Source organism: Blautia sp. AF19-1, from assembly GCF_003479155.1.
Classification (GTDB): Bacteria; Bacillota; Clostridia; order Lachnospirales; family Lachnospiraceae; genus Fusicatenibacter; species Fusicatenibacter saccharivorans.
Genome location: NZ_QUGQ01000012.1, coordinates 1 through 57,671, shown reverse-complemented (window position 1 = coordinate 57,671; position 57,671 = coordinate 1). Strand labels below are relative to the sequence as shown.

The 57,671-nt window shown below is 45.6% G+C and carries 43 protein-coding genes (1 of these 43 running past the window's edge); 9 read left to right on the top strand and 34 right to left on the bottom strand.

Translation table 11 applies throughout. From position 1 onward, the window contains the following. The 7 genes from DWX26_RS09565 to DWX26_RS09535 all read right to left on the bottom strand — a co-directional run. A protein-coding gene (locus DWX26_RS09565; RefSeq protein WP_055221393.1) for an SEC-C metal-binding domain-containing protein crosses the window boundary here: on the bottom strand, positions 1 to 59 show its beginning. It extends 448 nt beyond the left edge of the window; the window shows 59 of its 507 coding nt (coding positions 1-59); the start codon lies at positions 57 to 59; its stop codon lies beyond the left edge, outside the window. Between the two features lie 110 nt (positions 60 to 169). Continuing rightward, on the bottom strand, positions 170 to 646 hold the full coding sequence (locus DWX26_RS09560; protein ID WP_055221452.1) for an Lrp/AsnC family transcriptional regulator: 477 nt from the start codon (positions 644 to 646) through the stop codon (positions 170 to 172). An 8-nt stretch (positions 647 to 654) separates the two neighbouring features. Beyond that, positions 655 to 2,004: a hemolysin family protein gene (locus DWX26_RS09555; RefSeq protein ID WP_243030611.1), complete on the bottom strand. Its 1,350-nt coding sequence runs from the start codon at positions 2,002 to 2,004 to the stop codon at positions 655 to 657. Positions 2,005 to 2,029: 25 nt separating this feature from the next. After that, entirely contained in the window at positions 2,030 to 3,409 is a 1,380-nt protein-coding gene (locus DWX26_RS09550; protein WP_055221450.1) for an aminopeptidase, read from the bottom strand. A gap of 288 nt (positions 3,410 to 3,697) precedes the next feature. Further along, positions 3,698 to 4,405, bottom strand: coding sequence for a DnaJ domain-containing protein (locus DWX26_RS09545; protein ID WP_055221390.1), 708 nt, complete (start codon positions 4,403 to 4,405; stop codon positions 3,698 to 3,700). Positions 4,406 to 4,411: 6 nt separating this feature from the next. Then, entirely contained in the window at positions 4,412 to 5,251 is an 840-nt protein-coding gene (locus DWX26_RS09540; RefSeq protein WP_055228501.1) for a DUF5685 family protein, read from the bottom strand. Between the two features lie 21 nt (positions 5,252 to 5,272). Then, complete coding sequence (locus DWX26_RS09535; protein ID WP_117762193.1) at positions 5,273 to 5,674, bottom strand: hypothetical protein; 402 nt, start codon at positions 5,672 to 5,674, stop codon at positions 5,273 to 5,275. 191 nt (positions 5,675 to 5,865) lie between these two features. Here DWX26_RS09535 and DWX26_RS09530 point away from each other — a divergent pair, with 191 nt between their 5' ends. Beyond that, complete coding sequence (locus DWX26_RS09530; RefSeq protein ID WP_022463181.1) at positions 5,866 to 6,102, top strand: hypothetical protein; 237 nt, start codon at positions 5,866 to 5,868, stop codon at positions 6,100 to 6,102. Then, positions 6,099 to 6,698: an HAD family hydrolase gene (locus DWX26_RS09525; protein WP_117762194.1), complete on the top strand. Its 600-nt coding sequence runs from the start codon at positions 6,099 to 6,101 to the stop codon at positions 6,696 to 6,698. The genes DWX26_RS09530 and DWX26_RS09525 overlap by 4 nt, the downstream gene beginning before the upstream one ends. Positions 6,699 to 6,808: 110 nt before the next feature. Here the strand turns inward: DWX26_RS09525 and DWX26_RS09520 are convergent, their stop codons facing one another. The 7 genes from DWX26_RS09520 to DWX26_RS09490 form a co-directional block, all read right to left on the bottom strand. After that, positions 6,809 to 9,346, bottom strand: coding sequence for a transglutaminase domain-containing protein (locus tag DWX26_RS09520; RefSeq protein WP_117762197.1), 2,538 nt, complete (start codon positions 9,344 to 9,346; stop codon positions 6,809 to 6,811). A gap of 153 nt (positions 9,347 to 9,499) precedes the next feature. Beyond that, entirely contained in the window at positions 9,500 to 10,513 is a 1,014-nt protein-coding gene (locus DWX26_RS09515; protein ID WP_117510263.1) for a glycoside hydrolase family 18 protein, read from the bottom strand. Between the two features lie 27 nt (positions 10,514 to 10,540). Beyond that, the gene (locus tag DWX26_RS09510) at positions 10,541 to 11,839 is read right to left on the bottom strand and encodes an alpha-L-fucosidase (protein WP_256372493.1); all 1,299 of its coding nucleotides are present in this window, start codon (positions 11,837 to 11,839) and stop codon (positions 10,541 to 10,543) included. Positions 11,840 to 12,023: 184 nt separating this feature from the next. Continuing rightward, positions 12,024 to 13,664 (bottom strand): extracellular solute-binding protein, encoded by a 1,641-nt coding sequence (locus tag DWX26_RS09505; protein ID WP_055264780.1) that lies wholly within the window; start codon positions 13,662 to 13,664, stop codon positions 12,024 to 12,026. 138 nt (positions 13,665 to 13,802) lie between these two features. Continuing rightward, complete coding sequence (locus DWX26_RS09500; RefSeq protein WP_022463175.1) at positions 13,803 to 14,732, bottom strand: carbohydrate ABC transporter permease; 930 nt, start codon at positions 14,730 to 14,732, stop codon at positions 13,803 to 13,805. Between the two features lie 14 nt (positions 14,733 to 14,746). Further along, the gene (locus tag DWX26_RS09495) at positions 14,747 to 15,682 is read right to left on the bottom strand and encodes an ABC transporter permease (protein WP_022463174.1); all 936 of its coding nucleotides are present in this window, start codon (positions 15,680 to 15,682) and stop codon (positions 14,747 to 14,749) included. Between the two features lie 454 nt (positions 15,683 to 16,136). Further along, positions 16,137 to 18,377 (bottom strand): glycoside hydrolase family 3 N-terminal domain-containing protein, encoded by a 2,241-nt coding sequence (locus DWX26_RS09490; protein ID WP_147398117.1) that lies wholly within the window; start codon positions 18,375 to 18,377, stop codon positions 16,137 to 16,139. A 242-nt stretch (positions 18,378 to 18,619) separates the two neighbouring features. Here DWX26_RS09490 and DWX26_RS09485 point away from each other — a divergent pair, with 242 nt between their 5' ends. Continuing rightward, positions 18,620 to 19,687 carry a carbohydrate-binding family 9-like protein gene (locus DWX26_RS09485; RefSeq protein ID WP_055221380.1) on the top strand — a complete coding sequence of 356 codons (1,068 nt, stop codon included), beginning with the start codon at positions 18,620 to 18,622 and terminating at the stop codon, positions 19,685 to 19,687. Between the two features lie 51 nt (positions 19,688 to 19,738). Beyond that, positions 19,739 to 20,761: a LacI family DNA-binding transcriptional regulator gene (locus DWX26_RS09480; protein WP_055221378.1), complete on the top strand. Its 1,023-nt coding sequence runs from the start codon at positions 19,739 to 19,741 to the stop codon at positions 20,759 to 20,761. Positions 20,762 to 20,845: 84 nt separating this feature from the next. Here the strand turns inward: DWX26_RS09480 and DWX26_RS09475 are convergent, their stop codons facing one another. The 3 genes from DWX26_RS09475 to DWX26_RS09465 all read right to left on the bottom strand — a co-directional run bounded on the left by DWX26_RS09475 (position 20,846) and on the right by DWX26_RS09465 (position 27,150). Beyond that, complete coding sequence (locus DWX26_RS09475; protein ID WP_118601332.1) at positions 20,846 to 23,956, bottom strand: alpha-mannosidase; 3,111 nt, start codon at positions 23,954 to 23,956, stop codon at positions 20,846 to 20,848. Positions 23,957 to 24,071: 115 nt separating this feature from the next. Next, positions 24,072 to 25,061, bottom strand: a complete 990-nt coding sequence (locus DWX26_RS09470) for a glycoside hydrolase family 130 protein (RefSeq protein WP_055221374.1) — start codon at positions 25,059 to 25,061, stop codon at positions 24,072 to 24,074. A 217-nt stretch (positions 25,062 to 25,278) separates the two neighbouring features. Further along, the gene (locus DWX26_RS09465; protein WP_117762250.1) at positions 25,279 to 27,150 is read right to left on the bottom strand and encodes a beta-N-acetylhexosaminidase; all 1,872 of its coding nucleotides are present in this window, start codon (positions 27,148 to 27,150) and stop codon (positions 25,279 to 25,281) included. 350 nt (positions 27,151 to 27,500) lie between these two features. Here DWX26_RS09465 and DWX26_RS09460 point away from each other — a divergent pair, with 350 nt between their 5' ends. Together DWX26_RS09460 and DWX26_RS09455 are read left to right on the top strand one after the other, a co-directional pair. Further along, complete coding sequence (locus DWX26_RS09460; protein WP_264466096.1) at positions 27,501 to 27,974, top strand: ATP-binding response regulator; 474 nt, start codon at positions 27,501 to 27,503, stop codon at positions 27,972 to 27,974. 147 nt (positions 27,975 to 28,121) lie between these two features. Next, positions 28,122 to 29,012 carry a LysR family transcriptional regulator gene (locus DWX26_RS09455; RefSeq protein ID WP_022463164.1) on the top strand — a complete coding sequence of 297 codons (891 nt, stop codon included), beginning with the start codon at positions 28,122 to 28,124 and terminating at the stop codon, positions 29,010 to 29,012. A 93-nt stretch (positions 29,013 to 29,105) separates the two neighbouring features. Here DWX26_RS09455 and DWX26_RS09450 read toward each other — a convergent pair whose 3' ends face one another. The 3 genes from DWX26_RS09450 to pflA form a co-directional block, all read right to left on the bottom strand. After that, positions 29,106 to 30,683, bottom strand: a complete 1,578-nt coding sequence (locus DWX26_RS09450; RefSeq protein ID WP_022463163.1) for a flotillin family protein — start codon at positions 30,681 to 30,683, stop codon at positions 29,106 to 29,108. Positions 30,684 to 30,930: 247 nt separating this feature from the next. Beyond that, positions 30,931 to 31,278, bottom strand: a complete 348-nt coding sequence (locus DWX26_RS09445) for a HEAT repeat domain-containing protein (protein ID WP_055221368.1) — start codon at positions 31,276 to 31,278, stop codon at positions 30,931 to 30,933. A gap of 235 nt (positions 31,279 to 31,513) precedes the next feature. After that, the gene (pflA, locus tag DWX26_RS09440) at positions 31,514 to 32,293 is read right to left on the bottom strand and encodes a pyruvate formate-lyase-activating protein (protein ID WP_022463161.1); all 780 of its coding nucleotides are present in this window, start codon (positions 32,291 to 32,293) and stop codon (positions 31,514 to 31,516) included. Between the two features lie 213 nt (positions 32,294 to 32,506). Here pflA and DWX26_RS09435 point away from each other — a divergent pair, with 213 nt between their 5' ends. Both DWX26_RS09435 and DWX26_RS09430 read left to right on the top strand, forming a co-directional pair. Then, positions 32,507 to 32,824, top strand: coding sequence for a PadR family transcriptional regulator (locus tag DWX26_RS09435; RefSeq protein WP_022463160.1), 318 nt, complete (start codon positions 32,507 to 32,509; stop codon positions 32,822 to 32,824). A 17-nt stretch (positions 32,825 to 32,841) separates the two neighbouring features. Continuing rightward, on the top strand, positions 32,842 to 33,897 hold the full coding sequence (locus DWX26_RS09430; protein WP_082424725.1) for a DUF4097 family beta strand repeat-containing protein: 1,056 nt from the start codon (positions 32,842 to 32,844) through the stop codon (positions 33,895 to 33,897). A gap of 93 nt (positions 33,898 to 33,990) precedes the next feature. Here DWX26_RS09430 and DWX26_RS09425 read toward each other — a convergent pair whose 3' ends face one another. The 8 genes from DWX26_RS09425 to DWX26_RS17710 all read right to left on the bottom strand — a co-directional run bounded on the left by DWX26_RS09425 (position 33,991) and on the right by DWX26_RS17710 (position 42,093). After that, on the bottom strand, positions 33,991 to 35,913 hold the full coding sequence (locus tag DWX26_RS09425) for a hybrid sensor histidine kinase/response regulator (protein WP_118601331.1): 1,923 nt from the start codon (positions 35,911 to 35,913) through the stop codon (positions 33,991 to 33,993). Between the two features lie 78 nt (positions 35,914 to 35,991). Beyond that, positions 35,992 to 36,195, bottom strand: coding sequence for a hypothetical protein (locus DWX26_RS09420; RefSeq protein ID WP_022462380.1), 204 nt, complete (start codon positions 36,193 to 36,195; stop codon positions 35,992 to 35,994). An 80-nt stretch (positions 36,196 to 36,275) separates the two neighbouring features. Continuing rightward, positions 36,276 to 39,149, bottom strand: a complete 2,874-nt coding sequence (locus tag DWX26_RS09415; RefSeq protein WP_118601330.1) for a response regulator — start codon at positions 39,147 to 39,149, stop codon at positions 36,276 to 36,278. Positions 39,150 to 39,581: 432 nt separating this feature from the next. Then, positions 39,582 to 39,761 (bottom strand): hypothetical protein, encoded by a 180-nt coding sequence (locus tag DWX26_RS09410; RefSeq protein WP_028086473.1) that lies wholly within the window; start codon positions 39,759 to 39,761, stop codon positions 39,582 to 39,584. 120 nt (positions 39,762 to 39,881) lie between these two features. Next, positions 39,882 to 40,073 (bottom strand): HTH domain-containing protein, encoded by a 192-nt coding sequence (locus DWX26_RS17715; RefSeq protein ID WP_238033612.1) that lies wholly within the window; start codon positions 40,071 to 40,073, stop codon positions 39,882 to 39,884. 135 nt (positions 40,074 to 40,208) lie between these two features. Beyond that, the gene (gene tnpB, locus DWX26_RS09400) at positions 40,209 to 41,306 is read right to left on the bottom strand and encodes an IS200/IS605 family element RNA-guided endonuclease TnpB (RefSeq protein ID WP_055221357.1); all 1,098 of its coding nucleotides are present in this window, start codon (positions 41,304 to 41,306) and stop codon (positions 40,209 to 40,211) included. After that, entirely contained in the window at positions 41,306 to 41,728 is a 423-nt protein-coding gene (tnpA, locus tag DWX26_RS09395; RefSeq protein ID WP_055227164.1) for an IS200/IS605 family transposase, read from the bottom strand. Before tnpA ends, tnpB begins: the two co-directional genes overlap by 1 nt. Before the next feature lie 95 nt (positions 41,729 to 41,823). After that, on the bottom strand, positions 41,824 to 42,093 hold the full coding sequence (locus DWX26_RS17710) for an ATP-binding protein (protein WP_242856692.1): 270 nt from the start codon (positions 42,091 to 42,093) through the stop codon (positions 41,824 to 41,826). Between DWX26_RS17710 and DWX26_RS09385 the strand changes: the two genes are divergently transcribed. Next, the gene (locus DWX26_RS09385) at positions 42,086 to 43,087 is read left to right on the top strand and encodes a relaxase/mobilization nuclease domain-containing protein (RefSeq protein ID WP_243030608.1); all 1,002 of its coding nucleotides are present in this window, start codon (positions 42,086 to 42,088) and stop codon (positions 43,085 to 43,087) included. The genes DWX26_RS17710 and DWX26_RS09385 overlap by 8 nt on opposite strands. A 163-nt stretch (positions 43,088 to 43,250) precedes the next feature. Here DWX26_RS09385 and DWX26_RS09380 read toward each other — a convergent pair whose 3' ends face one another. The 6 genes from DWX26_RS09380 to DWX26_RS09355 form a co-directional block, all read right to left on the bottom strand. Beyond that, a complete protein-coding gene (locus tag DWX26_RS09380) occupies positions 43,251 to 43,952 on the bottom strand; it encodes a pilin N-terminal domain-containing protein (RefSeq protein ID WP_118601329.1) in 702 nt (233 codons plus the stop codon). Continuing rightward, positions 43,936 to 44,790 carry a class C sortase gene (locus DWX26_RS09375; protein ID WP_118601328.1) on the bottom strand — a complete coding sequence of 285 codons (855 nt, stop codon included), beginning with the start codon at positions 44,788 to 44,790 and terminating at the stop codon, positions 43,936 to 43,938. Before DWX26_RS09375 ends, DWX26_RS09380 begins: the two co-directional genes overlap by 17 nt. A gap of 137 nt (positions 44,791 to 44,927) precedes the next feature. Next, a complete protein-coding gene (locus DWX26_RS09370) occupies positions 44,928 to 46,688 on the bottom strand; it encodes a SpaH/EbpB family LPXTG-anchored major pilin (protein WP_118601327.1) in 1,761 nt (586 codons plus the stop codon). Between the two features lie 115 nt (positions 46,689 to 46,803). After that, entirely contained in the window at positions 46,804 to 55,698 is an 8,895-nt protein-coding gene (locus DWX26_RS09365) for a Cna B-type domain-containing protein (protein ID WP_118601326.1), read from the bottom strand. A 21-nt stretch (positions 55,699 to 55,719) separates the two neighbouring features. Then, positions 55,720 to 57,174, bottom strand: a complete 1,455-nt coding sequence (locus tag DWX26_RS09360; RefSeq protein WP_118601325.1) for an Rrf2 family transcriptional regulator — start codon at positions 57,172 to 57,174, stop codon at positions 55,720 to 55,722. 278 nt (positions 57,175 to 57,452) lie between these two features. Beyond that, positions 57,453 to 57,671, bottom strand: a 219-nt coding sequence (locus tag DWX26_RS09355) for a transposase domain-containing protein (protein WP_147398116.1), incomplete at its 5' end; no start/stop codon positions are given.

The following is a 57,671-nucleotide window of genomic DNA, read 5'->3' as shown; positions in this document are numbered from 1 at the left end:
TGTTTTTTGTCTGCTTCCTGATTATAGGCGATATCACGCCAATTCTGTAATAAACTCATGTTATTATCCATCCTTTATCTGTTTCTCTGAGCGCGTTTTTTCGCGCCGTCCCCTAGCGGGATTCCGGTTTTTGTAACACGCTTTAGTATATCGGAAAGTCCGCAGAAAATCAACCTTTTTCTTCTTCCTGCTCCAGAATCGGGATTCTGGTATCGCCGAGCGGAATTCCTCTGTGTTCCACCGATGTAGAGAACACGATCTGCGTCTTCGTTCTTCCAAAATGCTGAAGCTGGCCGATAAACTGATCCAGCTCAGATGTCGTGTGGAACACAACCTCCATCAGCATCGAATAGTCGCCGGTCACGCAGTTGCACTCGATCACATTCGGACAGTCGGTGATGTACGGATAGAATTCCTTTTTCCGCACCGGCTCAACCTCCAGATTGATGAATGCCTTGATCCGATAGTCGAAAACCTCCGGGTTCACACTCGCGCGGTAGCCGGTGATCACCCCGTCCTTTTCCAGGCGGTCGATTCTCGCCGAAACCGTCGGCGAAGTGAGACTTACCTTGTCTGCAATACTTTTGAGCGGAAGCCTTGCATCTTCCTGCAGCAGTTCCACAATTTTCCGGTCTGCTGTATCCAGTTCACGTTTCATTCCCTCTCCTTACGTTCCTCCTGCTCTCCTTTTTCTTTCGGAGGCAGTCTCTTTACCACCGTATTTTCCACGCGGTGTTCTTTGACCCGCATGACCTTGATCCAGAGATCGTCGGTCTCGAGTTCAAACTGGCTGCCGTCATCCGGAACCGCACCGAGTTCACCGAAAATGTAGCCGCCGAACGTTTCATATTCATCGACCGGCAGTTTGATCTTCAGTTCCTCCGCCACATCATCCAACGAGGCACTTCCCATGATTTTCCAGGTGTCTGTGGAAATCAGCTCAATTTCCGATGGCTGCCCGATCTCCGCCTCATCATTCAAGTCCCCGACAAGCTGCTCGATCAGATTACGCACGGTGATAATTCCATCCATGCCGCCGTACTCATCCAGAACCACGGCAAAATAATTGCCGGTCTTTTTCATGTTCTGGAACAGCGTGGCAGCCTTGATGTTTTCAGGAACAAAATAAGGCTGTTTGATTGCTTCTTTCATGACATGATCGCGGTCCTTGGTGCGAAGCCGGAAATAATCCTTGGCATCCAGAACGCCGATGATATCGTCCACAGTTTCGCCGCAGACCGGGTAATACGAGTGGCGGCTCTCATGGATGAGCTGCTCCCACTCCTCAATCGAATCCTCCACCCACAGAAGATCCACATCGGTCCTGTGGACGCAGATTTCGTCGATCGTCAGATCATCGAACTCAAATACGTTCTGAATCATATCTTTTTCTTCGTTGTCGATGGTACCTTTTTCGCTGCCGGCATCTACCATCATACGGATTTCTTCCTCTGTTACCTGATCATCGTCCTCGTTCGGGTCAATGCCGAAAAGGCGCAGGATACCGTTTGTCGATACCGTTAAAAGTCCGACCAGCGGGGCAAAAATTTTCGAGGCGGTGGTCACAAGACCGGATACGCCAAGTGCGATTTTCTCAGAGTTGTGCATCGCAAGACGCTTTGGCACGAGTTCACCGAAAATCAGGGTAATATAGGATAAAAGCAGCGTAATCAGCACGACGGCAATGGCATCCAGCGTCTTTTCCGGGATCTGCACGCCCGCATCCACCAGGACCGAGACGAATCTGCCCGAAAAGTTTTCTGCCGCAAAAGCACTTCCTAAAAATCCGGAGAGAGTGATGACAACCTGTATGGTTGCGAGGAAACGCGACGGCTGCTCCGTCAGACGGAACAGCTTCGCCGCTCTTTTGTTTCCCTCCTGTGCCATTTTTTCCAGTTTAGCGTCGTTACAGGAGACCACAGCGATCTCCGCGCAGGCAAATACCGCATTGACCGCTATCAATACGACCTGCAAAAGAATACTGCCGACTATGTCACTGTCCAAACGTTTCAAACCTCCTCAATATTATTTATGCGTTTTTCAAAAATGCCACATAGGCCTTCTTGGCCTCGTAAACATCTGCTTTGCTGGTTACTTCCCATGGAGCATGCATGCTGAGAACCGGTACACCGGAATCAATCACTTCCATACCGTACAGAGACATGATGTAGGCGATGGTTCCGCCGCCTCCGACATCAACTTTACCAAGCTCTGCTGTCTGCCAATTTACTTTTGCATCATCAAAGATAGCGCGAAGAGCTCCGACGTACTCTGCATTGGCATCGTTTGAGCCACTCTTTCCGCCTGCTCCTGTAAATTTGTTAATTACGATACCTTTTCCGAAAAATGCAGCGTTTTTCTTCTCAAATGCTGCTGCATACAACGGATCAAACGCTGCACTTACATCGGAAGAAAGCATTCTGGAAGAAGCCAGACATCTCCGAAGTGCAAGCTCCGTTCCCTCACCTGCAAGTGCAAGCAGCTCTGCCATGGTGTTTTCGAAGAAATGAGACTGCATGCCGGTTGCTCCGACGCTTCCGATCTCCTCTTTGTCTACGAGCAGGCAGCAGGATGTCTTCTCCGGTGCTTCCACCTCGAGCATTGCGACAAGAGAAGTGTATGCGCATACACGGTCATCCTGGCCGTATGCAAGAATCATGCTGGCATCCATACCAAGCTCACGCGCTTTTCCTGCCGGTACAATTTCAAGCTCTGCGGAGAGGAAATCCTCTTCTTCGATGCCATACTTGTCGTTTAAGAGCTTTAAGGTCATGGCTTTCACTGCATCTTTCTCTGTTCCTTCCAGCGGCTGGCTTCCGATCAGAAGATCGAGGTTCTCGCCCTCTACTACCGTACTTGCCGGTTTGGTCTGCTGCTCTCTGGAAAGGTGAATCAGGAGATCTGTCACACAGAATACCGGATCGTTATCATCCTCGCCGATGACTACATCCACTACTTCGCCATCCTTCTTGGCTACAACACCGTGGATTGCAAGCGGAAGCGTTACCCACTGCCATTTTTTGATGCCACCGTAATAATGGGTATCAAGATATGTAAATCCGTTGTCCTCATACAGTGGATTCTGTTTTACGTCAAGACGCGGAGAATCGATGTGCGCACCGAGAATATTCATACCCTCTGTCAGAGGCTTTGTTCCGATCTGGAACAGGGCAATGGCCTTCTTCATGCATACAGCATAAACCTTGTCACCCGGTTTTAACGCACGATTTTCTTTTACATAGGTGTCGAGGCTTACGTATCCGGCCTCTTCTGCCTGACGTACACTTTCCTTTACACACTCGCGCTCCGTTTTTCCGTGATCCAGGAATGCGCGGTAGCCGGCGTTTAATTTTTCCAGCTTTTTCATATCTTTTTTCTTGTACTCATTCCATGCTGTTTTTCGTTCCATAGCTTTTCTCTCTTTCTGTTTTCTTTCTATGATCCGTTCGTATTTTTTTGCTCCGGTCATAATTGCGATCTCTTTCATTATAATCTGTTTTGATGGGAAAAACAAGGACTTTCGGCTGTTAGAAAAAAGCCCCACAGCGAACCGTTTTTTCGGTTGCAGCGGGGCTTTTAAGGGGAGGATAAGTATTTCCTTATTTTTCTTTTGTATCATCGAACAGGGGAATTTCGATGACACTGTTATTCTCCCCTGAATGTTCACTTTTATACATTTCTTGTAATTATTTTTTGATCAACAGCAGAAAAATCCTCTTCCGCCGCAGCAACAGCAATTGCAGATGGCATTGATTGCCATACATTCACAGCACCATTTTCCGAGATCACCTGCACTTCTCTCATAGCCGTAACCGCTTCCCATGTCGGAATACCACTGGCCGCTGCCCTGGAGCTGGTTTAAAAGCTGCTGGTACTGCAGATTCTGCGGTTCTAATTTGACTGCCATCTCGGCATCCTGCACGGCATTGATGTTGTTGCCGAGGCGCGAATTTGCGATCGCATGCAGGAAATACCATTTTCCGCTGCGGTCGGAAATGTCGTTCAGCACGTTCATCGCCTCGCGGAAGTGGCCGCTGTTGATGTAGTTGGCTGCCGCCTGCAGCCGCATTTCCTGCTCGGAATTTCCATAATCATTCCGTGCGGAGCCGCCGTTTCCGTACGCGCCGCCGAATGGGTCGAAGCCGCCGAACGGGCCATAGCCGCCGTAAGCATCTCCGCCATACGACGAACCTCCGCTCTGGTACGAGGTGCCGTGCTCGCGTTCATCCATGATCTGTTTGTACGCCTGCTGCACCTGTTTGAATTTTTCTTCTGCTTCTGCTTTATTCGGATTATTGATATTGGCATCCGGGTGATACGTCCGGCTGAGTTTTCGGTATGCTTTTTTGATTTCATCGTCCGAAGCCCCGCGGGACACGCCCAGCACCTCATATGGATCTGTCATCAGTCTTTATTTCTCCTCTTTTTGGCGCTCTTTTGCGCTTTTTCGCATTTCGTATTTTTCCCAGATACCAGCATACAATATATTTCGCAGAATGTCTACATTTTCCAGGATCGGAAGTTTTTCAAATGCACGCGACGCTTCCGCCGTCATCATCAGCAGGATTTTTTCTGCGGTTTCCTCGAAGTCCGGCTGATCGGCGATGGACAGAAACGGGTTGTAGTTTCCGCTCTTTTTATCTTTTTCCACGTCATCAAGCGCATCCATCAGGTAAATGAATTTTCCGATGTAAAAGCCGACCTGGCGCAGATCATCGCTCCAGATGTCCTCCTCCGGTATATAGATCTCCGCCATCACCTCTCCGGTATAGCCCGCCGCAAGATCGAGGTCTGGATTGTTTTCCTTCTCGCATGCATGCAGCTTTTCGAGGTAATCCTGCACTGCTTTCGTCTGGCGCGGATACGATGCCTCGATGCGTGTCACAGATTTTTTCAAAGCCTTTGCCGCTGTAAACGCCGCGTAGTTTTTCTCGTCCTCCCAGTCATCCAGCAGATTGTAATAGGCGAGCAGCACGTTCATGTCTGCGCAGTATTTTGTGTATTTGTTCCGCAGGCATTTATGTTTTTTGCCGGGATGAAGAAAGCAGTAATGCTCCTCTTCTTTTGTCTCACACTCATAAAGCCCGGTCAGCAGGATGGAAAGAAATGTCATATCAAACGTCAGCATCGCCTGACCCTTTTTTCCATACGCCTCTTTGATATCCTGACACAGACCGCAGTAGTATGCCTGATATTTGTTGTAATCTTTGACTTTCAGGTCATCCTTTCGGATGGTCACATAACCAAACATGAATCGCACTGCTCCTTTTTATCAGGTGTTTTTGATGAATTTTGTTCCGCATTTCGGGCAGCGGATCTCGATGTGGCCTTTTCCTTTCGGCACACGCACCTGCTGATGGCAGGACGGGCAGCGGAAGTAGCAGTGCTCTTTATCCTTGAATGCACGGGTTCCGCCTCGGAAGAATCCGACGACGCGGTTTTTCAGTTCCAGGAATTTCTGGTTTTCCGCATACCGTTTGGAATGGTTCTTGGACATGATGCGCACATCCGCCCAGACGATCAGGACGAATGCCAGGGTGTAGATAAGGGAGCTCCGTACAACCGCTCCGAAAATCATCATGGCAACTGCCGCCCACATCATAAAATTGCCCAGCTGATCGATGCCGTAGCGGCCGTACATCAGGCGGGAAAGTTTTTCTTTCAGTTTATCCATTTTGTTCTCGTTTCTCCTTTTTCAAAGTATATGCCAATACTCTATCCCTTTTGAGGGAAAAAAGCAATCGAAAGCGCCATTAATTTTTTCTAAAAAATTCTTAAAACTTGCGGTGGATGTTTCTTTTCAACTGTGCTACACTTGGTTATGTTTCTTTATATTTTATTTTCAGTAAACGATCGGAGATTTTTATGAAACGACTCAAACAGATCGGCGCCCTTCTCGCCATCGCGGTCCTGATCGGATTCGGGCTTGGCGCCATGATTTTTGCGTTTATCGACACGCCGTTTGCACACAAGGCGCTGACAGTCTGCCTCTACTGTGCAATTACCGTACCAGTGCTCATCTATGCCATGATGCTGGTTGCCAAGGTTCTGTCGCACCGCGATGAGAACGACAAATCAGACAAAGGAGAAAAACAGTCATGATTGATACCATTATTTTTGATGTAGGCCGCGTACTCGTCAACTGGGACTACGAGTCCTATCTGAAACGCTTTGCTTTCGGTCCGGAAAAGACGAAAGCAATCGCCGCCGCAACCTTCGAAAGCCCTTACTGGCGCCAGTTCGACCGCGGAATTCTCGCGCCGGAGGAGATTGTAAAAGGATTCTGCTCCCTCGCCCCGGAATACACCGAAGAAATCAAAGAGGTTTTCGCCCACTGCGAGGAAACCATCACCCCGCTGCCGTATGCAGAAAGCTGGGTACGCTCCTTAAAAGAAAAAGGCTACCGCCTCTACATCCTCTCCAACTACTCCGGAGACCTCTTCGAGCGCACCAAAGAGAAAATGCCCTTCCTCCCCTACATGGACGGAACCCTCTTCTCCTACACCTGCCACCTGGTCAAACCGGAACCCGAGATCTATCAGTACCTGATCCGAAAATTCTCCCTCATACCGGATCACTGCGTATTTCTTGACGATACGAAAGAAAACATCGAAGCCGCCAAACGGGCAGGAATTCATGGAATTCATTTTACCGGCTATAAAGATGGCGTGGAGCAATTGAAAAAACTTGGCATTTAGTCAAAGCGGATATTTGCAATCTGCTTCGCTACTTGCTTGATTCGGTTAAAAAAGCCCTAGAGTTGCGATCTCCGGGGCTTTTGGTGTATCTATCACATATTTTATTTTTCTTACGCCTTCGCCGCCTCTTCCATCAGCCGCAGCATCAGCCCAACACTGCCGACATTGTATCCGGCATATGCGCGTCCGCCGATATTTCCCGGCAGAACAAGGATCAGAAGAGGAAGCTTTTCTGCATCAATTCCCATTTTTTCGGCGATGACCGGTGCATCGTCCGCCGGGTCAAGGTAGAGGGACATGTTGCGGATCGCCGCGCGGGCTTTCCGGAATGTTGCATTTTCCAAATCAGCCTTTGTGCGAAGCACGGCAGCCATAGCAGCGTCTTTTGCATTCCACCTTTCTGCGATCTCGATCAGTTCGTTCAGAACATGTTCTGTCGGCTCCTCGCCGGTTCCGAGAAATGCCAGCAGAATCGGACCGTCTTTTGTGAGATCATTCAACGTACAATCCGTTCCGTCCAGATCCTCCAGCCGAATTTTGGGCAGTTCGATGTGCTCTAACAGCTCATCCAGCTCTTTTTTCACGGTTTCCAGATAAATCTCTTTTGCTTCTCCCGCCTTCAGTTCAAACACGCGGTATGCGGCATGTTGGTCACCGTTCGGCATACGCATACTTGTAATCAGACGATAGCAGCCCGGCTCCAGGGTCAGATCCAGTGTTTTGCCATCGAATGCGATGTCTTCGTAATTCAGCGTCTCAAACACCGTTCCGTTCCACTTTCCGATGGTCCACGTCTGATAGTATTTCCATGCGCTTCCATCCTCCGCACGCAGTGTCAGAACCGCACTTTCCGTTTCCTCCTTCAAAACAGCTGCTTCTGTTTCCACACTGTGGAATTCCCCATCACGGTAATACTCCGGCTCCAGGGTCACCGGATTCAGTCTTGCCGCTACATTGAGACTCCGGCAGATTGCCACAAACAGAATCTTCTGCGCCAGCGGACTTCCCTGTTTCATCGTAAGGACGCCGACCGGCGTTGCCATGATTGTATCATACTCTTCTTCTGGATGGAAGGTAATATTCTTCTTAAGATAATCCAGGATCCGTTCCGGCTGCTCCGCAAAGCTGCGTTTTGTCTCTTCCTCAAAAAATCCGCGGATCATGCTCCGATATGGCGTCAGCTCCTCGAGGAAAATACGCGGGCAAAGAAGATCCTTCCTGAAAATCTCCTCTGGAAGATCCCCCTGCTCACAGTCGAGATGATCCTCTAAAACGGATGCCTTCAAGTCCTTCGCATCCTTTAATTCCAGCGAAAACAGCAGCTTCTTCCGGTTCGGATTTTCATCTTTGGAAAGGAATGTATAAACCTCCTCAAAATTCTCTCCTGCCCGGTGGAAAATCTCTTCCGCTTCCGGATACGCAGCAGCTTTTTTCTCATCAAAGCATGCTGCAAACCGTGCCTTCCGAAGCCGTTCCGCCTCTGCCATCCGTGCCGCATTGCGCTCCTTCTGCTCCTTTGTGGCAACGACATTCCGTACCGGCACCTCCTTCGGTGCCCGGATTTCCAGCGTCTGCCACGTATCATCCGCTGACGGAACCGCCTCTTCCTGCAGCACCAGTTCCAGCGAATCTTCCTCCTCTATCCTCATCATGGCTTCTGCCCGGCGTATTCCGTCAAATGCCCGTACCCGGATATCGCCAAGGCCAAGTGTCATCTGAACTTCTCCGTCCGCATCCGCAATCATCACTGCAGCCGGGAAAAACTCTGCCATATTCAGGATTTCAACCGCAATATGCGCTCCTGCAGCCGGTTTTCCATTCTCATCCTTCACAAGAATCTTCACCAGCTTCGTTCTGCCATAAAAATCTGTATGGTTAAAGTAGTACAGCGCTCCTTCTTTTCCAAGATACTCCTCGTTACTTTCCTTCACATAATCCGAAAAGTTCCGCGTATGAATCAGAATTGCCCGATTCGCCGGACCGGAAAACCAGCCGGTATCCAGCACCTCTTCCGGCTCGCAGGCGCCGAGAAAATGCCACTCGCCGTCCACAAACACCTCAACCCATGCATGATTGTCATCACAGTGCGCCCATCTTGGTGTATAGACCTGCCGCGCCGCAATACCGACACTCCGATACGCCGTAACTGCAAACGTTGACTCCTCGCCGCAGCGTCCCTTTCCGCTCCGATACATCGTCATCGGAGATGCCGTTCTGCTGTCCGTCGCCTCATACGTTGCATGCTCCGCACACCAGTAATTAATCTCCAGAATTGCCTCCCAAAGACTCATTCCGGCTACACGCCCCATAATCTGCTCGTAAAAAAACGGTCTGCAGTCCGTAATATCCTCGGAATTGATCCGGTCATACAGCACATAATTTACAAACACATCCTCCGGCAGTTCCTTACACCATGCCACCTTCTCCCGCAGCATCAGCGCATGCTTCACGTACGAAAGAAAAAGGTTAAATCCATATTCTCCCGCATCCCTTACCGGCATCGTACCATACAGAAACTTCATCAGCACAACCTCTTCTTCACTGCACTGTTTCAATTTTTCTTCGATAACAGGCATCACCGGAGCCAGAAGCTCTCTCCGTCCCTCAAATTTTTCCGTTGCATATTTTTTCAAATTTTCTGAGATCATGATTCTATCTATCCCTTTCTCTTTTTTCCTATCCGTCTCCACAACGTACATCCGCCCACCGGCGGCAGACGCCATGTGAAAAAGGATTCCTTGCGATTTTTCAGGAACACCGGAGCGAGGAGCCTTTTCACATACCGGCTGTGGGTCACTACGCTACATATTTTTCTTTATAAATGAAAGTAATTCTCCGCTGGGATCGCATTTATACTCCCAGAACATAATGCCCCCCATGCCCTTTTCTTTCAGGTACGCAATTTTCACCCCAAGTGACTCGCAGTCCTCATAGCTGATAAATGTTTCCCCGTCAAACAGATACGGAACCTTTGCCTGCTCATCCCAATACCGGATAAATCCCCTCTTTCCGATCCAGCTCTCTTTGAGCTCGCCATAGTCACCGCCATATCCTCCGACCGTCTCTGCTTCCATTCCAAGCCCGTTGCGGCATCCGGCGCCTTTTACTCCATCCCATTTTCTGGAATAAAACGGTACGCCAAGAATCAGCTTCTCCATTGGAACGCCTGCATTTACAAAACCGTTCACTGCCTTCTGCACACATGCATCAAACAAATTTCCCTCACTGTGATACAGCGCCGCATGATGTCCCGTCACCTTCTGGAAACCGCCCTGCAGATCATACGTCATCAGCTGCACATAATCCAGATACCGGGAGGCCTCCTTCATATCTGTCTGCAGTGCAAAGTAAACATCTCCGCCGACTGCTGTCGTTACAAGCATGCCTTCTCTGTACGCGTCCAGTGTCTTCCGAAGCTCCGCCAGAAGCAGCGTATAATTCTCTTTATCCGATCTGTCCGACGCAATTCCTGCCAGCGATGTGCCCGGATACTCCCAGTCAATGTCAATGCCGTCCAGACCATACTCCTTCACAATTGCAAGTGCACTCGCAGCAAACCGCTCTCTTCCCTCTTTTGTTCTTGCAGCCTGGGAAAAGCCGTCTGCTCCCCAGCCGCCTACGGACAATACAATCTTCAGCTCCGGGTTGCTTTTCCGAATGGATACTATTCCATCCCGTGCATCCTTTGCATCCCATACAACTTCTCCGTCCCGGATCAGACCAAATGCAATATTGATCACGGTAAGTGCCCGCACATCCTCTTCTCGCATATGATTTAAATCCGCCGTATTTACATAGCCAATTATTCTCTTCATCTCATAAGCTCCTCTGTCCGAATCGTTTTACTCATTAAATGTTACGACTTCCCCGTGTCCCAGATTGTAGGTGATCTCATCCTCAAGCTCCACCTTCACAACCGTTGCAAACGGATGAATGCTCATCTCTCCGGCCCAGATCCAGAGCGTTCCCGGAATGCCGCTCCATGGAAGTGAACCTGTGTAGGAGAACCGGAGCTCCTCTCCCGTATGCAGAACCGTCACCCTTTTTACCGGTGTTTTAATGCCTTTCACACACAGTGTCTCCTGCGGCTTATCATAGACGAAAAGATACATCGTCTTCTTATCCGCCGAAATCGTGCTTCCGCCGAGGAAATGATTGTAATCCAGTCCTTTTTCTGTTCCAAATACCGCTTCCTTATGGTCATGAATCCATCCGCCCAGATCCAGAAGAACTTTCTCCTGGCGTTCATCCAGCGTTCCGTCCTCCTTCGGTCCGATATCCAGCAGCATTCTTCCTCCAAGGGTGATACAGTCGCAGAACATGCGCACAATCTGACCGCTGCTCTTGTAATCATTGTCCGATGGACGATATCCCCAGGAATCGTTGATTGTCGTACAGAATTCCCACTCGCCTTTCGGTCCGTACAGCGGAATTCCCTGCTCCGGTGTCTCATAATCTCCATAGCCCTGCATTCTCGAATTCAATACAACGTTCGGATTCAGGGTATGCAGATATTCCCTGAATTCCGGCATCTTCCACTGTGCCGCGCTCCGTTCCCAGTCACCATCAAACCATAAAAGATCCACCGTTCCGTAATTTGACATCAGTTCTTTTAACTGATGATTGTTGAATTCCAGAAACTCCTGCCATTTCTCCGGCTCCTCCTCTTTTCCGGCCGGGGAACCATAGATATCGTTCAGACAGTCTTCTTTTTTCATTCCTTCCGGGTAAACCGTGCGGTACCGCGGATCCGACCAGTCGATCAGCGAATAATAAAGGCCGACCTTCAGACCTGCCTCACGCATGGCAGCTGTATACTCTTTTACAAGGTCGCGCGCTGCCGGTGTTTTCTTCACAACACTTAAATCACTGTATCCGGTATCAAACAGTGCCACGCCGTCATGGTGCTTCGCTGTCATAACCACGTACTGCGCACCTGCTTTTTGAAACAGCTCCGCCCATTTTTTCGCATCAAACTTCGATGCTGTAAAGCCTTCACACTGTTTCATGTAATCTTCATAAGAAATATTTCCGTTGTGGAACGACCATGACTCTGACACATCACCCACCGCATAAATCCCATAATGGATAAAAATGCCCAGCTTCGCGTTCCGAAACCAGTCCTGCATCATCTCTTCCAGCTCCTCCTTTTTTTGTACTCCCGGATTAAAAGACTCCGGGCATAGCTTTTTTATCCGATCTAATTACCCCTTTATTGTTTCTTCCCATTATATCAGTTCTTGCCCAAAAAGAAAGGCATATTACCGTTTTACACTGTAATATGCCTTTTTTCACGCCACAGGAAATATCGTTACCTTTTCCTGTTTATTTCGCGATTTCCTCGATACCCTGAGTTGCTACCCAGTCCTCAAGTCCCAGAGAGTACATACCATCTACATAAGCCTGCCAGTCAGCATCGTTGTCAATGTCAAGCTCGCCGCATACGAACTGCGCCTGCTGCTGCTCAAAGAAATCTTTGATTGCTGTGTTCGTATCAGAGAAGGTATCAATTTTATCCAAGTCAATCCAGTAGGACGGAATAATTTCTTTGGTCAGATTTGCCTCATAAGCTTCCTCTGTTGCTTTTTTCTCATCATACATCGGATGCTCTTCTACAAACTCGAAGTCTACCGGCAGATATTTCGGCAGAGACTGCGGCCACAGATTGCCCCAGGAATATTTTTCCTGATCTTCCTCAGACAGTGTGGTGGTGTCAATCGCATGGTATCCGTCATCCTCTTTGTTTACAATCACACCAACCGGTCCTCTGTTGCAGCCGATGCCGTTCTCCAGTGCGAATGCATTGTCAAACCAGCGGCAGATGATTTCCGGATGCTCTGCCTTGTTTGTGATGACAGCCTGGGTTCTGTATACGCTGAAGCCTTCCGTATCGCGCAGCCAGATTCCGTCTTTGTCTGTGTTCAGAACAGGCATGGAGTCGAAATCGCCTCTTTCCTCTGCAGCCGGGATTCCGGTAAACTCGTTGCTTCCGTATGCGATGGAAACGCCGTACAGGTCCTGATTTCCTTTACCTTCCCATGTGGAGCTGTCCTGTGTGTAAAGCTCTACGTCTACGAGTCCTTCTGCATACAGTTTGTGGAACCAGGAAAGGAACTCACGGTATGTATCGCTGACACCGCCGTAAACAACCTTTTCATTCTGGATTGCAATACCAAGTTTGTTCATCGGAAGTCCGAAGTAACCGGCCATAGCCTCGATATGTTTGTTGTTCGGGTCGGTAGAGAACGGGATTTCATCGGAAGCGTCACCGTTGCCGTTTGCATCCTGCTCTTTGAAGGCTTTCAAGACTGCCTCAAACTCGTCTGTAGTGGTCGGCATGCTCATGCCAACATTCTCCAGCCATTTCGTATTGATGTATGGGCTGTATCCAACGGTTGTATCGGTACATACGTACGGAATTGTGTAGATGTGTCCGTCCGGTGCTGTCATTTTTTCTCTTACACCCGGCAGATCCAGGATCGCAGAAATGTTCGGGCAATATTTCTCAAAATAATCTTCCAGCGGAATGAATACGCCCTGGTTTACACCATAGGTGAGGATTGCATTATCGCTTAAGGTCCATCCGCCGATCACATCCGCGTAATCTCCGGAGTTCAGATCCAGATTCAGTCTCTCCGTTGCTGTTTCGTATGGATAAATTTTCAGGTCAACGTCTACATTGGTCTGTTTTTTGAACTCATCGAGCATGATAAACTCGCCGGATTCGCTGGAATCATCGCAGAAGATGGAGAAGGTGTAATCTCCCTCGTCTACCAGCGGAAGACCTTCCTGATACATAATGCCGTTTACTTTTCCGTCCTCATCCACGGTGTCGTTTGCTGCGGATGCTGCGGATGCTGCAGAAGCACTCTTTGCCGAGCTGCTTCCATTATCACTTCCACATCCGGTAAACATAGATGCCACCATTACTGCAGTTAAAACTGCTGCGACTGCTTTTCTTTTCATGATTTTTCCCTCCTGTGTTGTTCCGGCGGCATTTTCCCGCCGGAAGCGCTTTTGCCTGTCCGTTGTCCGGACTCTTTATTTACATACCGCCGTTTCCCGTGCGGCAGATAAATCGTTAAAAAAACTTCTTCTTGTAAATCAACCCTTCATGGATCCGATCATAACACCCTTTACAAAGTGCTTCTGCACCAGTGGGTACATAACCAGAACCGGGATACTGCTGATGATGATCAGCGAGTATTTCATAACGTCGATCAGCTGCTGTTTTTCCTGCAGTGCTGCTCTTGCTGCCGCAGTTGTTGCTGTCTGGGACAGCGCGGTCTGGTTCGTGATCAGGATGTTACGCAGAACCAGCTGCAACGGATACTTTGCTTTGTCCGAAATATAAACGAGTGCTGAGAAGTATGAGTTCCAGTGACCGACACCATAGTACAGAACCAGAATTGCGATGATCGCTTTGGAAAGCGGAAGTGCAATCTGGAAAAAGAATCTCGCCTGGGTGCAGCCGTCAATTTCAGCTGCCTCATACAGCTCTTCCGAAATGTTCGACTTGAAGAAGGTTCTTGCCACGATCATGTTGTATACGCTTAAGCATCCCGGAAGAATCAGTGCCCAGATCGTGTTCAGCATCTGCAGTCTCTGAATAACCAGATAGGTAGGGATCAGACCGCCGCCGAAGAACATGGTGATCAGGTAAAAAATGGTGATCGGTTTCTTTCCGGAGAAATTGCTTCTGGAAAGTGCATATGATGTCGGAAGCGTTACGATCAGGTTGACCATGACACCGCAGAAGGTGATGATCAGGGAGTTTAAAAAGCCTCTCATAACCTGGTCGTTTTTAAATACTTCTGCGTAGCCCTTCAGGGTAAATCCGATCGGGTGAAGCAGTACTTTACCACTCGATACGGCGCTTGGCGCACTGATGGATGAAATGATAACCCAGTACAGCGGATATGCCACAACAAACAGAACCAGCGTCAGGATAATGAAGCAGGCTGCGTCAAAAACGACGTCCTCTTTGCAGCGTTTTATTTTCTTTTTTGTCACTGCGGTATTTTCTTTACTCATGTTTTTGTTTCCTCCTACCACAGGCTGTTGCCCGAAAGTTTATCAGATATCGTATTGACAATGATCAGCATAACCATGTTTACGATGGTGTTGAACAGACCGATTGCTGAAGAATACGACATATCGTTGTTGATCAGACCGACCTTATAGACGTAGGTGGAAATGATCTCGGATACACTGGCATTCAGGTTGTTCTGCAGAAGGAAGGCTTTTTCGAAGCCGACGGAAAGAATGCTTCCGCAGTTCATAATCAGAAGAATGGTCGCGGTCGGCATGATCAGCGGAAGGTCGATGTGACGGATCAGCTGTAATTTCGTTGCGCCGTCTACCTTTGCCGCCTCATGCAGCTCCGGGCTGATGCCGGCGAGTGCTGCGAAGTAAATAACAGAGCTCCATCCTGTACTCTGCCATACGCCGGTCCACACATAAATGTGTCTCCAGTAGGCTTTTTTCGCCATGAAGTTGACCGCCGGAATTCCGATTGCTTCCAGTACGTGGTTGATAACACCGACGGACGGAGACAGGAACAGAATGATCATACCACACATAACTACGGTGGAAATGAAGTTCGGCGCGTAGGTGACGGTCTGGATCACTTTCCGGTATCTCTTATGGCGGAAGGAGTTCAGCATCAGTGCCAGGATGATCGGAATCGGGAATGATACAACCAGTCCGTACAGACTCAGGATCAATGTGTTCTTGATGGTGGAAGCAAAGTATGGAGAGTTGAAGAATCTCTCAAAGTAGTACATGCCTACCCACGGGCTCTTTGTGATTCCGGCTGTCGCATTAAAGCGGCGGAACGCGATCTGTACACCATACATCGGAATGTAGCTGAAGATGAATGTCAGGATTACGCCCGGAACACAGAAAAGCCAAAGCGAGATGTCTCTCTTAAAGGCGCGGATGGTGCGGCCTTTTTTCTTTGCTTTTGTTGGTTTCTCTTTCATTTCTCTCTTGTCCTCCCTTTTAAAGGTTTCGTGTTTTCCTTGATTGGAGCATCCCTTGTCGTGAACATTTTGAACATTTTGCTTTCGCATCATCCTCGCATGCTGCTTCTTTTTTGTACAACTGCCACAATCAAATCTGTTATTTAAGATTTATCCAACACTGTTTTGATGAATTTATTTTACATTTTGTTTCCTTATTTGTCAATTAATTTTTGAACACAAATATTATTTTGTTACTTTTACGCAATTTAAACCGATACTTTTTAAGCACTTTTCCCATAAATTCTCCTGTTTTTCCCTTTGTTTTTCGTTTCACGGCATCGGAGCATACGATCCATTTATATTTTTATCCATTTTTTGCAAACAAAAAGAAGGAAGCTATGTTTCTTTATTTTGTAATATAGTTTCCTTCTTTGTTCATTTTTATTATATTTTTATGTTTTTTCGTCCGTTCTTACATTTCCGTCACGTTTCCAGTCCACCATTTCTCTGCTCCATCTTCAAGCATCAGCTCGTACTCATGGCAGATGACCTCTGGTTTTCCCGGAATCTGGACAAAATTCAGCTCCTCTTTTGTAAGATGGAACACAGCTTCTTTTTTCTCTCCCGGTGCAAGTGCAATTCTCGTAAAGGCTTTCAGCTCTTTGATTCTTGCCACAACGCCGCCGGAACGTTTCCGCACATACAGGCACGGAACGGAAGTTCCGGCCATATTTCCGGTATTTTCCACGGTAAAGGAAACAGAAATACCATTTTCTTCTTTTGTTACGGAAACATCACTGCCGGTAAACGTTGTGTAGGATCTTCCTTCTCCGAAGGTATGCAGCGGCTGGCTTGTCATATCACAGTACGCCGGGGCAACGGAAGTCCGATAATTGTAGCATACCGGGATCTGTCCCACGTGGCGTGGCATAGAAACCGGAAGACGGCCGGACGGATTGCTGCTTCCATAGAGAAGCTCAGCAACTGCCCTGCCTCCCATCGGTCCCGGGTAGAATGCATATAAAACGGCATCGGAAGCATTTTCGATCTTCTCGATACAGTATGCTCTTCCGGCAATTACAACCGTTACCAGTGGTTTGCCAAGGCGGGCAAGTGCTGCAATCAGTTCTTCCTGCGCGGCCGGAATGTGAACCTTCGCGGTGTCCATTCCCTCGCCGCAGTCCATCGAACGGCTGCCCGTTCCCTTCGAGGCTGCTCCGTTTGCATCGAACACAGCTCCTCCAAACCGTGAGGAGGAACCGCCGACAACGGCCACGATCACATCGCTTTCTTCTGCAAGTGCCATCGCTTTTGCTTTTTCATGCTCATCCGCCTCGGAAAAACCGGACCCCATCGCATAAGAGACTTTCACGCCATCCGGTGCTTCCTGCTTCATGCCCTGCAGAACCGTGACGCACTCGCTTTCCGGCACCGGCGGAGTATAATCGCCGAGCATACAGTAACGGTCTGCCGCATGGTAGCCGATCACTGCTACTTTTTTATATTTCTTTGCAAGCGGAAGCACCGTCTTTTCATTTTTCAGAAGCACAGCAGACTCCCGCGCCAGTGCAAGAGATACCTCCGGGATGCCGGCTTCTTCCGGGGAAAGCATGTTTTCTTCCATATAAGGATGCTCGAACAGACCTTTTTCAAATTTCAGTTTCAGAACGCGGAGCACCGCCTCATCGATCTGGCTCTCCTCCAGAAGTCCCTGATCAACCGCCTCACCGAGACGGCCAAAGGCTTCATCCCACAGGCTCACATCAACACCGGCCTTTCTTGCCGCAACGGCTGCATGCAGCGTATCCCCCTCTGTGTTTTTCAGGAAATCGACAGCCAGTCCGTCTGCCATCACAATGCCGTCAAAGCCCATCTCACCGCGCAGTACATCGCGAAGCAGCCATGCATTTCTGTGGCAGTACACGCCGTCGATCTCGTTATACGCCGCCATGATTCCTTCCACACCGGCTTCGCAGCACGCTTTTGCAGACGGAAAATGGATTTCACGCAGCTCACGCTCCCCGATTCTCGCCGCACTCGCATTCACACCTCCGGTCGTCTCGCCCTGGGCGCAGAAATGTTTTGCCACGCTGCCGACGCCGGTCGACTGCATGCCGGTCACGGCTGCTTTTGCCATTGCGGCTGCAAGGCATGGGTCCTCAGAGTAGCACTCTTCACTTCTTCCCCATCTCGGATCACGCGCCATATCAAGTGCCGACATCAGCGCCAGCTCCACATGACCGCTCTTTAACTGCTTTCCGCATGCCTTGTAGCCTTCCGAAAGAAGCGCCGGATCAAACGTTGCTCCGGCAGCCAGGTTGACCGGAAGCAGACCTCCTCCGAGTGCCTGATGGCCATGGGGGCACTCGCTGCTCATCATCATCGGAATGCCGAGGCGGGAATGTTCCATGACGTAGTGCTGTACCATATTGTAGGCTTTCGCGGAGAGTTCCGGCACGATTCCGGTCTTCTCGTCCTTATCTGCCCACGGGTCGGCACGGTACAGGCCGTACAGAACCCCCAGTCCGCCCATGCGCTCTACTTCTTCTTTGAATTCGTCGGTCAGGGTAAATTCCTCTCCCTGCCGCTCATAGATCCGGAATCCGTACAGACGCTGATTGAGCTGTCCCACTTTTTCCTTTAATGTCATCCTTCCCAGAAGATCCTTTGCTCTCTCTTCCGGTGAAAGGGCTGTATTCTGATATGCTTCCATCTGATTTTCCTCCTTATATGCTTTCTGCCCGGCCGTTTTCTTCCTGCCGGTGTATTTTTGATCTGTTTCCCCCAAAATTCTCTTATGAAACGGCTTTATTGTATCTCATTTTTTTACTTTTGTCCACAATAAGTTATATTTCGTTCATTTTTGTTCATTTTTCATGTTGAAATTTATTACTTTTAGTGTTATGATACCTTTCGCTACTAAATTTTGCAAATTACAAAGGGAGGTTTTTACTTATGAGCAAAAACATCACGATTCCGGTTCCGGCTGTCCCGTTTGCACCGCCAGTTTATACCTGCCACCGCGCAAAAAAAGAGTTCCATCTGGACGGAAATATCAACAAACCATTCTGGGAGGACGCACCGTATACCGATGAATTTCTGGATATCCAGGGCAGCCACATGCCGCTTCCGCGTTTTGTCACCCGCGCAAAAATGCTCTGGGATGATGAAAATCTTTACGTTGCTGCCGACCTTGCCGGCGATGAAATCTGGGGTCATTTAACAGAACGCGATTCTGTCATCTACTTTGACAACGATTTCGAGATCTTCGTTGACCCGGATTCCGATACGTACCATTACTATGAATTTGAAATGAACGTTCTGAACACGGTATGGGATCTGTTTCTCGCAGAGCCGTACCGCGACGGCGGCAGCGGCCTCAATGGCTACGATATGCACGGCCTTCGCACCGCTGTCCATGTGGACGGTTCCATCAACGATCCTTCCGCTGAAAACAAAGGCTGGAGTGTTGAGGTTGTGATTCCGTTCTCCGCTCTCTACGAATACCAGAAAGAGCGCCGCGCACCGAAAAACGGAGAATTTTACCGTATGAACTTCTCCCGTGTGCAGTGGAATGTGGATGTCAAGGACAACACTTACGTAAAACGCACCGATGAAAACGGAAATGTTCTCCCGGAAGACAACTGGGTATGGGCTCCGACCGGCGTCATCAATATTCATTATCCGGAGCTGTGGGCTTTCGTCTTCTTCTCCGAGGACCGCGAGGATGCTCCATGCGACAGCACCATTCCGGAGGACGAGTATCGCAAATGGGAGCTCCGCAAGCTGTATTACGCAGAAAATATTCTGTTTGAGACAACCGGCTCCTACAGCAGCAGCCTCGATGAACTGCAGAAAACGCTGGATGCGTATGCACCGAACGACTGGAATAAATCTGTAAAAGATCTTGGATATACCATTGAAACCACCAGCCGTACGTACCTGATTTCCTGTCCGAGTGCCGATCGTGCACATCTCCTCCTTCTGTATTCCAACGGAAAGGTTGAAAAAATTACACTTTAAGCGTATAATATCGGTTAGTAGTTAAAATTTGTAACAGGATCGGTTGAAACTATGAAAAAAGTCACTTTACAGGAAATTGCAAATTCCCTGGGCATCTCCCGGACCACCGTCTGGAAGGTGTTCAGCGGACACGAAGGTGTCTCCGATTCCCTGCGCACCAAGGTCATCGCCAAAGCCCAGGAGCTTGGCTATGCCATCCCGGAAGATTTTCAATATCCTTCCAGCGCGGAGGAGACCACGCCGGTCAACATTGCAGTTGCCGTCTGCAGACCGGAAACCTCACTTTTCTGGATGACCATCATCCACCAGATTGCAAAAGTATTTTCAACACACAATGTCAATCTCGTTTACACGTATCTTCCGACTTCGGCGGATAAAACGTATTTTCTCCCGCCCACACTTACAAACGGAAGCGTCCACGGCATCATTGTTCTGAACGTGTACAACGAACGTCTTCTGCGTCTGCTCGCAGAGACACAGATTCCCAAAGTGTTCCTGGACACTTCCTCCCTCGTATCCCCGGATGAACTGAACGGCGATCTTCTCCTGATGGAGAGCCGGAACAGCGTCCGCAATATTACCGCCCATCTTCTCGAGAAAGGATGCACTCTTCCGGGCTTCATGGGTGATATCGGCTACGCACAGTCCAACCGCGAACGCTATGAGGGCTTCTGCCAGGCACTGATGGATGCCGGAAAAACACCGAATCCTTCTCTTTGCCTGACCACACCGCTTGGGATTGACTCCTACCGCGAGGAAATCGATTCTTTCCTTTCCTCCCTTTCCCGCATGCCGGACGCTTTTGTCTGCGCCAGCGACTACGTTGCCTGTATTCTGATGCAGCTTCTTGAAAAGCGGGGACTGCGCGTGCCGGAGGACGTTGCCGTATCCGGCTTTGACAACAATATCGAGGATCTTCTGGCAGAAAATCTGACTACCGTTCAGGTCTTCAATGAGGAGCTCGGCTCCCGCCTGGCGCTTCAGATTCTTTACCGGATCAAATATCCGCACACGCCGCATGAAGTCACGTATCTGGAATCCAAAGTTCTGTACCGCGCTTCCACCGGCGACTGATGCATCCGTTTTTTGATTTTGCTTTTTGAAAAGACACCGTATTTCCGTTTTTCGGATACGGTGTCTTTTTTATGTTTCTGTACGTTATTTCTCTGTGCGGATGCGGATCGTACGGATCTCGTACGGTTTGATCGTAAGCGAAATCTCGTTCTCCTTCACATCGATTGCGCCATCTGCCGGCTGCTCCAGCAGATTGGTCTCCTCTGCAGAAAGAATGGATTCTGCGCAGTGCAGTGTCACTTTCGTTCTCGCATTCTCCACCTCGTACAGACGCACAATCATGCCGTCTCCGTCCTCTGCTTTCTTCACGGTCTCAAGCACTACGTTGCGTTTGTCTGCAGACAGGAACTCCATGCGGTCTTTTTCTGCCGCACCAAAAACAGCTTTTGCCGGCACATTCAGATTCAGCGCTTCCTGTACCGTACCTGCCTCACGCCACGTTCCTGCATGCGGATACAAGGAGTACGTAAAGGAATGCTCCTCCTGGTCTGCCGTCAGATTCGGCTCAGTTCCGGATTTAATCAGGGTCTGTGTCATCACGCGATCCTTCATGGAATAGCCGTACTTGCAGTCATTCATCAGGCTGACACCGTAGCTTCCCTCGGAAAGATCGGCCCATTTGTGGCCACATACCTCGAATTTTGCCTGATCCCAGCTTGTGTTGGTGTGCAGTTTTCTTGTCACGTTACCAAACTGGATATCGTACGTTGCCTCATCGCTGTGAACGTCAACCGGGAAGTGTACTTTGAGCACATGCTCAGCAAATTTCCAGTCAACGTAGGTTTCGAAATCAATTCTGCGGTCTTTTGCGTAGAAGTGGATCTGCTGGCGGATGACGGTATCCATCACTTCGCGCTCGATCTCCAGGGTTGCACGGACCGGACCGTTTTCTGTCCACTCCATGCGGCGCACGCCCTCTACCTTCCAAGATTTCTCGGTATGGAAGATGTCCAGATTCCATGCGCTGTACTGCAGCGGTTTATCCTCATAGATCCGCAGTTCATTTCCTGTTTTTCCGCTCTGAAGTACTTCACGGTCATTTTCTTTGTCAAACAGGGAAGTAAATTCGCCGTTTGCATCGATTGCAATGGTGTAAAACGGTGTCTCAAGGGTATATCCCTCTCCTGCTTCTGCTATGGCAAACGGTGTTTTCACAACGGATCCGCTTACCGGGCGCAGTACCTGATATCCCTTGGACGGCAGATTTTCTGCGTAAATAACCGCTCCGTCTTTCGTCTGCTGTACCGGATACACGTTCGTTCCATCGGTCAGTGCCTCAGCGCTGTTTGTGCCCAGCTCTACGATATCGTTTCTTCTGTGGCCCAGCGTATTCCATACGGTCACACTCTCGTCCTTCTTCGCACAGAGTGCATCCAGACGCTCACCGATCAGTTTTGCAGATGTTTCTGCAATTTCCGCATACTCTTTCTTCGTCTGCTCATATACCTCATGGATGGAGGAACCCGGCAGAATATCGTGGAACTGATTTGTCAGGATCATCTCCCACATGCGGTTCAGTTCTTCGGTCGGATATGCTTTTCCGGCCTTTTCTGCCAGAACGGACAGAAGCTCTAATTCCATCATCGCATACTCGCTCTTACGGTTTCCGCGTTTGTTGCGTGCCATCGAAGTATACGTTCCCCGGTGGAACTCGAAATACAGCTCGCCGATCCAGGTTGGAAGGCGTTTGCTGTATTTTACTTTCTCATGCAGTTCGTCGAAATACGTTCTCGCAAATGCCTGGCGTACTTTCGGCACGCCCTTGATGCCTTTTTCCATTCGTTTGGATGTCTCAAGCATCGTTCTGGTCGGGCCGCCGCCGCCGTCCCCGTAGCCATAACTGATCAGAATATCGTTGTTGATATCCTTATTCTGATAGCGGTCCCAGCCGCCCATGATTGCATCCGGATGCAGCATGCCGTTGTATGTCGTAAAGAAGCTGGTCTCCGGCTGGCCGACGCCGAGCGTTGTGATCATATGCGTGAAAACTTTGCTTCCGTCGATTCCTTCCCAGTTCATGGTATCGTACGGCACTTTGTTAAACTCGTTCCATGCCAGCTTTGTCGTCATGAAGTAATCAATTCCGCATTTTTTCAGAATCTGCGGCATGGCAGCGCTGTATCCGAACACGTCCGGCAGCCACAGAATTTTGTTGTCTACACCGAACTCCTCTTTGAAGAAGCGTTTTCCGAACAGGAACTGACGCACAAGGGACTCTCCTGATGTCAGGTTGCAGTCTGCCTCAACCCACATGCCGCCTTCCGGCTCCCAGCGTCCTTCTTTGACTCTCTGGCGGATTTTCTCGTATACTTCCGGGTGTCTTTCCTTTACAAAGCTGTAGAGCTTCGGCTGGCTTGACATGAAATGATAGTTCGGATACTCATCCATCAGTTTTAATACCGTTGCAAAGCTTCGGCAGGATTTCTGGCGAACCTGGTCAATCGTCCACAGCCATGCCACATCAATGTGGGTGTGGCCGATGCACGTTGCCACAACTTCGTCCCAGCCGCCCATTTTTTCATAGATCTCTTCCTGGATGCATTTTTCTGCCTCTTCGATGGAAGCGTAGAACTCTTTACTGTACGGCTTGCGCAGGTCCAGCAGATTGATCGTGTTGGTCAGTGCGGTTTCGAGATCCAGACGCGTTTTATTATCCTCGTCCATACGGTTCAGGCCCTGCATCGGAACGATGAGGTCGTAATAGATCTCCTCGATTTTCGCATCATGCTCCTCAAGGTCTGCCAGCAGACGGAACTCGCTGTGCAGCGTTCCGGTGTAGGACTGCAGGTCAAACTGGATTTTTTCACCGGCCTTTGCATTTTCTCTTACAAGTACTTCGCGGTGGTTGATATCCATACCCTGGATCACTTCGCCGTTTGCAAACAGCAGGAACTGCGGGTTTCTTCCGTCATCCCATTCGTCCAGTCCTGCATGGACTCTCATCCAGAGATTTTTTCCATCGAAGCTCTCCGGAATGGTGATGGTGGTGCGGAACCAGTAATGTTTGTCCGGTCCGTACCAGCGGTCATTGACCGTATCAAACGATGTCCACGGCTCTTTTGATGCATCGGCCTCTGCCGGTGTGATATAGCATCCATTTTTCACCTGCATATCGGTGATTTTAATTTTCTGTGAAATCGAAAGTCTTGCCAGTTCCTGGCAGATTACGTTCACACGCTCTTTTACAAATTTCATAGTGCCTCCTTATGCTGTCCATGGGGTCATTTTTAAAAAGAAAGTCCGCCGGACCTGCAGGCTTCTTTCACCCGTAAGCCCGGCGGACTTGTCGCTTTTTAAGTTATCTTATAAATCAAAGGCTATTCTCTTTCACATAGTTCAGCAGCTCATCTACGGTTGTGAATGCCATACCGGTTACAGTATCTGCGCATCCGTAGTAGATAGTGATTCTTCCGGTTGCTGCATCGCTTAAGGTTGCGCACGGGAATACTACGTTCGGAACATCACCCATGCACTCGTACTGGGTGATCGGAGCCATAATATAGTCTTTCGTTCTGTATTTTACTTTCCACGGCTCGTCGATATCAAGCAGTGCGCATCCCATACGATATACGTATCCGTTGCAGGTTGTGATAACGCCGTGGTAGATCAGCAGCCATCCCTCATCTGTTTCGATCGGAACCGGGCCGGCACCGATCTTGGTGCACTGCCATGCAGACTCATCGCCGCGGACCGGGCTCATCATGTGACGGTGTCTTCCCCAGAATTCCATATCTTTACTCTGGCTGACAAAGATATCGCCGAACGGTGTATGGCCGTTGTCGCTTGGACGGCTCATCATCATGTAGTAGCCGTTGATCTTTCTCGGGAACAGCACGCCGTTACGGTTGAATGGAAGGAATGCGTTCTCAAGCTGAACGAATTTCTTGAAGTCATAGGTGTAAGCAACACCGATGGTCGGGCCGTGATAGCCGTTGCACCAGGTTACATAGTATTTGTCGTCGATTTTGCAGACACGCGGGTCATAACGGTACTCTCTTGTCAGAATCTCCTCGTCAGCGCCCTCAAATTTGATCGGTTCATCCTCGATCTCCCAGTGGATACCGTCTTTACTTCTTCCAACGAAGATGTCCATGCTGATGGAACGGCTGTCGCAGCGGAATACACCTACGTATCCGTCCTCGAACGGTACGACTGCGCTGTTGAAGATACTGTTGGAACGTTTCTGCTCGTAACGGCCGATGATCGGGTTCTGATCATAGCGCCATACCGGCATGTGCTCTCCTGCTGGTTTTTCCTGCCAAGGCATATCCGGCAGATTGTTTCCGATGATTTTACTCATGATTGTTTCCCTCTGTGAAAATTATTTTTTTCTTTCTCTCTTGTCACGCCATACGGACATTTTTGATCTTTCGATCCGATACTTCTATCTTCGTCCATTTCTGCGCAAAAGTCAAGTGTTTTTGTTCACTTTTATGTAAATTTTCGTTTTCTTTGTTACTTTTTATCGTTCATTTATTTTCTATTTGTGTTCATCTTTGTTCACAAATGGATTTTTTCTATTTTTCGTACGGTTTTCTTCCCCGCAGAATGTCGGCATACCAGAATACAATCTCTGAAATGTGGTGCAGATCGCCTTCTTTGCTGATGCTTCTCCAGGACGCTTTATACTTCATAAACCAGGTTTCCAGCCGTCCCGCAAGTGCCGCGCAGGCTGTCTCATCCTTTTCTTTTCCAAGCTCAATGTCACACATTCTCGCGCCCGTCTCATTCCAGATGTCAATCGCTTCCATCGTGAGTTCCAGCACCGGAACCATTGGACGGCAGGATTCTTCCAGAGCACCGGCTGTCTTTTTCAGTTCTTTTTTCAGAGCCGCAATTGTTTCCTTTGCAGCTGCACGCTTCGCCTCATCCTGGATTCTCGCGTCAAACAGCGCATTCCGGTTGTTCGGATGACCGAGCACTTTTTCCTCGTAAACGACGTTGGCATCCCACCAGTCAAAGATGGAGCATTCTGCCGTTTTTGCCATATAGGAAACGAATTTTCCGCTCCGGTCGCCGTAGGCCAGACGGGAAATCTGTTCATTCAGCTCCTCAAAGCTGTCGGTATCGTCTCCCCAGGAGAAGACGGCTCCATAGATCATGCCAGGAAGGGAAAAGTCCGGCTGATTGATGTGGCCGCAGTCACCCCAGTCTGTGTTCAGAACACCTTCCGCATGGTATTTTCTCGCATAGCCGCACATCCGTGCGATATTTTTGTAGCTGTTCTCCACCAGGTTCATCCACTGGTTCCAGCCGCCGACCCCAGGACAGAGATACTGTCTTGCACCAGCTTCCGCCATCACTTTTGCCTCATGCTCTCTCTGCTCGGCTGCATAGCCCCAGGTCAGGCAGACGGTTTCCTCTGGCAGCTCTTTGATCAGCTCCGGCTGTGCGCAGATGATATCGCCCCAGAACATCGGCTTTTTGCCTTTTGCCACGAGAAACTCGCAGAGCTCTTTTACATAGTCGATATACAGGCGGTGAACGCCTTTCTCGTCTGCCAGCGGTTTCGATTTTCCTTTTCCAAGGTCGAACGTTTCGTCCGCGCAGATGTTGAATTTATCCGTGGCAAAAAGCGCCATGTACTCCTCGATCATGGCCTTGATCAGCTCGATCGCTCTGCCGCCGGAGACATCCACCGTGTGATGCTGCATCCGGTCCCAGAAGGAAAACGGCTCTTTCCAGCTGTCTGGGAATTCACAGAGGTCGCCATAGCTCTTTGTGGAGAGCAGCATGTACAGATGGCCGAACGTTGCGATCGACGGCACCAATTCGATATGAAGCTTTGCGCAGTACGCATCCAGCTCGCGGATTTCCTCTGCCGTAAGCGGCGTCTCATCGCGCCACATCTCGGAAAGTCCGGAGAACAGATACGTGTGCTCCACATAGAGCTGCAGCTGGTTCAGCTTGTAGTACGCCATGCGGTCTGCCACCTGTTTTAAATAGGAAAGTGTCAGCACACGGCCTCTCGTCTCATCGAGATAATAGCCGCGCACCGGCAGATCCGGCTCATCCTCGATCCGCACGGCAGGAAGCAGTGCACCGTATTCGTGCATCATCTGGCACAGCGTCTGCACACCGTAGAGCACGCCGGCTCCGTCTCCGCCCTGGATGCGGATTTCCTCCTCTGTCACCTGCAGCACATACTGCTGGCTTTTCCTTGTCTCATCCAGTTCCAGTACAATCGCGCCGGTCTCTTTTCTTCCCGGAACGCCGTATCCGATATCGTACTGCATTCCGGTTTCCTTTTTGATTCCCTTCTGCAGCACTTTCGCATACGTATCCCCATTTCCCAGCAGTCTGCCATCCAGTACAATTCTGCCGTCATAGCAGAGTGCATGTTCCCCCGTCAGGAGTTTTACCTCTTTTGGTTTTGGTAAAAATTTCATTTTCCTTCTCCTCTTGTTTTTTGTTTTCTTTGTAACCATAGAACTTTCACTGAACGTTAAGTAACATTTTGAAACCACTTTTCTCTTCTCCCCCATCCTACCATATTTTTTCCACATATTCCACAATAATTTGTAATTTTCTTCAATTTTTTTCAAAATTTCTTCCTGTTCTGCTCTTTTATATGTAAAGTAACTTTTGTTTCCCATTTTCATTCCGGAACAAAATCTGTTTTTTCGGATGAATGCGATCATCGGCTTTACCGCTCTGGCTGCCGCCCACGTCAATCAGCCGGACCAGGTGCAGGAATACCTGAACAAGATTTCCACCTCCGGCCAGCACCTTTTTCCGCCTGAACCAGATTCTGCTGAATCTGCTGAGCAATGCCACGAAATTCACACAGAACGGCGGCACCATCATTGTCCGTATTATTCAGAAACCGTACTATAAAAAAGGGTATGCGCTCTACGAATTCCACGTCCGCGACAACGGCATCGGCATGAGCCGGGAATTCCAGGAGCACCTCTTTGAATCGTTTACACGCGAGGAGACTTCTACGGTCAGCGGCATTCAGGGTACGGGACTTGGCATGGCGATCAACGTCAGCCATATGGTACAGGAAATCGCGATGGAGCTCCTTTCGAACGCCGGATTTTCCGTCAGCCTTGCAGACGACGGCGATGTTGCCGTTGAGACGCTCCGCACCGCAGCGCCGGATCAGTTCGATCTGGTGCTGATGGATATTCAGATGCCGAAACTCGACGGATACTCTGCAACGCGCCAGATCCGCACGCTGGACAGCGCCATTGCCAAAGTGCTTGGCTGATTCCCCTTTCTTATCTGCCGGAACCGTGAATTTTCTCTTACTCGAAAAAGAGGAGAAAAAGTTCACGGCTCCGGCAGATTTTTTCTTGCATTCTTTCGGGGAAGTGTGCTAGAGTGAAGATATCATATTTTATAAGAGGTGCTTATTTTGGATATTAATTACGAGTTATATAAGGTTTTCTATTACGTTGCCACCACACTCAGTTTTTCCGAGGCCTCCAAGCTGCTTTTTATCTCGCAGTCGGCGGTCAGCCAGTCGATCAAGGTACTGGAGAAAAAGCTTGGAATCACGCTCTTTATCCGCAGTACAAAGCGCGTGCAGTTAACGCCGGAGGGAGAAACGCTGCTGCGCCACGTAGAGCCTGCGATCAACCTGATTGCGCGCGGTGAAGCACAGATTATGGAAGCGGGAACGCTTGGCGGCGGCCAGCTCCGCATCGGCGCGAGCGACACAATCTGCCGCTATTTCCTTGTTCCGTACCTGAACCGTTTCCACCGCTCCTTTCCGAATGTCCACATCAAGGTGACAAACCAGACTTCGACCCAGTGCGTCGATCTGCTGGAATCCGGCCAGGTGGATTTCATCGTGACCAATTATCCAAACTCGCATCTTTCCAGCCGTCTTCACACGATTCCGATTCATTCGTTCCACGATATCTTCATCGCAAACGGCGAATATTACCCGGAACTGGAAAACAGGCCGGTTCACTTAAAAGAGCTGCTGCAGTACCCGATTCTGATGCTCGACCGCAAGAGTACGACGAGTGAGTTCCTGCACAGCCAGTTTCAGCGGTTCCAGCTCGACCTCGTGCCGGAAATTGAGCTTGGCAGCAACGATCTTCTGATCGACCTGGCGAGTATCGGCCTTGGCATCGCGTTTGTGCCGGACTACTGCCTTGTAAAAGAGACGGCGGCCTTCCAGCTCGACCTCGTGGAGGAGCTTCCGCCGCGCCAGCTTGTCGTTGCCCACAGCTCCCATCTGCCGATCCCGCAGGCGGCAAAAGAGTTCATGAGCATGCTGGAAAAAGGCGCCGAATAACTTTTTCCGATCTATACGTCAAAAGAGGCAGGATCCTCAAGAAATTTTTCTGGATCCCTGCCTCTTTTTCTGTTTTTATGATCCGTTCTGGATTTACTGCTCGCTGCCGTCTTTCTGCACCGGTTCGGATGCTTCCGCTTTTTCCGGGCTTTCTGCATCCGCTGCTGCCTTTCCGGCTTCTGCTTTCAGATACTCTTTGAGCTCTTCCGGGCTGGAGATCTGAATGTTGCGGTTTACTTTTGCATCGTATGTATCGGCTCTCATGATTTCGGAGAGATCGACACCGGTCGCCTCTTTCATCGACTCAAACAGCTTTGCCATCACCACCGGCACATTGCCCGCTACGGAGCCGATGCCGTTGTCTTCGCTTCCGCCGCCGATGATCGTAATCTTGTCGATCTGGCTGAGCGGCTCTGCGATCTTTCCGGCGATCTCTGGCAGAACCTTGATCATCATCTCTGCCATTGCGGCTTTGTTGTAGCGCTGGTAAGCCTCAGCTTTCTTCTCCATACCTTCGGCCTCTGCAAGTGCCTGGGCACGGATGGATGCGGCTTCCGCCTCACCTTTTGCCTTGATACCGAGTGCTTCCTGCTCCATCGCATAGCGCTGGGCTTCTGCCTGGGCTTTCTTTGCCTCCGCCTCGCGGATTTTTTCGAACTGGTCTGCCTCTGCGTCTTTCTGACGGCGGTACAAATCTGCCTCTGCCTGCTGCTGTTTTGCGTAACGCTCGGCCTCGGCTTTCTTCTTGACTTCTGCCTCGAGGGATTTCTCGGTTACTTCTACTTCTCTGGCACGGAGCTCAACCTCGCGCTCCTGACGGGCGATGTTCGCATTCGCGGAAGTGATTTCCAGCTCTTTTCTCTGCTGCTCTTCCTGAATCTTGTACGCTGCATCTGCCTCTGCCTTTTTGATATCGGACTCTTTTTTCAGCTCTGCCGACTTGATTGCCAGATCGTTGTTTTTCTTTGCGATCTCAGTCTCGGCAAGAACGCGCTCATCGTTCGCCTCTTTATTTGCACGCGCCTGGGCAATTTTGATTTCTTTCTCGGAATTGGCACGGGCGATCGCCGCAGATTTCTTGATTTTTACGATATTGTCGATACCGAGGTTTTCAATGACCTGATTGGAATCAACGAAATTCTGTACGTTGAAGCTGATGATGTCAAGTCCCATCGCAGCCAGGTCCGGTTCTGCATTTTCTTTGACCAGCTCCGCAAACTTCTGGCGGTCGGAAACCATCTCTTCCAGACGCATCTTTCCAACGATCTCACGCATGTTTCCTTCAAGGACTTCTCTTGCAACCTTGGCAATATATTCGCTGTCGCGGTTCAGGAAGTTCTGGGATGCTTTCTGGAGCTTCTGCGGTTCGTCCCCGACTTTGATGTTGACGGCTGCATCCACCTGAATATTGATGTAGTCAGCGGTCGGCACGGCGTCGCTCGTCTTCACATCAATCGCTACCAGCTTCAGACTCAGCTTGTCCAGCCGCTCAAAGAATGGGAGCTTGATGCCGGCTTTACCGATCAGGATCCGCTGGCCTTTTTTGAAACCGGAAATAATAAATGCGGTATCCGGCGGCGCCTTCACATAACCGCTCGCCAGAATGGCAAGAATGATCACCACAACGGCGATCACGGCAATCATGGTTGCATGTTCGAATACAAATTCCATCTTGTTTCCTCCCTTTTTTCTGCGGATGCTTTTCGCTCCGCGTTCTGCTTTTGTGTCTGTGTTATTTTCACTATAGCATTTTTTGCGGGATAGATACAACTGCATTATTATTACGATTTTGTAAGATTTCTGTTCGGGCAAAAACAATCCGCTGGAGCAGATTCTGATATGCCTTGCAACAAAAAAACGAAGGAGCTTCTTTTTACAGAAACTTCTTCGCCTTTCCTTTTTTTCACTGATCCTGCTCTTATGCTCTTTCGACAATCTTCTCCAGCGCTTTTGTGATCGCTGCTTTCAGCTCCGTCTGATCTGCCGGTGTCTTGACGGCCAGCTGACGGATCAGTGCTGTTACGTGATCGTCTCCAACCTCACCAAGGCTCGTAACGGCCGCGGTTTTTACGTCTACATCGTCTACTTCCAGAAGAGAAGTCAGAATATTAACAGAACCATCATTTCTCGAAGCTGCACAGGCTTTTGCAAGCGCTACCTGCGTTGTCTTGTCCGAATCCAGATACTGTTTTCTTAATTTGTCCCATTTTCCTTTTTCCACCATTTTTTTCAGCTTGTCTTCCGATGCCTCTTTTGAACCAAACATTGTAAATCCTTCTTTCTTTTTGCTCTTATTTTTGGTGGATGCAGCAACTGCCGCGGCGAATCAAAAAGGTTCGTAGTGTTTTTGCTGTCGTCCCTGTCATGTCCGCCACATTGTAACCATGCTCTCGTCCATAACAGAAATTATACTCCTTTTCTTCTGGTTTTTGAACAGAAATACTATAAAGTTTTTATAAAAATTGTTACTTTTTCACATTTTTTTCTTGTTGTTCTGCTTTTTATTTCAGATATCCCGTATATTCCGCCGTATGCAGCAGTTTATTGGCGTTTTCCACGCGCTCTTTGGTCGGCGGATTGATGCCTTCGAGTTTGTATGGGATTCCTAAGGTTTCCCATTTGAATACGCCGAGGGTGTGGTATGGGAGAACCTCTACGCGCTGTACGTTGTGCAGGCTGTGTAAAAACTCATCGAGGCGAATCAGGTATTCATCGTAGTCGCTGCGTTCCGGGACGAGGACGTGGCGGATCCAGACTGGTTTGCCGATCTCGTCAAGGTAGCGCGCCAGGTCGAGGATGTTCTCGTTGGTGCAGCCGGTCAGCTCTCTGTGCGCCTTGTCGTCAATCAACTTGATATCGAGCAGCAGCAGGTCGGTGTATTTCATCAGCTCATTAAATTTGCTGAAATACGGCTCCTCTCTTGTGAACGGATTTCCACTGGTATCCAGCGTTGTGTGAACGCCGTTCTTTTTTGCCTTGCGGAACAGCTCGATCAGGAAGTCGATCTGCAGCAGCGGTTCTCCGCCGCTCACGGTAATGCCGCCTTTTTCTCCCCAATAGTTTTTATAGCGGAGCGCTTTTTTCAGCACCTCGTCTGCGGTCTGCCAGTCGGCATCTTTTGTTGTCCAGGTATCCGGGTTGTGGCAGAACTGGCAGCGCATGTTGCAGCCCTTCACAAAAATCACGTAGCGTACGCCAGGTCCGTCGACGGAACCGAAGCTCTCGATCGAATGGATCGCGCCCTTTACCGGGCCATTGTTGTTCTGATTCATTTCACTCATATTTTTTCCTCTTCTTTCCAACTTACTATCTTTCTATTTTTCTGTATTTTCCGGTCAAATTTCAAGGTTCTGCTTGATTATACGGAAATCCGCGGTTCTTTTCAAGGCTTTTCCATGTACAAAATCGAACACATGGCAGGATAAAAATTTGGTTTACTATATTGCATTATGATATAGTCTGTGTTATGATCTACTCAACAAGGAGGTGTTCATATGAATCCACAACTCAAAAAGGGCGTCCTAGAGCTCTGTGTCCTCTCCCAGCTGACAAAAGAGGACAAATACGGCTATGAGCTGACAGACGCTATTTCCCGCGAAATGTCCATCGCCGCAGGAACGCTCTATATGATTTTAAAACGACTCAAGGAAGCCGGTTACGTGGAAACGTATCTACAGGAATCCGCATCCGGCCCTGCCCGGAAATATTACCATCTGACTGAAGCAGGAACAGCTTATCAGCAGGAGAAAAAACAGGAATGGCTGGATTTCACCCAGCAGATCAACCGACTGATTTCAGATGAAACGATCTGACGATAGAAAGGAAAATCATGATGAATACAACGTATGAAACTTATATGAATGCATTGAAACAGGGCCTTGCATCCTTTGATTCTGCCGCCGCAGAGGAAATTTTAAACGATTTCGAATCCCATTTCGCCGACGCCCGCAGCCAGGGTCTCTCCGATGAGGAAATCTGTGCGGAACTCGGCAATGTCGACGATGTCCTCGAATTTTTCCGTCAGGAATATGCCACAACGGAGCAGCCTGTTGCAAACGTGCTGCCACAGGAGAAAACCCACTCCAATTCTGAAGAAACACATCCGAACTACCCGTACGCCCCTTCCACTGCCATCACCGCTATGGAAATCTCCCTGCGGAACGCTTCTGCCGACTTTGCTCCGGGCACTTCCGCTTCGGTTGAGTTTGACTTTTCCGGCGACTTCGATCCGGACCGCTTCGAAGCAGGCATTGAGGGCAATACGTTCTGTCTGCGAGAGAAAAAGCTCATCCCTTCCGTATTCTGGAAACATCTTTTCTGCAATAATCACCAGAAAGAGGTGTTCTCCTTCCAGGTGCCGTCCACCGTACAGAAGCTGACGCTCCGCTCTTTGAACGGCGCGACCGGGCTTGATACCCTCTCCCTTACTACGCTCGAAATTTCCGCCACAAACGGCAAAATCACCGGCGATTCCCTTTCCGCATCCAGCTGCCGCATACAGGCTGCGAACGGAAAGATCGTCCTGACCCGTCTGCGCACAGACAGCCTCGATGTTTCCGCCACAAACGGCAGACTTGAAATCACCGGCGACTGCTCCCGCGCAGCTTTAAACGGTGTCAACGGCAAAGTCCTCTTCGAGGGAACCTGTTCCGAGTCCCTGACAGCAAAATCCGTCAACGGTTCCGTGAAACTCCATCTCCCGCACGACCTTGCCGATGCGTCCATTCATGCATCCACGACAACCGGAAAAATCCGCCTCGTCTCCAATGGAAGAACGGAATCCTACACAAAAACATTCACCCGCTCCGGTATTTCTGCCTTCACCATTCAGGCAAGTACCGTCAACGGAAATGTCCTGCTCTCTGACTTGCCGGCAGAAAACTGACAAAAAAGAATGGACTGGATAAAATGTTTTTCTTTAGTCGACTGATATGTAAGAAGAACACTGACTACAAAATCAGTGTCCTTCTTTCTTCCTTTACATATATTTCATAATAGTCGGCAATAATACATTCATATCTATTGGTTTTGCAACATGATCATTCATGCCACTTGCCAAAGCCATCTTCTTATCTTCTTCAAACGCATTTGCTGTCATTGCAACAATTGGAATCTGCGATTTGTTACCGTCTTTCAGTTCTCGAATTCTCCTGGATGCTTCATATCCGTTCATAATCGGCATCTGAATATCCATCAGAATCAGACTGTAGTAATTTTGCTTTGCTTTGTTAAACATATCAATACATGCAACGCCGTTCTCCGCTCTTTCTATCATGATTCCCTCTTCCGTCAAAAGTTCCGTTGCAATTTCTGCGTTCAAGTCATTATCTTCTACCAGAAGAACCCTTTTTCCTTCCAGTTTTTTGATATTCAACTGACCGTCTGCATGTTTCGGATTCCTTTCTTCCGCATTTGCTATTTTTAATGGAAGCGTGATTGTAAAAGTAGAACCTGCTCCCGGTTTGCTCTGAACTGTGATCTTGCCATTCATTAAATCCACCAGTTTCTTCACGATTCCCATGCCAAGTCCGCTACCTTCTATTCCGCTGTCTGACGAAGATCGTTCCTGTGAAAATGATTCAAAAATATGTTTTTGGAATTCTTCTGACATTCCGATTCCGTTGTCTGCTATGATAAGCTCTAATACACTCCAACCTTCTTTTTCGCCGGGATATTGGTTCAATGTACAGCTTATGTTACCGCCTTCACCCGTGTATTTCACAGCATTACTCAAAATGTTAATCGTAATTTCAGATGATCTTGCATCATCCATATGCAGGTATGGATATCGAATGTTCTTATTGACTTTCAGTGTTTGATGTTTTTCTTCTATCGGTTTTCTAAACATATCAATACATAAATCAAAGTTTTTAGAAACATCTGTTATTGTTTCATCCAGCGTTGCTTGGTTGTTTTCGATTCGTGCTAATTCAAGAATGTTATCAATCAAATGCAGCATTTTCTTTCCGCACAATAATATTTTTTCAAAGTAATCCTCTAATATAGTTGGCTCCTTTAAATGTTTCTCTCCCAATTCTGCATATCCAATGATTGCATTCATAGGGGTACGAATATCATGAGACATATTAAATAGAAATGTTGATTTTGCTTTGTTAGCTGAATCGGCCAGTCTTGCAGCTTCCTGCAACAGTTTTTGCTGTTTCTGCTCATTTTCTTTTTGCTTCTTATATACAGAATATCCACAGGTACATAATATTACCAAAATACACGCTGTAATGCATCCCAGTACAATACTTAACTTATTCGTCTTCTCAACCATTCCATACGCTTTCTGCATATCCATTTCTATGCAGAAAGCACCTATCACTTCATTAGATTCATCTTCCGCTGTCACAGGATAACAGGCTGTAAAAATAGGTCCCCATGTTGTATCAACAATATCCTGAGAATATACTGTTTTTCCAGAAAGTGCTTTTTCTATATAAGGAACCATCTCCTTTTCAATCGGATCTCCTGGATGTCTGACGTCACCAGCCGATGGATCCAGTCCGTCTACAACGTAAATCAATCTACCGTCTTCATTTCTGGTTGCTGTGTAAATATATCTCGTAGAATTCAGCGTTCTGATTTCATTCATATATGTCGACATATTCTTGAATAGTTCTGTATTCTCATCAGCTTTACTTTTTATTTCATTAAAATCTTTTCGTCCCAGTCTGTTATTTACCAGCTTATGAACCGCATCTGCACTGGAAATATCTCGTTCAATTTCTGTTTTCAGAGCAGTTTTGGTATATGCTTGTTGTAAAATAAAAGTATATGCAACAACAGCCAAAATCACCATTGCCAGAAGGAATACCAACCGTCCCTCAAAAATTTTCCAATGATTTACCGGATTTTGATCTTTTCTTTTTTGTTTTATATAGTTATTTTTCATCATCGTATTTCACATGCCTTTTATCTAATTTTAATTTAATACAAAAACGTCTCAACTCTTCACGTATTTTGCAAACATGGGTTACATTTCCAGACTCATCCCTTTTTTTACAGTAAAAAGCATCCTGTGCCAACTGCCATCACACATACGGTATTCTGTGGAAATGCATTCTTCCGCCTTCAATCTTGCTGAAAGTGTAGAGATATCCAGAAATGGACGGATCAGCGAGCGGTATTCAGATGCAGCCATTGTATCACAAAACTGATACAGTTTCTGTTCTGTCATAACAAAATCCTCTCTCTATGTTTCCTGTCTGCTTATCCCATGCAACTGGAAGGCTCCTGATTGCTGCGGTTGCCTCATAATCATTCATGACAGGCATTTTGCTTTCTCAACTCTTCGCTTATGGTCTGCTTAATTTTTTCATCATCCAACGGCTTTGCAAGATGTGCGTTCATTCCTGCTTCCATACACCTTTCGGCATCTTCCCTGAATGCATTTGCAGTCATAGCAATGATAGGAATTGTTTTTGCATCCTGCCGATCCAGAGCTCTTATTGTTCTTGCAGCTGTAAGACCATCCATCACCGGCATCATAACATCCATTAAAATAACATCGTATGTTCCCGGTTCGGAAGCTTCAAAATGCTGAACAGCTTCTAACCCATTGTTCACTGTTTCTACTTTAGCTCCATTTTCCGTCAGCATAAATTCTGCTATTTCCACATTCAGCTCATTATCTTCAACCAGCAATACCCGGATATCTGATATATCTGCATCAAAATCTTCTTTTTCTTCTGGCCGTGCATTCGTATCAATTTTAAATGGAAGTATTACAGTAAAACAACTTCCTTCACCAAGCTTGCTTTCAACTGTTATGGTTCCGCCCATCTTTTCTACAAGTTGTTTCACAATAGGCATTCCCAGACCTGTCCCATTATAATCAGAACGCGGGGAATTATCTGCCTGTACAAATGGAGTAAACAATTCATTTTTTATAAATTCTTCTGACATTCCAATTCCATTATCTTTTATTTTAAATTCACATGTCATGTGATCTTCTGATCTTTCAATCGTTCTCATACTCATGTAAATAAAACCATTCACCTTATTGTACTTCATACTGTTTGTAAACAGATTCATCAATATTTTTTTCAGATGAACTGCATTGCTCCAAACATATATACCACTGTAATCATCATGTTCTCCTATAACATGAAGTCCTTTTTCTTCTGCCTGAAAGTATAGCGACTCCGTAATTTCTTTACATACCTGATCCAGATTGATGGATTCATCACTAAAAACCACGGTATTCGATTCTAACTTTGCCATATCCAAAACATCATTTACCAATGATAATAGCAGTTTCGAAGACTCATTTATTTTATTCAGGCAATCTTTTGTCCGCTCACCATCATTTCCGCTTTTTTCAAGAATTGTAAGCATGCCCATAATGCCATTGATCGGTGTCCTGATGTCATGAGACATGTTATTTAAAAAGGAAGTCTTAGCCTTATTGGCACTCTGTGCTTCTACAAGTGCATTTTGTAATTCCTGCTGTTTTTCTTCAAGCTCCTGATTCAGCTTCAATGCCTGCTCAGCAGACTTCTTGGATTTTTCTTCCGCACGTTTTGATTTTTTCAAAGAATCAAGAATTATACACAGGACAACAAAAATAGAGATTCCAACTATGAGTGAGACAGCCAGTAAATTGTCCTGAATAAAATCCTTCGCTGTAACTTTTCGTGAAGAAGCATTATACGAAACTACTGCACCTGAAAATTGAGTTGTAGGCATAGATGTCAGTGTTTTATTCAGAATGGACAAAAGAACCGGTTCTCCCTGCTGAACAGCAAATGGAACATCAGCTTCTTTTGTCAGGAAAACACTATGAAGCTTATTATTTTTCAAATAGTCTGAAACAGTACCTGAATTGCTTACAATACAATCCGTCTCCCCTTTCTGCATTGCTTTTACTGCTGCATCTGATGTTTCATATTCCACAACCTTCCATTGCGGATAATTGTATGAAAGATATGCTTTCAATGCAAAATCATCTTTTTCAACGGCAGCTATATTCTCTTTATTTTCATCAAAAGAATCCTTTGCCGTAATTGCTGCCATATCGAGAGTCAATAGCGTATCCGACAAAGCAAATCCATTTGTTTCTGCAAAGTATGGATTCTGGTTTGCATGAAAAATCAGGTCTATTTTTCCATCCTGCAATGCCTGAAGCAGTTCACTTCTTGTCTCATATCCATTTAATTCAAATTCCAGAGTCTGACCTTGCAGACAATTTTCTGCAAGATCCACATAATCTGTAATAACACCTGTCAGTTTACCTGTTGATGGATCTACACTGCTGATACCTCCATCCTGATTCAGATACCCTATCCGGATTGCACCATGCTGCCCGATCCACTCACTTTCTTCTTTTGAAAGAAACGAGCTGCTCTGTGCAGAAAGATAACGCCTGTAGAGATCATCTGTGTAAAATGGGTTGTCATCCTTGATTCTGCGCATAGCACTATCCAGTGCTTCTTTGATATCCGGACGTTCTGGATTTATAGCGAAATAGATTTCTGTCTCTCCAATACTTGTAAGCGGTGAAATATCCGATTCTTCCCAACGGGATTCTTCTACCGAAACGAAGCAGTCAATTTCATGTTTCGACAGTTTGTCCATAATTTCTGTGGTTGTAGAAACATTGATATGCTTCGTATGCAGACCATATTTTGATTCCCATTCATTAAGCACATCCTCCACTATATTATCTTTAGACACACCAATATTTTTTCCCTCAAAAGAATCCAAATTTCCTGCTGTAAGATCCATATTGGATGCATCCGTATAGATGTAGTATTTCTCTTCCCCCATAGGCATATCGGAAAAAAGCATATTTTCAGCACGTTCGTCTGTATAGGAAATGCCACCAAGAATATCAATTTCTCCATTTTCCAACTGTGTAAAGCAGTTTTTCCAATCACTTGTTATGTATTTATATGTCCATCCTGCATAACCTGCAATATCTTGAAGATACTCATAACCATAGCCGCTTCTTTCTCCCTTTTCATTGACTACATTATAAGTTTCCTCAAAAGATCCTACCCGAATAACATGATCAGAATTTTCTTGGGCAGATGTGGAAACAGGAAAAACAACCAAACATATCATTATGCAAAATATAAAATAACAAAATTTGAAATTTCTTATATTCTGTACTAATTTGCACTTCTTCATCTTTCTCCCACCCTCCAGGCTACAGTCGCTTGCTTGCTTGCAGATTTTAATTTTACATTCATTAATGTTCAATACCTCCACAACATTTTTATAAATATCTTTGCGACAGCTTCTGCTGTACTTTTACTATAATTATACTCTACAGCCAACTTGTGTCAATTTACTAACAGAGTAATTACATTCTTTTACTCCTTAATCTTGCTATTACTCTCCCCACAAATAGAGCCAAACTAGAGTCATTCGATAAAACAAATGCCGAAAACCCGCATAAATACAGGCTTTCGGCATTTTAGTCCGTTACTCGAACTCCTTTGCGGACTGCGTTTCATGACACGCAAAGGCTGTTATTAGAAGTTTGTGTTTCGAACATGCGTTCTGATTTTGTGTTTTTCGCACCGCTTATGAAGAAATAAACTCCAAAATAACTCCATTTTACTCTTTATTATTTTGTTGTTCTTCTCTTGCGTACAGGAGATCCAATGCCTGACATACAACACCACTCATGCTCTGATAGTGTCTTTCTGCATACTCAACAAGTCTCTGTTTTTGTTCTGGAGTCACCCGTACTCGTATGTTTTCTTCTTTGCCATCTTTTGGTGTTTTTCTAGCCAAACATATCACTTCCTTTCCACAAGTACAGTTTACTACTGATTACTACAAAATGTCAATCTATTTTTGTTATATATATATTCTCTTGGACTAATCTTGAGCTATCTTGGACTAATTTACTTCTCACTCCTGTAGATCTTTATCTACAATCTCCCAGTAACCATTCTTTGGAGATCCATGTCTTATAAGAATACCATACTCTTTTAACTTCTTAATATTGTTCTCAATATTTCGACTGGCAACCCCAATTTTTTCAGCTAACTTAACTGCTGATAATTGATGATCTTCTGAAAGTAACTTTTTGACACTCCCCACAGCTAAAGCAGGGGGATTCCTGTTTCTTCCACCATTGCATTGGCAAATACCTTACGGTACTGCAATGTCTTACACGGTGTCCACAGGCTATATTTATACTGTTCCCGCATGCCCTGCGGTACAGTTTTCTTATCTTTATGCCGACTGCAGCTGCAGTCCTTTTTTCAAGATATTGATGCCTGCATTCGTATCCCGGTCATGAACTGCATGACAGCCGGGGCACTCCCAGATACGAATGCGCAGATTTTTCACCAGCGGATTCCGATAGCCACAGGCACTGCAGGTCTGGCTGCTCGGATACATCGTTGGTACTTTGCGGATTTCATTTCCATACCACACAGCTTTATATTCCAGCATTTCGAAAAACTTTGCCCACGAAACACTGGCTATCGACTTTGCCAGTTTATGGTTCCGGATCATTCCCTTTACATGCAGGTCTTCGATGCAGATGGTTTGGTTTTCACACACCAGCATCGTTGACTGTTTCTGCAGGAAATCATTTCTTTGATTCGTTACTTTTTCATGTACTTTGGCAACTCGAATTCGCTGCTTATCCCGGTTATGGGATCCTTTCTCTCTTCGGGAAAGTCTGCGCTGTTCCCTTACAAGTTTTCGCATCGAGCGTTCCAGATATTTGGGATTCGCTACTGTATTTCCGTTGCTGTCAGAATAGAACGTTTTGATTCCAACATCAATCCCAATCGTTCCACCCTGATTAGGTCGCGGTTCCGGTTCAAATTCAACGTTCAGAACCGCAAAATATTTTCCGGATGGCGTATGCTCAATGGTTACGTGACGAATGTTTCCCACTTCCATTGACTGACGCACTTTCACATATCCAAGCTTCGGAAGTTTGATATATCTTCCCACGATACGAATGTTGTCTTTTTGATTTACCGTTCTGTACGACTGAAAATGGTTATGTTTGCTTTTGAAAGTTGGATGGGACGCCCTTTTTTGAAAAAAGTTTACAAATCCCCGGTCAAGATCCCGCAATGACTGCTGTAATGCGATGGAATCGACTTCTTTCAGAAAAGCAAACTCTTCCTGCTTTTTCAGTTCCGTCAGCATGGCAGAAGTCTGGCCATAGCCGATTTTTTTCCCTTTTTCATAGCCTTCCTTACGCATGGCAAGTCCCCGGTTATAGATGAACCTGCAGCATCCCAGCGTCTGGTGGATGAAGTTTTTCTGTTCTCTGTTCGGGTAGATCCTGAATTTGATCCCTTTTTGCATTAGCCCATCTTATCCTTTTGTCTCTGCGATGTTTTCTGGTTTTCGATATACTGTTTTACTGCTTCCAGCGGGGCACCGCCAACGGTAGATACAAAATAGCTATTTGTCCAAAGCGTCGGCATCTTAGTTTTAAGATATGGAAATTCCTGTCTTAAAATTCTGGAAGTATAGCCTTTGAAAGATTTTACGGCTTTGTGAATACCAAACTGAGGGTCTACTTCCAGCAGCATATGAACATGATCCGGCATGATTTCCATTTCCAGAATCTCTACAGAAAGATTTGCAGCATACTCTGTGAGCAGTTCCTTCAACCTGGTATCTACACCATTGGTTAATACTTTTCGTCTATATTTAGGACACCATACTACATGGTATTTGCACGAATAGACGACATTGTTGTTTAATTTATATGTTGTATTCATGTTTGTATTATACTATATTTTTTCATTTAATACAACCACTATTTTGTCCATCTCAATTACTTGCGTAAATTCGATGGACGCGTCTTATCGAATTCCTAAAATCTCGGCTTCGAAAGTCCATACTCTTCTGCAGCATTAAGGATTCTTTTTATTCCGCTTCCCCATGCTTCTACAAGTCCCATCTGACTGAATATATTGGTAATGCCTTTATTCCGGATCTTCGAATGACCATTCATGACTTCCTCATAAGTTAATCCGTTATATAATCCACCCGGAGAAGTCACCTCCAGTCTTTCATCATAAACTGCGACCTGAATATAAGATTCATCCAACAGGTTACAGTGACAATGGGCGTTAATGATCATTTCCAATAAGCGGAGCTACCATAAAATCTGCCGGATCAGTAATCGCATCTGCCAAGAAAATGGACTTGCCACCAGTATGCCAACCGGAGAAAAAGGAAAAAGCTATAAAGAGAACATGGAATATCATCATGGCACCAGTTGGAAAGTCAAGCTACGTGTTGCAGTTGATAAGGCAATCTGGACTTCCATCAACTATGAGGAATTTCTACAAAAAATGCAGTTAGCCGGATATGAAGTCCGCCAAGGAAAACACCTGTCCTTCCGTGCACCGGAGCAGAAGGACTTCACTTACATGAAATCTCTCGGAAGTTATTATAGCGAAGAAAATATCCGCATCCGTCTGGCAAAAAATCGTAGCAAAGTGAAAACTCCAAAGCATCTGTCCAGAGGTGCTCGCCTGTATATCAATATTTCCACTTATGTTACAACCGGCAATCGAGAAGGATTTGAACGTTGGGCAAAACTAAATAATCTAAAAGAGGCAACCCGCACCTTCGACTATCTTTCTGAAAATAATCTGCTGAATTATGAAGATTTTCAACAGCATGTTTCTGATGTTGATGCTTCTGTTAAAGCGGCTGAACAGAGAATAACACAAATCAACAATGAACTGAACACGCAGAAAGTCATTCAAAAACATTGTGATTCTTACCGGCCCTGCCGTAAAGTGATTGAAGATTGCAAATCTGCTAAAAATCCAAACGCATACCGGACCAAACATCAAGCAGAATACCAACTCCACGATTCACTAAAAAAAGAGCTTCAGGATCTCGGTGTTACCAAAATCCCAAGCTCTAATAAAATCCAGAAGCGGATAGAAAATCTTGAATCTGAACAGGCTGCTACTGTCCGTGAAAAGCAGGAATTACAGAAAAAGCAGAAGACACTGGATATCATCAGACAGAATTTCACAGCACTGCTTAATTCTCCTGAGATCAGTTCAGACTTACTTCCAGCAAAACGGGAACCTATTTCTGTCACAAGAGATAAATAAGATTGCACTGGCAACTCACTCATTTTCTTTCAAATCTTCCCATGGTTTAAAACCCATTTTCTCCCAGGTGACGCCATACGGTGCACCTCCGGAGGTATTTGTTTTTGGATTATGACAGTTATATAACGAAACGAAAAGACCGGGATTTCCCGATCTTCTCATATTATTTATGGGATTTTCTTTTGCATATACTAAATATGATTAAGGATATTCCCATTAAGGAAAGCCACATAATTACATTCGTATCGTCTCCCGTTTTTACATTTGGAGTATGACTGCTATTATCACCTGATGGTTCTTCTGAAACTGGTGGCGTATTCGTGGTAATTGGTGGTATCGATTCATTTTTAAATTTAGGCTCTGCCGTTACATTCCAAATTATCTGACCATCATAATTACCTGGAACTGTTATGATAAAAGGTTCGCTTTGATATACTTGATTTCCAATTTGTGTTTTTTGTGTCTGCACAAAAAGATACACACCTTTTTCCAGATCTCTGTACATAACTTCTCCATCGGAATTGGTCTTCCCTGATATTCCTTGGATGCCGTTATCCTGTACATATTTTCCCAGTTTTTTTGCAGCTTCTGCCTGAGCAGAAGAATCCTCAAAATCAAATATGACTCCAGACTTTGCAAACTCACTCACTAATGCCCATGAATTATTTTTATATGTTCCAACCTGATACATCGTAAATTCAATATTACTTAGCTTATATACCGTGGTCTCATCTTCAACAGTTGCTTTTAATAATATACTTCCCTGATCATTCGCAGACACAGGTAACGGAATGAGGAGTAAAAGCATACACATCACACTGGCCATACACATATATATTCGCTTATGTTTAATTATTCTGCTCATGTTTTTTCTCCTTCCTGCGTTTATGAGATTTAATGCTCACCCATATGATGATCAAAGCAACAATTCCCCCAATCAATAGAATCAAATTGAATGGAATTGTATGATGAAGACCAACTTCCTCATCTATCTTCTGTGCCTCTTCATACGGAATTCTGGTGCCACGTACAAGCAGTCTGTGTGTATTAACTGCATAAGGAGTGCATGTGACCAGCGTTACATAATCCTTGCCTTTTTCAATTTGTAAAGCATCTGTATCTGATGGCAATACTGTCAGAATCTGATCCACCTGATAGGCAAAGGTATGATGAAGAACTTTAATATAAAATACATCTCCAACCTCCATCTTGTTCAGGTCGGTGAATATCTTGGCATTTGCAAGTCCACGGTGTCCGGATAATACCGCATGACAGCTCTCACCGCCTACCGGAAGCGAGGTGTTTTTCAGATGTCCTACACCTGACTGCAGTACTTTTTCGGATGTTCCATGATAAACCGGAAGAACAACATCAAGCTTTGGGATATCAATATATCCCATCATTCCAGTATCATCAATTTTCAAAAGTTTGTTATACTCATCATCTTCTGTCTGGTTTTCATTGCTTTCTGAAAATGGATCTGCTATGGAACCAATTCCGATCAGGCTTTCGTTGTAGTCCTGTGCCTGCTTGATCATTGCATTTTCCTGTTCTTCCGACAAATGCGAAACTTCCTGTTCATAATCTGTAGCAATGGTTGTGCTGTTCATCTGATTAATGTAATTACTCACTACCGGATACAGGATTAAAGAAAATGCCATCAGATATCCGATTCCTCTTAGTATTTTTACTACTTTCTTCATAATACCTTTCACCTTTTCGTCTGTTTCTTCTGAAATATCCAGTCCACACTGGACATTTCAGAAAAAGCAGACATCCTCCCGGTACAATACCGGGAAGATGAACTGTCTTTTTATCCATTCTTAAACTTCAGAATGTCTTAGTTTTTTGCTTTCTTTTTGCCAAAAGCTTTGCTTGCTGTTAATACACCGAAAAGAACGATACCAGCCAGTGTTACCATGAGGGCACCCTTGCTACCAGTAGATGGAAGCTGTGCACCTGTTTTGTTTTCTACAGCTACTTCTGGAGAAGTTTTTGTATCTTTAATTTCTTTACCTGTTGTTGTAGTTCCATTGTATGTGTAATCAACTGAATAGCTTGTCAGTTTTCCGGTTTTTGGATCATAGTTTGCTTTAATCTCAACCTTGATATCGCTGAGAAGCTTATTGTATCCTTCTGGTGCTTTTGTCTCTCTTAAGTAATAAGTTCCAGCATCAAGACCTTTTACAAGTACTTTTCCGTCAGCATCGGATACAATTTTTGCAGAAGTAAAGCCTGTTGCTTTAGCTTCATCGGCTGTTGCCTGACGGTATACACCTTCTCCTTCGTCTACAATATTAACCTTCGCCTGTTCATCTGCTGCAGTACCTTCTGTGTTTCCCTTGTAAAGCTCAAATTCTGCCTTTGCAAGTGCAGTCTTATCTTCTTTATTATTCTGGTCTTTTAAATAATATTTATAAATTGTAAAATCAAAAGTATGTACATCTACGATGCTTGGCTCAGATGTACCTGTTCCACCTGTTGTCGGGTCATTACTGTATTCAACGACCGCCTTGTTGGTATTTGGATTCATACCGATTACAGCATCTTTGTTTAAGGTTGCAGTGTAAACAACTGTGATTGTCTCGCCTGTATGATTCTTATAGGAATTATAGAAATCATTTAAGGTAACTGTTAAAGTACGTTTAGCCTGGTCATATGCAAGTGCGTATGTATTAGTTCCTGATTTCTTAGCAGTAAGTGTTGTATTTCCAACTTTTACAGATAGTACTTCTTTTAAGTCCAGTCCTTTGGACAAAGTATCGCTAAATTTAAAAGTATAAGAATTATATCCTGTCATGTCCGGCACTTTAGAAGTCAGCTGATAAGTGACAGTATCGCCAATTCCAAAATCTCCAGCTTTCTTTTCATCTGATTCGCTGTGTGGTGCGATGGTATCTTCAGGATTATTCTCATCGTCCAATTCCATCTGATGGCTGCCATCCCATGAAGCATCTACAATAGCACCAACTGTAATTCCGCTTCCACTCTGTGCCGGAATGATTTTCTTGTCTACTGTCGGGTAATTGCTCTTCATGTTAATTGTAGCTGTATCAGCTGTAATGCTAACTAAAGATGCTGCAGATGTATAAGTCTGATTTCCTGGTGCTGTGGAGGTATCTGTTGCTCCTTTTGGATAAACTAAATAGTATCCATATGCTAAATCAGAAACTACTGTAGAAGTTGCTGTCGTATTAACTGTTTTTGTTGCTGTAATATGGTTCTTTGAATCTAAAATCCATCCAAGCACATCTTTAGCAAATGTTTTCGCTGTAGCAGCCTCTCCATTTGCTCCGACCTGTTCTTTAACATAGTTATATGCCGCTTCACTTAAAGCTTCGCCTGTTAAACTTTCAGATCCTGGAATTCTAGTATTATTCTTAAAAAATCCTTCATATGCACTGTTCAGTGTATATGCTACATTCTCGCCACTTTTTGTTGCTGTAAAAATCTGATACAGATCCAGAGTCTTTCCTTCCACTGTATTGTTGACTGTCAGGGTTCCTTTTGGAGCATCTGCTGCAAATGCAGTCATGCTCATGGACAGTATCATGGTCATTGCCATCAGAACTGCCATAAATCTTGATACTAATTTCTTCATGTTCCTCTTCTCACTTTCTTTTGATTTTTTATTGGTTCGCTTGGGATTCCTTCAGCTTTTACGGTGGAAGTTCCCCACGCAGCCATATCTCTCTCATGACTCTACTCCCCCTTTCCTACATCGTCTGTTTCCGTTTCCTTCTGCGTCCGGTATAAAGCAGGAACGCTAACAACAAACCACCTGCTACGATGAACATCATGATGCCTTTTCCGCCAGTGTCCGGAAGAAGTGCAAAATGTCGGTTGATAATCGTGAAGGTAAATCCATCATCAGAGCTTTTTATTGTAGTTGTATATCCGTTTATTTCCGTTTCCGTAACAGAATATTCATAATAATGCGTTTTGTCAGCATCATCTTTTATGTAGGCTGGAAGAGTTTCAATCACTTTCTGCCATGTAGATTTTGAAATATCACCTTTTATTTCATAGTTTTCATATCCCGGCACAACTTCTGTTTGTTTTGTTCCTTCCGCATCCGTCCAGCTTCTGGAAATTGTGACCGTAATAGAGTCTGGTCTGAGATTGTCCATATTTCGGAAATCTTTCCAGACTTTGTTTATCGTCAGGTTTACATTCTCATCACATGGATCCTGCGTATCAGACGGTTCCGGTGATGTGCTGTCACCTGTATTGACTGTCGTTTTGGCATCTGACATCAGAACAGCTTTTGCATCTGATATATATGCATTCAGATCTGCTGTTTCAGAAGAATCTTTTGTTGCCATAACTGCATTCTGCAAGGTGTTATACTCATCTACCTGCACGACATGTTTTATCGAGAAGATACTCCATCCATTTTCCTGACTGAACGTATCTGTCAGAAGTTTAGAATTCTTTTTGATCTCATCAAAACTAATCGCCGGTTTTCGGTAGATACGATAATTGTTATTCTCGCCTTCTACACCTGCTTTTGTATTAAAGTCATATGCAGAGTCCAGATCACTTTTTCCGCTGAATGGTCCCACCAGCTTAGATGTTCCACGGACCACATCGCAGTAATACATATTGTTATTCTTCAGCAGTCCTTCATCGTTGTATCCAACAAAACCTCCGCTTCGTCCATCATTTGCAGAACCATCCGCATCATTTCCTGCTCCGCCTGCATAGACATCATATCCTGTACTAATTCCATACACACTGCTGTCCGTGATCTTTGTCCTGTTTGCCTTGATCAGATTGATACTGATATTAGACTTTACATCATTATCTTTTGTTATGATTCCATCTTTATCACAAGGAAGCTTGATGGATGAATCTCCGATCTTGATGATTGCAAGATCTGTCTGTTGATTATTTTCTGTCGACTTTTTAGACAGCCCGACAGAAATATCCAGTCCCAGCAGATTCACATGGAGAAGATTTCCCTCATACAGTGCATCAACCTTCACAATTCCAAGATTGATATGCAAAAGGTTGGAATCCTGGATCTTATCCAGATATAACGCCTGTACAAGCTGATTCAGAACTACGAGCAACGCATCCACCACTGTGGAATCCAGTTTTACATCCGCTAGATAGGCAAAGCTTGTTCTTCCTGCGAAGCCACCAGCTGTTCCACCGGATTCTACCAGTTTCAGGCTGTTTTCCTGATTTTGAGCATCTCCTGCATTACAGCCTGACATTCTGGCAAGATTTGCGTAGCCGATAAATCCTCCCGCAATCTGCTCATCTCCGCCTTTACTCTGAACAGTATAACCTCCAGGTATGCCTGTCACACTGCTGTCATCAATGTGGGAACCGAAAATATCCAGAACGCCGAGGGCACCGCCCAGGAGCTGTCCTGCATTATCTCCCAGCACATCCAGCTTCTCCATTTTTACAACTCCGCTTTTTCCGGAGTATCCTACAAAACCGCCGACGCTGTTTAGTCCAGTTACATAATTTAATCCCATTACGCTGCTGTTTTTGACAGAGCCATTTAACAGGGAACCGCCAAATCCTCCAGCCGTTCCGCTATATGTTACTTCATTATTCTGGCCTGATTTTGTCGCTGTGTTAGCACTGACGCCAAGCCCTGCATCTGGACTTCCTGTGACATTTCCGTAATATACATAACTTCGGAACGCATCCAACACATCGGTTTTTCCAAGTTTTAAAAGATACTGTAATACCGAGGTCTCATTACCTGCACTAATGTTTGCGGCACCGGAAACATCCGCAATACCGAAGCATCCACCGGCATATTCACCGGCTACTACGGAACGAATCTTGTCTGCACGGATTCCGCTTCCCGGCGTATCCTTCTCGCCGAGGACCGCTCCGCAGAGACTTCCTGCAAATCCTCCTGCTGCTTTTGCGTACCCGGTATTGCTTCCATTTTGATAGGTTCCGTTTACGATCACGCCCCAGTCATCCCAGGCTGACACAGATGCACAGCGGATGGTAGAAACAGTAGCATTCAGAACCTTAATCAGTTCTGCCGGAGCATTTACCATAAGAACATCCAGAAGCTTATTCAAAAGTCCCTGCTTTGTAGCTGTATCAATAGCTGCCACACTACCTGGATCTACTTTTCCAGCAAAACCGCCTACATAGGAAGTTCCATCTACACGCCTTAAATTTGTGATACTGCAAGAGGTATTTTCATCTCCCCAGATCTGACCGCCGATCATTCTTCCCACATAGCCTCCGGCAAATCCTGCCAGGTCTTTGTCTGCAATACCGGTTGCTTTGATCCTTGCTCCGGAACGATATCCGTCCACATGGGACTGTTTTACAACCGGCACAAAGGTTTTTAATGCCGCCAGACCGTCTGCACCGATAATCTTAAGACCTGCCAGTGAAACGTCACCTGTGTTTGCCACAGAACCGGTAAGCATCTCACCCGCAAATCCACCGCTGCTTCTGAAGGCTTCCACTGACTGAAGATCTGTTGCAGTTCCATTTGTCACGGTACCGCCTTCCATACGGCCTACATAGCCTCCGGCAGAACCGCCCTGTGTTGCTTTACTTGCCAGAATGCTCCTTCCTGCTGTGACTGCGTATCCATATGCATACTGAGAAATGATCTCATTTAACTGTTCTTGATCATTGACTTCACCAAGTGCCTGTAATTTATTACCGTAACTTCCATAAGAACCGACAGCACCAACCCATTTGTTCCAGGTATCCGTATCCAGTCCACGAAGCGGTCCATAAACAGCTGTATTCTTTTCTGTCGGATACACCGCCTGAAGAAGCGTCAGCGGATTATCTAGTTTGATAAGACCAAATAAAACCTTCAGACTTCCTGTATCTGCAACATTCGCACACCGCATCAGTCCTGTATAACCTCCGGCATATTCCGTTCCATATACGGAACGGATACGATAGGCCGCACATTCTCTTACGGTTCCTGCATATGTAGAGCCTTTCCAGTTATCCGTATTGTTTCCCCAGATCTGACCGCCATAGTTGTAACCTGCATATCCTCCTGCAAGTCCACGGTAAATGCTGTCATCACTTTCAGCCTGAGCCCTCACAGCACCTCCACAAGGTACACAGGTTGTTTCACTGTTTTTGATCACAGGAACAAATGCCTGTAAAACGCCAAAAAGATTATCTGCCTTGATCAGTCCTCCAAGAGCACTTAATCCATCTACCACATCTGCCGCACTCCCCGGCTCCATGGTTCCAACATATCCACCGGCACTTTCACGCCCTATGATATGTGCAAAATTATAAGAATTACTATTCTGAATCTGAACTCCAAGAAGTTCTCCTGCATATCCACCGGCTTTTCCGGTATCACCATCTCCATCTGTTGCAAGAACATTAAATCCGCCTGTTGCTCCGTAAACATCTGAGCTGTCTATGATAGATGCAACTACGGTCAACGCTGATAACAGATTTGAGGCAGAAAGTACCTTATCCAGAACGCTTGCACCTCCGATAGCCGCCGTACTTCCCATAGCAGCTTTCCCAATATAGCCGCCGGCATAACGATAACCATTTACCGCATATGCACTGTCGCTTCCGTAATAACTGCTACCATCTTCCTGCTGCAGATTCTTTGGCTCACTGACACCTGTATGCTGCAATTTATTTACATCGGAATTGCTGATCTGTACACCAGTTCCGCATCCGATAAAGCCTCCGGCACTTCCGGCATCCGCATCGTTGGTGCTGTCTTTTTCAAGAGTACCTGTAACGGTAACAGTAAACCCTTTTTCTACAGAATTAACACTGGCATTACTGATCACCGGAACAAAAGCATTGACCAGGGATAGTAATCCTGTCAGATCAACCAGTTTTGTAAGAATTGATGATTTAGCTCCAATCTCTGCAACTGCTCCAGCTTTTACAAGACCTCCGAACCCTCCGGCATAACGAAGGCCTTCTACTTTCAGAAGATTTTCTACTGCCGTTCCTTTTCCGGAATCAACAGCATTTGCTGAATTATCTACATGACCGCTCTGCATCTCTCCAACGAAGCCACCTGCATAGCCTTCTGCGTTTTCAAATCCGCTGTCAGCCGTAACTGTCAAACCATCTGCGGTACCAGCAACTTTGCAATTCGTAATTTTGCTGGATGCCGCCTGAAGGACACTTGCCAGCTCTTTCAGACTCAGGATCTTACCAAGGACACTATTCAAAAAATCTCCTGTGGCATCTCCTGCCTCCGCTGCACTTCCGGAGCGCATAATTCCGATATAGCCACCGGCATGATATGGTGCTGTGACTTCTTTTACATTGGTCACATCAGAATTCTTAACCATGACTGCTTTTCCATTACCGATATAACCCCCGGCATCTCCAAGAGCCACATCATCATTTTTTCCGGATGCTGTTACAACTAAGCTGTCTCCCTCAATAGAAGAGTCGGAAATTCTCGGATAAGCCACATCCATAACACTGAGAAGCTGATTTACATTTAAGAGGCCCAGTAACTTAATAGAACCTGTCTGTGCCACATCACCAGGCATCAGCCTTCCTGCAAAACCACCGGCATAGCTGGTTCCCTTTATATAAGAGAGTCCGGTAATATTTGTTGTTGCAATCGCACCAGCCTCACCTTCGGTTGTTCCATCCTCACTATTCGTGTCTGCTTTGAATCCGGAATTGTTGTTTCCATAGTTGATATCTACTGCCTGTCCGTCTCCCACAAAGCCGCCCGCCATATCAGCGGATACCTGAGGGTCAGAACCATTCGAAACATAGGCAATAGAAGTATTATTGAACTCCGGTCTCAGGGCACTGACAACTCCAAGCAGATTCTCTAATTCAATTCCTGTCAGTTTTGATGTAGTGGAATCTCCAGCACTTAATGCATCTCCGGCTTTAGCAAAACCTGCAAAGCCTCCGGCTTTTCCTGATGTTGCAGATGCAGTAACAGTTTTCAGGTTGCTGATCTTAGTGTCCCTTGCTCGTCCACTAATGCATTCTCCAATAAAGCCACCACTATAACCTTTCTCATTGCCAGTAGACACACTATATCCTGACGAAACACCTGAAACAGTGCTGTCAACTGTAAACGTCTCAATCATCTGCCCTACAGAAAGAAGGCTGTCAATTTTCAAAAGCGGTAATCCAAGAAGTTTAATACCACCAACATTAGCAAGAGTACCACTTCCGAAATATCCGGCAAATCCTCCTGCACACTTTCCAGCCGTTACAGAATTCAGATTTGTGACGGATGTTTTCCTTACTTCTCCACCTGTTCCATAACCGATAGCACCTCCGGCACGACCATTCTCCTGATTTGACGCAGTAACTGTAAGTCCCAAAGAGCCTCCGTTTACGGAACAATCTTTACATTCAAAACGCATGTAGTCTGCTGCTGTAACTGTTCCGCCAAGGACATCACTGACACTGGTCATTTTAGCGTAACCTAAGATTCCTCCAGCATTCTCTGTTGCTGAAACAGACATGCTTTCTGATGCAGTAATACTATTAGAATGCTCATTAAAACTGTAAGAAATACTGTTTTTTGCAAGCATACGATTCAAAGCTTTTGTAGTTGATTTTGAACCATCTGCAAGTTCTGAAGTATTAGAAACCTGAACAGCTCCGGCATATCCTACAAGTCCGCCGGCATATTTGCCACTGGCATCTAAGGATATCGTACTTCCGTCAATGGTACATCCGCTTATAACAGAAGGGCGAAGTCCCACCAGGTTCAAAATATCCATATCCGTAATATTACCGTTCAACAAACCTGTAAGAAGTTTTTTCACAAGATCAAGAAGACCTTTATTTTCATCAATAGATGTAACAGCACCAAGGGTTGCTAAGCCGGCAAATCCTCCGGTATAATCTTTTCCGGACACTGTACCAAGAGAAGAAATACTGCAGTTCACGGCATAACTGTTACGCATTTCTCCTATAAATCCACCTGCATAACCACTTTCCTTACCAGAGCTTCCTGTCGCAGATACATTTGCACTGCCATTAATGCTACATCCAAGCATTACTGTATTGACCGGGAAATCAGCTATTTGGATTCCCAGATGATCCAGTGCACCTGCAACAACTGCATTGGAAGCACGACCAATAAATCCTCCTGAGTAATCTGTACCATTAACACTCTCAGTACCATTAACTGAACATCCAGTCATTACAGCACCTATTGTTTCACCAGCAAATCCACCTGTATAATTCTGCCCAGATATCGTATCATTGCCAGATACTGAACAATTGCTGAACACCGGATTCACATAGCCAATTGGAATCAGGTTTCCAACACTTAGAACGCCTCCATTCAAAAGCGTTGTAATCAGATCCCCAAGACCTAATACTGGAATCAAGTTTAATAAAGTACTAAGTGCGTCCGTTACTCCTTTAAGCACTCCTGAAAGGGCTTCATATTTTGTAATACCTGAAATGTACCCGACAAAACCACCTGTCCAGCTGTTTGCATTAGACACTCCTGATAATCCTTCTACATGACAGTCTGATATTTGTACGTTTCCTTTTACAACACCGGCAAAAGCTCCTGTTGAAAAAGATTTTGGATCCTTTTCCAACCCACTTGATAATCCCAGGATTTTTAAAACTCTGGTCAACACTACACCAAGCAAACTAAAATCTTTTTTAATAGAATTCGTTGTCGTTGATACAGAAACTCCTGATAAGGTAAGATTTTTTACGACAACCTGTTTTGATGAAATCTGTAATGAACTGTCATATGGGGTCGATAAACTTCTGAAAAATCCAACACCATATTCCGTGTCCGAGCTACTTCCATTTGAATAAGCACTCTGATTAATTGCTGTGTCCTGTACCATCTTTACATTACTGATTTTGACATTAGCACCTTCTGTCATTCCCTTGCGGCCTTCCATATTTCCCTGGAAGTTCTTTATAGGAGTCCAGTTATCATCTTTCCCATTAGAATTAGTCCCTTCTTTGGAAAGATCAATATCACGAAAGATAATATAATTCGCATCCTTACTGTATTTATATCCAGATCCTGCAATATTGGTATTGCTACTTTTGGATGTATCATAGGTAAGGATGTAAGTTTTATTCTCGTCAACCGTTATACTTTCCGGAGTTGTATCATCAGTAAAATCACTTTCGTCACCATCACTTGTAAAAGCATCTATATCATCACTTTCTGACTCAGCTACTTCCTCACTTTCTACCGGAGTCATATCAATCAAATCTCTGTCTTTTACAGTTGCACCTGCTTCAACAGATGCCGCTTCGGAAGCACTGGCAGTACTGTCTGTCGCAGTTACCGTCATATCGGCTGACTCCTGAATAGTACTGCTCACATATACATAACGCTTTGTAGCTGTTGTGCCAGCTATATCCAAGGATGAATTATCCAGATATTCTGTTTCTCCCAGCTTATGGTCACCTTTTTTATTTCCATACAATTCTTTTCCAGACCAATTATATGTATCATTAAACTTTACAATATCCGCATCACCCGGATAATACAGTTCTGTTTTGTATGTCTGTGTATCAGCTGCTGGTTTCCAGGCTGTATATCCACTCAGTGCGCCCCCAAGTATTCCCGGCTTTTTCTCTCTTGTTTCATACACTCGCCAGATTGGCTCTGTCACATCCGTATCTGTTCCGATTGCCCGAAGCTGTGTTTCATTTCCAATCAGAATATAATTTTTATCACCAATCTTTTTTACCACCTGACCGAAATAATTTCTTCCTTCATAGTCGGACGGATATGCGCTAGTAATATCCTGAGTTGTCTCCTCTGTCCCAGCCTTATTTGCAAGAAGCTCCGGTGTTTCTGTTGTAAATGAAGAAGCAAGCACATAATTATGTGTTTTGCTGTAAGTAAGATAGGAACCATCTTCCAGTGTAAAAACCTGTCCCATTCCAACTTTTTCAGCAATATAATCCTCGCTCATTACAGGTTCGCTGTCTGAAGATTCCCCTTTCATCAATTCAAGCTGGTATCGGTTATACACATAAATCGTATCAGTCACTGAATCATATACTGTGTTGCCCGTGCGCTCTGATGATGAAGTGATGCTACCTGTAAAATCTGATGGGAAGTTCCAGACATTTTCATTATCTATTGGAATATCATTCATCAAACAATAGGAAGCGTCTGATGCATAGGTAAGTTCTGCACCATCTGCAAGAACCTTATCCCCTTCACCAATATTTCCATCTTTGTCTCCGGAAAACATCTGTGTTCCTGTACCGATTTGCAGAAGTTGCTGGTAATTGTAGATACATATTTTTCCATCTTCATAATCTGGATTTGCTTCTTCCAAAGTATCTGAGGTGTTTTCATCCTCGATAATTGTTTCTTCTCCATCTGTAAATCCTTGATCTTCAGAATTACCAAATTCCTCTGTTACTTCAGAACTAATATCTGTATTTGGCTCTGATTCTCCTTCAAAAGAATCAGGAATATCACTTTCCGTGATATCAGATATTTCAGATGTATCACTGCTGAAACCATCCTGTTCCGATATATCTGTAATTTCACTATTGGTCTGCACATTCATTCTTTCTGAATCTTCAGCATTCGCAACTACGACTTGCGAAGATAATAATGTAACACACAGAACAACTGCTGTAATTCGTCTTAAAACACTCAATTTCTTGTTCATAAAATCGCCTCAAATCTTCTGTCATGCTTGACTTTTTGTTACTTTTAACCACTCTGGCTGCTTTGCTGCCGCCGTCAAGCACTGGATCAGTTTTTTAGAAAACGCTCCGCATTCACCATTTGAAATCATCCGTATCGCCTCTTCTGGTTCATATTTTCTTTTGTATGGACGATCATTGATCAATGCATCGTAAGCATCAACAATCCCAACGACCTGTGCGCACATCGGAATCGCATTCCCTTTTAAACCGTCTGGATATCCTGATCCATCATATCTTTCATGGTGGTGTCTGCATATTTCATAGCTATATTTGTTCAGCTTTTCCGTTGTTATCCCCTCTGGGAATCTCTGGGTCATCGCTGCACCTACTAATGGATGTTGTTTTACTACATTCATTTCTTCATCTGTCAACTTTCCATTTTTATTCAAAATTTCAATTGGTACTTTTATCTTTCCAATATCATGAATCGGTGCCAAATGGGCTACTGAAGCAATTTCTTCATCCGTAATTCCATATTCCGGATAATTCTTCTGCAATTGAAGATATACCTGTTTCGTATAGAAGCTGATATCGTCTTGATACCCTGATTCAACTAACTGATTATGATTCAATACAGTAGTTAAAAGTGATACCATATCCCAATACTGCTTTGCCATATCCTGTTCTTTCTTTACGAGTTCCTGTTCCATCCTTATAACTGTGTTCTGGACAATCTTCTCATTATGTAAGGTAATAATTGCAGTATTCTCATTTGCATCTATATATTTTTTTGCTTCCATCCAAACATATGCATTCTTATCTTTTCCAGTAATTCTGCGATACGGAAGATCTTTTTCCATACATCCATCAACTAGTCTTTCTTCTAATCCTTCACTTGATAAGAAGTCATGAACCATTTTTTTATCAGAAGTATACACATATCTTTCTATATATTGATTTATGAACTCTTCATAACTTTTTGTTTTCCTTACTTTCTCATACACTTCACGGATATGTGAATATACACACTCGTAGCTTTTTTCTTTCAAGTTCAGTTTTAATACAACATAAAATCGTCCAAAATATTCATCTTCTCCAGGACGGATAACGTCTGAAACCTTTACGCTCTCTAATTTATTATTGTATGTATTCTGCAAACTCAACAATATTTTATGTATCTTGCAGGTATCTTCTAAATTTCTGGGACAAAAACGATCTTCTTCCAAACAACGATTAATTGCCATTGTTTCCTCTACACACGATATAATATCCATTAAAGAAATGTTCTCCGGTTGTTTTGCCAGCATATAGCCACCATTTATACCTTCACAGGCATTGACTATTTTTGCATCTTTCAGTTTTTTTGCTATTTTAGGAACATAATTAGCAGAAACATTTAGCTTCCGTGACAATTCTGATGTAGATACCATCCGTTCCTGTGCCGCTAAGTAACATACAATTCTAATTGCGTAATCTGTCGAATTTTTCAGTTGCATCGTTATCCCTCTAATCTAAACCCTGCGAGGTCTTAGTTTATATCAAAAAAAATATCAAAATTTGATATCTTCAATATTTTTCGCTGATAATCTTTCTCATCAAGTGTGATATTATACGCTATTAAACTTAAAAATATAATGCACAAAGGATGAAAAATTTTTAACGTTTTTTTATTCAAAGTGCTCCATTTGCGATTAATGGTAAGCGCAAAATATTGCTACATTACTCATGAATTACGCTTGCACCAAAATGATAGATGCAAGCGTTTTACTCCAGTTTAGTTTTGACAGTTCGTTTTCGCAGTCTCGCTCCATGGGGCAAGCTGTTCCAACTGTTCATCTGACATTTTATCGTCTGGCCGCTGTGATAAGAGATATGTCAGATATTTATAGGTGTTCAGATCATTCGCTTTTGCCATCTCAACCATTGTATACACAATAGCGCTGGAGGCAGCTCCTTTCGGACTGGCACTGAACAGCCAGTTCTTCCGGCCGAC

Excerpts from the sequence above, each read along its gene's own strand:
- DWX26_RS09540 (WP_055228501.1), bottom strand. The coding sequence starts at position 5,251 with ATGTTTGGTTATGTGACCATCCGAAAGGATGACCTGAAAGTCAAAGAT.
- tnpB (WP_055221357.1), bottom strand. The coding sequence starts at position 41,306 with ATGCAAAAAGGGATCAAATTCAGGATCTACCCGAACAGAGAACAGAAA.
- DWX26_RS09480 (WP_055221378.1), top strand. The coding sequence starts at position 19,739 with ATGAAAAAAGTCACTTTACAGGAAATTGCAAATTCCCTGGGCATCTCC.
- DWX26_RS09475 (WP_118601332.1), bottom strand. The coding sequence starts at position 23,956 with ATGAAATTTGTAAAAGAGCGTGTGAACGTAATCTGCCAGGAACTGGCA.
- DWX26_RS17710 (WP_242856692.1), bottom strand. The coding sequence starts at position 42,093 with ATGATCATTAACGCCCATTGTCACTGTAACCTGTTGGATGAATCTTAT.
- DWX26_RS09445 (WP_055221368.1), bottom strand. The coding sequence starts at position 31,278 with ATGTTTGGTTCAAAAGAGGCATCGGAAGACAAGCTGAAAAAAATGGTG.
- DWX26_RS09450 (WP_022463163.1), bottom strand. The coding sequence starts at position 30,683 with ATGGAATTTGTATTCGAACATGCAACCATGATTGCCGTGATCGCCGTT.
- DWX26_RS09430 (WP_082424725.1), top strand. The coding sequence starts at position 32,842 with ATGATGAATACAACGTATGAAACTTATATGAATGCATTGAAACAGGGC.
- DWX26_RS09425 (WP_118601331.1), bottom strand. The coding sequence starts at position 35,913 with ATGATGAAAAATAACTATATAAAACAAAAAAGAAAAGATCAAAATCCG.
- DWX26_RS09490 (WP_147398117.1), bottom strand. The coding sequence starts at position 18,377 with ATGGAAGCATATCAGAATACAGCCCTTTCACCGGAAGAGAGAGCAAAG.
- DWX26_RS09375 (WP_118601328.1), bottom strand. The coding sequence starts at position 44,790 with ATGAAGAAAGTAGTAAAAATACTAAGAGGAATCGGATATCTGATGGCA.
- DWX26_RS09545 (WP_055221390.1), bottom strand. The coding sequence starts at position 4,405 with ATGACAGATCCATATGAGGTGCTGGGCGTGTCCCGCGGGGCTTCGGAC.
- DWX26_RS09530 (WP_022463181.1), top strand. The coding sequence starts at position 5,866 with ATGAAACGACTCAAACAGATCGGCGCCCTTCTCGCCATCGCGGTCCTG.
- DWX26_RS09495 (WP_022463174.1), bottom strand. The coding sequence starts at position 15,682 with ATGAAAGAGAAACCAACAAAAGCAAAGAAAAAAGGCCGCACCATCCGC.
- pflA (WP_022463161.1), bottom strand. The coding sequence starts at position 32,293 with ATGAGTGAAATGAATCAGAACAACAATGGCCCGGTAAAGGGCGCGATC.
- DWX26_RS09465 (WP_117762250.1), bottom strand. The coding sequence starts at position 27,150 with ATGAAATTTTTACCAAAACCAAAAGAGGTAAAACTCCTGACGGGGGAA.
- DWX26_RS09470 (WP_055221374.1), bottom strand. The coding sequence starts at position 25,061 with ATGAGTAAAATCATCGGAAACAATCTGCCGGATATGCCTTGGCAGGAA.
- DWX26_RS09515 (WP_117510263.1), bottom strand. The coding sequence starts at position 10,513 with ATGAAGAGAATAATTGGCTATGTAAATACGGCGGATTTAAATCATATG.
- DWX26_RS09505 (WP_055264780.1), bottom strand. The coding sequence starts at position 13,664 with ATGAAAAGAAAAGCAGTCGCAGCAGTTTTAACTGCAGTAATGGTGGCA.
- DWX26_RS09365 (WP_118601326.1), bottom strand. The coding sequence starts at position 55,698 with ATGAACAAGAAATTGAGTGTTTTAAGACGAATTACAGCAGTTGTTCTG.
- DWX26_RS09435 (WP_022463160.1), top strand. The coding sequence starts at position 32,507 with ATGAATCCACAACTCAAAAAGGGCGTCCTAGAGCTCTGTGTCCTCTCC.
- DWX26_RS09535 (WP_117762193.1), bottom strand. The coding sequence starts at position 5,674 with ATGGATAAACTGAAAGAAAAACTTTCCCGCCTGATGTACGGCCGCTAC.
- DWX26_RS09520 (WP_117762197.1), bottom strand. The coding sequence starts at position 9,346 with ATGATCTCAGAAAATTTGAAAAAATATGCAACGGAAAAATTTGAGGGA.
- DWX26_RS09485 (WP_055221380.1), top strand. The coding sequence starts at position 18,620 with ATGAGCAAAAACATCACGATTCCGGTTCCGGCTGTCCCGTTTGCACCG.
- DWX26_RS09415 (WP_118601330.1), bottom strand. The coding sequence starts at position 39,149 with ATGAAGAAGTGCAAATTAGTACAGAATATAAGAAATTTCAAATTTTGT.
- DWX26_RS09500 (WP_022463175.1), bottom strand. The coding sequence starts at position 14,732 with ATGAGTAAAGAAAATACCGCAGTGACAAAAAAGAAAATAAAACGCTGC.
- DWX26_RS09550 (WP_055221450.1), bottom strand. The coding sequence starts at position 3,409 with ATGGAACGAAAAACAGCATGGAATGAGTACAAGAAAAAAGATATGAAA.
- DWX26_RS09370 (WP_118601327.1), bottom strand. The coding sequence starts at position 46,688 with ATGAAGAAATTAGTATCAAGATTTATGGCAGTTCTGATGGCAATGACC.
- DWX26_RS09360 (WP_118601325.1), bottom strand. The coding sequence starts at position 57,174 with ATGCAACTGAAAAATTCGACAGATTACGCAATTAGAATTGTATGTTAC.
- DWX26_RS09420 (WP_022462380.1), bottom strand. The coding sequence starts at position 36,195 with ATGACAGAACAGAAACTGTATCAGTTTTGTGATACAATGGCTGCATCT.
- tnpA (WP_055227164.1), bottom strand. The coding sequence starts at position 41,728 with ATGAATACAACATATAAATTAAACAACAATGTCGTCTATTCGTGCAAA.
- DWX26_RS09380 (WP_118601329.1), bottom strand. The coding sequence starts at position 43,952 with ATGAGCAGAATAATTAAACATAAGCGAATATATATGTGTATGGCCAGT.
- DWX26_RS09385 (WP_243030608.1), top strand. The coding sequence starts at position 42,086 with ATGATCATTTCCAATAAGCGGAGCTACCATAAAATCTGCCGGATCAGT.
- DWX26_RS09525 (WP_117762194.1), top strand. The coding sequence starts at position 6,099 with ATGATTGATACCATTATTTTTGATGTAGGCCGCGTACTCGTCAACTGG.